Here is a 57671-nt window from a genome sequence, read left to right as displayed (position 1 = left end):
CAAGTCTTCCTCGCTGATCATCTCCGCAATCACCCGCAGGCGCTCCACCACCCGCGCATTCACCGAGCCTTCGGGGAATTGCCCTTCAGCATCCGGCTCACCGGCCGGCTCGCCCACCAACAGGCTCAAGGCCTCGTCCGCCTGGCGTACCGCATAGATATGGAACTGACCGGCGCGCACGGCCTGGAGCACCTTCTCATCCAGCATCAAGGTAGCGACGTTGGCCTGGGGAATGATCGCCCCCTGCTCACCGGTCAAACCACGGGCTTCGCAAAGACGGAAGAACCCTTCGATCTTCTCGTTGACCCCGCCCACCGCCTGTACTTCACCAAACTGGTTGATGGAGCCGGTGATGGCAAAACACTGCTTAAGCGGCGTCTTCGACAAGGCCGAGATCAGGGTGCACGCCTCGCCAAGAGACGCGCTGTCACCGTCCACGTAACCGTAGGACTGCTCCAGCGCGATACTCGCCGAGATCGCCAACGGGAATTCTTGGGCATAGCGGCTGCCCAGGTAACCGGTGAGGATCATCACGCCCTTGGAGTGGATCGGCTGGCCGAGGTTGACCTCACGCTCGATGTCGACGATGCCGCTGCCGCCGGGGTACACCGTGGCGGAAATCCGCGCCGGCACACCGAAAGCCGAGTCCCCGACTTCCAGCACCGTCAGCCCGTTGCACTTGCCCACGGCGGCTCCGGCGGTGTCGATCAGGATGACGCCAGCGAGCATGTCGTCCAGAATCCGCGCCGATACCCGCCCGGTACGCGTAGCCTTGGCCTTGAGCGCCCGTTCGATATGGCCAGCATCGGTCATCTCATCACCCGCCAGGTGGCGAATAAAGTCCGCCTCGCTGACCAGTTGGAACAGATCACCAATGCGCGCCGACAAACGGCCCTGATGCTCCGCCAACCGTGCGCTGTAGGTGGCCAACCGCGCCACCGCGTCCGAGGTCAGCGGTGCCATGCCTTCTTCCGAGGTGCGGGTTTTAAGCAACTGGGCGAACTGCTCCAGGCTTTCGTCCACCATCGGGATGTCTTCGTCGAAGTCCACCAGGACGCGGAACATCTCTTGGAAGTCCGGATCGGCGTCCTGCAACGCGTAATACAACTGGCGCGAACCAATGATGATCACCTTGACCTGCAACGGGATCATCTGCGGGTTGAGGGTCACGGTGGCCAGACGGCCCAGCTCGCCCAGGGGCGATTCCATCTTCAACTTGCGCGATTGCAGGGAGCGCTTGAGGGCGTCCCACACAAACGGCTCGCTGAGCATTTTCTCGGCTTCAAGGATCAGGAAGCCGCCATTGGCGCGGTGCAAAGCGCCCGGGCGCAATTGGCGATAAGTGGTGTACAGCGCGCCTTGGTCGGTGCTGTATTCAATACGGCCGAACAGGTTGTCGTAGGTTGGGTGCGGTTCAAACACCACCGGGGCGCCGCCGTTGACCGGATGGCCCACCACCAGGCTCGGGCAGTATTGCTCCTCCAGCAGCTTGCGGGCCTGGGCGTCGGTCTTGGCGTCGTCTACCAGTTGCTCGACCACGGTCTTGAGCAGGTACACCTGCATGGCCTGCAGGTAACCGCAGACGGCCGCGTTCTCCGCGTACTTTTCCGACAGCGGTGAGAGCAAAGGCTGCAGGGCCAGGGTGATGGTTTCTTCGTTGAACTGGCGCAGTTGGTTGTTCGACTCGCGCTTCCACTGAGGCAGGCTGGCCAGTTCTTCGTTGAGGCGTTCTTCCAGCTCGGAAATATCCGTGTGGAAGCGCTCGCGGTCGGCTTCCGGCAGCTGCGAAAACTCGGCTTCGTCCAGTGCCTTGCCGTCGAGCATCGGCGTGAAGGCAATGTTGGTGCTGTCACGGTACAGCGCCACGTCCTTTTCCAGGGCCAGGCGTTCGATCACGTCCAGGGCCTTGTCGTAACGCTGGTTGAAGGCGCGATCAATGGCACTTTTACGCTGTTGATAAGTGGGGTGTTCGAAGACCGCCGGGAAGGTGGCCACCAGGTTGTCGATCAACCCGTTGATGTCGCTGATAAACGCCGCCGCGCCGCCCGCCGGCAACTCCAGTGCACGGGGCTCGCGGGGTTCATCAAAATTATTCACATAGACCCAGTCCGCCGGGGTCCGCAGGCGCTTGCCTTCGGCCTTCAGGTAGCGCTTTACGAACGAAAAGCGGCCAGTACCGGGCTCGCCCATGACAAACACGTTGTAACCGGGGCGTGGCATGGCCACACCGAACTGCAAGGCTTCAACCGCACGTTCCTGGCCAAGCACACCGCGAAAAGGCTCCAAATCATTGGTGGTCGAGAAGCTGAACTGTTCAGCGGAAAAAGGACGAGTCAGCGCTTCGGGCGCTAGACGCAAGCTGGCAGCAACAGGATCAGGCATCGGGCTTCCTTACATCAGGCGGGGCAGATGACGGCATTCTGGCTCTCGCTTGCGCGCTCTGGCAAGGCGCGTCGGTGGGAAAGCGTGGGCACGGAACACGTCCTACAAAAAAAACGCGATAACTCTGATTGTTTTATAAAAAATCACGGAACCCCTGGAACGTGCCTAAACTCCAAACTGCGCGGGTTGGACTAATAACCGATCCCTCAGGGCGCTGCGATGCGCCTGAACCCTTGTCCATTGGTTTGCACACAAAGAGAACAAAGCTATGAAACGGATCCTTCTCGGTACTCTCTTCACCGTCGTCTCCCTCAATGCAATGGCAGAATCACCAGGTGGCCCGAACTGCGGTTGGGGCAACATGCTGTTCGAAGGCCAGCGCGGTACTCCGGCTCACTTCCTGGCTTCCACCACCAACGGCACATCGGGTAACGCCACCTTCGGCATGACCTCGGGCACCAACGGTTGCAGCACCAACAGTGCCCTGACCTACGGCGGCAAGTCCTGGATTGCCATGAATGGCATGATGAACGAGCTGTCCGAAGACATGGCCAAGGGCAATGGCGAAGCGCTGACCACCTATGCCGTGGTCCTGGGTGTGGCTCCGGAAGATCGCGAACACTTCGCGGCCGTGACCCACGAACACTTCCAGCAAATCTTCAGCAAGGCTGACGTGACCGCTGATGACGTGCACAACAACACCATTGCTGTACTGAAAAGCGATGCCCGCTTGGCGAAGTACGCAACCCAAGCTTAAGCTCGACCTGCCCGCGCCCTTCGAGGCGCGGGCTTTATTTTTGGACCCGCCTCCCCTTTGGGTCTCTTTTTATCCGACTTAAGTTGCCCCTATGCTCAAACGCTTTGCCTGGATGGCACTCTTCGCCTGCGCCCCGCTGTATGCGGCCCCGCACCTTGATGATCAACGTTTGCAGCAACTGGCCAACGACCCGTTCTGGTTGTCTTTGGGCCACTACGAAGCCGGCAAAATCAGTGGCTGGCGCAGTTACGTCAGCGACAAAAAATTCTTCCTCGCAGCCGATGGTGCCCACCACCCGGACGCTGAACTCAAGGCCACCGTTGAAGCGCTTTATGCGCCGGCGAGCCTGGGCCAGAAACACGCCCAATGCGTCTACCCCGCACGTACGCGCTGGCTCAAGGATCAGTTGCACCTGACCGACCTGCCCGCCGTGGACTGCACCGAATTCAAGCAATGGTTCAAGGACGTCGCCCCCCACAGCGCGGTGATGATCTTCCCGGCGGCCTACCTCAACAGTCCGTCGTCGATGTTTGGCCACACCCTGCTGCGTATCGACCAGGCCGACGTGCAGAGCAACAACACCGCCCTGCTCAGCTACGCGATCAACTTCGGCGCCTACATTGAAGGCTCCGACAACAGCATCCTGTATGCCTGGAAAGGCCTGATGGGCGGCTACCCCGGCCTGTTCGCCCTGGTGCCGTATCAAGAGAAGCTCTCCGAATACCGTAGCCTGGAGAACCGCGACCTGTGGGAATACCGCCTCAATCTCACCCAGGTCGAGACCGAGCGCATGGTCGAGCATGTGTGGGAACTCAAGCAGATCCAGTTCGACTACTTCTTCTTCGACGAAAACTGCTCGTACCGGCTGCTGGAGTTGCTGCAAGTGGCACGCCCCGGCTTGCGCCTAACCGAGCAGTTTCCACTGACAGCCATTCCCACCGATACGGTCAAGGCAGTGAAAGACGCGGGGTTGGTTGAAAAAATCGACTACCGCCCTTCCCGCGAGCGCGAATTACTAGAACGCGCCAAACCACTGGACGGCGACGAGCAGCGGTGGGTGCTCAAAGTCAGCGACGACCAAAAGCAATTGCAGGAGCCCGCATTCAAAGCCCTGCCCCGTGAACGTCAAGCCTTGATCATCGACGCCGCCTATCGCCTGGGCCGTTACCGCGCCAATGGCCTGGAGCGCGACCCCGCCCGCTCCCAACGCAGTTTCGAACTGTTGCGCGCCATCAACCAGAACCCGGCGCCCAACTTGAAGATCGAGCCACCAGGCCTGCCAGAAAACGGCCACGAGTCGCGCACCTGGCAAGCCGGCATCGGCACACGAGGCGACAAGGCCTACGGCGAATACGGCCTGCGCATGGCCTACCACGACCTCAACGACAACGCCGAAGGCTTCCCCCTCGGCGCGCAGATCGAAATTTTGCAAATGAAACTGCGCCAGTACGAGGGGAACCACTGGCAACTGCAACAACTGGACCTGGCCACCATCCGCTCCTTGACCCCACGCAACGCCCTGCTGCAACCCTGGTCATGGCAAGTCACCGGCGGCCTTGAGCGCGTCCCCGGCAAGCACGACGACGAAACCCTGGTGGCCCACGTCAACGGTGGCGCCGGCGGCACCTGGCAACTGCGCGACGACATGCTCGGCTTTGCCCTCGGCACCGTGCGGGTGGAACACAACAACGACTTCAGCGAAGCCATCTCACCCGCTGCGGGCTTTAACACCGGCGTGCTGTGGAAAAACCCGCTGGGCAATCTGAGCCTGGAAGCCAAGGGCGACTTCTTCACCAACGGTGAAGTGCGGCGTAGCCTGAGCCTGAACCAGCAGTGGGAATTGTCGCGTAACCTCGGCCTGCGCCTGAGCGCCCAACGTGAATACAGCCACCTGTCCACGCCGGTGAATGAAGTGATGCTTGAAGTGAAGTGGTATCACTACTAAGGCTCAACGCCCATTCAACTGCTGATGCGGGCTTATGTGGGAGCGGGCTTGCTCGCGAATGCGGTGGTTCAGTCACTTGATGTATTGGCTGACACGCCGCATTCGCGAGCAAGCCCGCTCCCACATTAGGTCCGCGTCTATTCAGATCCATCTCAAGGAGCTCCAACAACATGGCCGTTACCTGCACCACCCTCGAACAAGTGCGCAGCAACATCGACCGCCTCGACCAACAAATCGTCACCCTGCTGGCCGAGCGCGGCCAACTTGTATCCCAGGCCGCCCGCTTCAAAAAAGACACCGACAGCGTCAAGGCGCCCCAGCGAGTCGAGCAGGTGATCACCAAAGTGCGGGACTTGTCCCAATCGGTAGGCGCCAACCCAGATGTCACCGAGCAGGTGTACCGCGCAATGATTGCGGCGTTTATCCAGCAGGAATTGGCTGAGCACGCCGCACTAACGACATAACCCCTGTGGCGAGGGAGCTTGCTCCCGCTGGACTGCGTAGCAGTCCCGAGCCTTTTGGGGCCGCTTCGCGCACCAGCGAGAGCAAGCTCCCTCGCCACAGTGTCCAGTCAAACACCTTTCTCACCTCCCTTTCACACCTCCCCGACAAATCCCCTTCTAAACTCTCCCTATCAGCCGTGAAACGGCCAGGGAGTACGCCATGTGGCGGTATGTGCTAATGCTATGTGCGGTGGTATGGCTGGCGGGTTGCCAGTCAACCCATCAGGATTTATTGGCCAAGGGTTATCCCCCGGCCTTTGCCGATGGTTTCGATGACGGTTGCAGCAGCGGCCGACAGGCTGCCGGGGTGATCAGTGGGGAGTTTCGCAAGAACGTACCGCGCTATCTCAAAGACCGTGAGTACGCCGAAGGCTGGGAAGACGGCTTTCGCCAGTGCAAGGCCATGCGCGAGAACGAAGAGCTGCGCGACTACAAGAACAACCACTGGGATGACCGCGAACGTGCCTGGCAGCAGGAGAAGGATCGCGACGCCGCCAGGGCCTATCGCTCGCAATAGGTCGCTTTCAGACATCCATCGAAACTAAAGCGCGGCGACCATGGCCCAAACTCCATTGAGGGAGATCGTCATGAGCCGAGCTTTTGTAAACGAGGACAACGCTGCCGCCCAAGCTGACCAGCCGGTGGAGCGCCACGTCAGTGAACAGCCCAACCGCGTTACCGCGCAAGGGTTGGCGCAGTTGCAGGCCAAGGTTGCGCAGTTGCAGCACGAATACAGCCTCGAATCCGCCAAAGACGATAAACAGCGTCGGGCGGACCTTGAGCGGGATTTGCGTTACTTCAACCAACGGGTGCAAAGCGCCCAGGTGGTGACGCCGGCCACATCTACCGACAAGGTGCAGATCGGCAGTTGGGTGACCTTCGCCAACGAGCAGGATGAACAGCAGCGTATCCAACTGGTGGGCGAAGATCAGGCCGACGCCACGGCAGGCCTGATCAACTGGGGTTCGCCCCTGGGCCGCGCCTTGCTGGGGGCCCAGGTGGGTGACGAGGTGCTGTGGCAGCGCCCCGTCGGCGATCAGGTGATCGAAGTGTTGCGCATCGAACCCGAGGCTTAGACGATGCCTTGGGCCAGCATCGCATCGGCGACTTTCACGAAGCCCGCGATGTTCGCGCCTTTCACATAGTTGATCCGGCCGTTTTCTTCGCCGTAGTGCACGCACGCGTGGTGGATCGACTGCATGATGTTGTGCAGCTTGCTGTCCACTTCGCCGGCGGTCCACAGCAGGCGCATGGCGTTCTGCGACATTTCCAGGCCACTCACGGCCACGCCACCGGCGTTGGAGGCTTTGCCCGGCGCGAACAGAATGCCCGCGTCGATAAAGATATCCACAGCCTCAAGGGTGGTCGGCATGTTGGCGCCTTCGGCCACGCAGATGCAGCCGTTGCGAAGCAGGGTGCGGGCGGCTTCGGCGTCGAGTTCGTTTTGGGTCGCACACGGCAGGGCGATGTCGCAGGCCAATTCCCATGGGGTTTTACCCTTGCGGAATTCCAGGCCAAAACGCTCGGCCAGTTCGCTGATGCGACCGCGCTGGACGTTTTTCAGCTCTAGCAGCGCCGACCATTGTTCTTCGGTCAAACCGCTTTCGGCGTACAGAGTGCCCTCGGAGTCGGACAGGGAGATCACTTTGCCACCCAGGTCCATGACCTTGCGCGCCGCGTACTGCGCCACGTTGCCGGAACCGGACACCGCCACGCGCTTGCCTTCAACTTTCTGGCTGTTGCGCTTGAGCATTTCCTCGGCGAAGTACACGCAGCCGAAACCGGTGGCTTCCGGGCGGATCAGGCTGCCGCCGTAGGTCATGCCCTTGCCGGTCAATACCGAGGTGAACTGGTTGCTCAGGCGTTTGTACTGGCCAAACATAAAGCCGATTTCACGGGCGCCCACGCCGATATCACCGGCCGGCACGTCCACGTCTGCGCCGATGTGGCGGTACAGCTCGCTCATGAAGGACTGGCAGAAACGCATTACCTCGGCGTCGCTCTTGCCCTTGGGGTCGAAGTCCGAGCCGCCTTTGCCGCCGCCCATGGGCAGCGAGGTCAGGGAGTTTTTGAAGGTCTGCTCGAAGGCGAGGAATTTCAGCACGCCCAGGTTCACCGACGGGTGGAAGCGCAAACCACCTTTGTACGGGCCGATGGCGCTGTTCATCTGGATACGGAAACCGCGATTGACCTGGACCTTACCGTGATCATCCACCCACGAAACCCGGAAGGTAATCGCACGCTCCGGCTCGCAGATGCGCTCCAGGATGCCCGAGGTCAGGTAGTGGGGGTTGGCTTCCAGAAACGGCCACAGGCTGCGTAGGACTTCTTCCACAGCCTGGTGGAATTCAGGCTGGTCAGGGTCGCGTTTCTTGAGGCGGGCAAAGAAGGATTCGACGGATTCGATCATAAAAAGTCTCGGCAGATTTTTAGTTTTTAACGGAGATTGAGCCGGACTTTATCAATTCATTTCGCACTGCGACAGGGCAAAATGTCGCCTTTGTGAATTTAAATGGTGCATTGGATATAAATAAACCCAGAAAACAGGGGTTTTGTGCACCTTAAAAGGGACCGCCAACTATAGATATGCACCACCAGATAAACCGTCATCGCAGGCAAGCCAGCTCCCACATTGACTGTGTTCACAAATCAAAAGTGGGAGCTGGCTTGCCTGCGATGAATCCAACTCGGTCCACCTGAAAAACACAAAAAAAAACGGAGCCCGAAGGCTCCGCTCTTTCAAACCACCAACCCAAATCAGGCCAGTTTTTTGTGCCGCACACGGTGCGGCTGGGCAGCAGCGTCGCCCAGGCGCTTTTTACGGTCCGCTTCGTACTCGGTGTAGTTGCCTTCGAAGAACACCGCTTGGGAGTCATCTTCGTACGCCAGGATGTGGGTCGCCACGCGGTCAAGGAACCACCGATCGTGAGAGATCACAATCGCGGCGCCCGGGAAGTCCAGCAGGGCTTCTTCCAGGGAACGCAGGGTTTCAACGTCGAGGTCGTTGGACGGTTCGTCGAGCAGCAACACGTTGCCGCCCTCTTTCAAGGTCAGGGCCAGGTGCAAGCGACCACGCTCACCACCGGACAGGTCCTTGACGAACTTTTGCTGGTCGCCGCCCTTGAAGTTGAAACGGCCCACATAGGTGCGCGACGGGATTTCATAGTTGCCGATGCGGATCTGGTCGGAACCGTCGGAAATCTGCTGGAACACGGTCTTGCTGCCGTCGAGGTCTTCGCGGCTCTGGTCCACGCAAGCCAGTTGCACGGTTTCGCCGATCTCGATGCTGCCGGAGTCTGGGGTTTCCTTGCCCATCAGCATGCGGAACAGCGTGGATTTACCCGCACCGTTACCACCGATAACGCCGACGATCGCGCCTTTTGGCATGGAGAACGACAGATTGTCGATCAGCACGCGGTCGCCATAGCCTTTGGAAACGTTCTTGAATTCGATGACCTTGTCACCCAGGCGCGGACCGGCCGGGATGTAGATCTCGTTGGTTTCCGAACGCTTCTGGAATTCTTGCGACTGCATTTCTTCAAAGCGTTGCAGACGAGCCTTGGATTTGGACTGGCGGGCCTTGGCGCCTTTGCGCACCCACTCCAGTTCTTCCTTCATGGCTTTTTCGTGAGCCGATTGCTGCTTGGATTCGGCGGCCAGACGGTCGGACTTGGCTTCCAGCCAACCGGAGTAGTTGCCCTCGTAAGGGATACCGGCGCCACGGTCGAGTTCGAGGATCCAACCGGCAACGTTGTCCAGGAAGTAGCGGTCGTGCGTGATCGCAACCACGGTGCCTGGGAAGTCGTGAAGGAAATGCTCCAGCCAGGCGACGGAATCGGCGTCCAAGTGGTTGGTCGGTTCGTCGAGCAGCAGCATGTCGGGGGCCGACAGCAGCAGGCGGCACAGGGCCACACGACGCTTCTCACCACCGGACAGGAATTCGACCTTGGCGTCCCACGCCGGCAGGCGCAACGCATCGGCCGCGACTTCCAGTTGGCGCTCAAGGTTGTGACCGTCGCCAGCTTGCAGGATGGCTTCGAGCTTGGCCTGTTCAGCGGCCAGTTTGTCGAAGTCGGCGTCTTCGTCAGCGTAAGCCGCGTAAACCTCATCCAGGCGCGCCTGGGCGTTCTTGATCACGGCGACGGCTTCTTCAACCACTTCGCGCACGGTCTTGGTCGGGTCCAGGATCGGCTCTTGCGGCAGGTAGCCGATGTTCAGCTCGGGCATCGGGCGGGCTTCGCCTTCGAACTCGGTGTCGACACCGGCCATGATTTTCAGCAGCGTGGACTTACCCGAACCGTTGAGGCCAAGTACGCCGATCTTGGCGCCTGGGAAGAAGGACAGCGAAATGTTTTTCAGGATTTCCCGCTTCGGTGGAACAACTTTTCCCAGCCGATGCATGGTGAAGACGTATTGAGCCATGGTAAACCTAGCGTCAGTGACTGATGAATTAAGTGGGGCAAGCCCTTGCCAGGCCATGCGCCGCGCGGGCCGTTGACGATGATCAATGCCTGCGTGCGGAAAAAGCCTGAATGTCTGGGGCTGGAACGCCCTCGCGTAACCGGCAAAGCTACCTGAATGCGCTTGGTCAGTCCAGCCAAGCGGGGCTGGCACTTTGCCACAAGTCAAGGCATGCTAGCCGCCCTCCGGGCGCCCGGCTTATAGTGCACGTCGCGCGCCAGTCCAGCCAAACCGCAGGATCACAGCTTGTCCAAAGTCACGCCGCCAACGCCCCTGCGCGCCGCTCATATAGCGCCGGGAGCACCCCTGCACGGCACCCTTAAAGGCGCATTGGCGACGCTCGTCCTCATGTTGCTCGCCTTATTGTTCTGGCAACTGCTGGATCAGCTGCAACAAAACCAAAAAGACCAGCAGCAATACACCATCGACTACAGCGCCGACCTGGCTGAGCAGATCAGCCTGAACATGGCCCTCAGCGCAAAAATCGCCCTGAACCTGCTACCGATGGTCGAACCCCCGCGTGACAGCGAACAGCAACAAGCCTTGATGCACACCTTGCAACGCTCCTTGCCGGAATTGCGCAGCATCGCCCTGCTCGCACCCAGCGGCGCCATGATCAGCGACAGCGCCAGCGACAGTCAGGACAGTGCCTGGCTTGAAGATTTGGTGCAACGCAGCCACGCCCAGTCCTATTACCTGAGCAACAACAGCGACGGCACTCTTATCTATCTATTGCTGCACCAGCCCAGCGGCGGCTCCCGAGTGTATTGGGTGTTGCGCCTGGCGCCCAACTACCTGGTCAACCTCACCCGCCAGGACGGCCAGGGCCAGCGCCCGATGTGGGTGATTGAGAACCGCCTCAACCACCGCGTCATCAGCCGTGACAGCGGCATGCCAGCCCAGTGGGCCGGCGCCCTCACGCCGGATGAGCTGAATAAAAGCGTGCTGGTCACGCCCTTGAGCAAGAGCGACTGGCAATTGCGCGGGCTGTTCGACCGCAATGCGGTACTGGAGCAACTGCTGCCGGCGTTTATCGGCAAATGCTTGCTGGGCCTGGCCTTTTCGCTGATTCCGGTGATCGTGCTGCTCAACATGCGCCGCCGCCAGCGCCAGGTGCATGAGGGCCGTCGGCGCTACCAGGATATTTTCGAAGGCACCGGCGTGGCCCTGTGCGTACTGGACCTGTCGGGTCTTAACGCATTCTTCGCCAAAGCCCAACTGCAAACCCGGGCGCAACTGCACGCTTGGCTGCAGGACAACCCCATCGAACGCCAGCAGTTGCTCAAGGAACTGCGCATCACCGAGGTCAACCAGGTGGCGGTGCGCCTGTTGAACGTCGGTTCCTGCGAAGAGGCCTGGGAACGCCTGATCGACGATTGCCCGCGCAACGCCACGTCCATCGGCTACCAGATATTGGAAGCCGTTCTGACCCAGCAGAGCCAGCTTGAACTGGAGATCCAGCTCAAGGACGTGGCGGGTAACGATCAATACCTGTGGCTGGTGATGCGCCTGCCGGAGCAGCAGGACGACTTCAAGGCCGTGATCCTCAGCATCAGCGATATCACCAGCCGCAAGCTGATCGAGTTGTCGCTGGTGGAGCGCGAGAGCTTCTGGTCAGACGTAGTACGCACCGTGCCTGACCACCTGTATGTGCAGGACGTAATCAGCCAGCGCATGATTTTCAGCAACCACCACTTGGGCCACACCCTCGGCTATAACAAGGCCGAACTGCAGCAAATGGGTGAGTACTTCTGGGAAATCCTGCTGCACCCCGAAGACGCCGAGCATTACCACGACTTGCGCCAGCAACAACGCCAGGCGGGCTACGCCACCCAACTGCAATGCCAGCTGCGCTTCCGCCACCGTAACAACCAGTGGCGGCGCTTTGATATCCGCGAGCAAGCGCTGGCCCGGGACAAGACCGCGTTGGTCACCCGCATTATCGGCGTGGCCAAGGACATTACCGACCAAATCGAGGCCAGCGAGTCCCTGCGTGACAGCGAGCAGCGCTACCGCATGCTGGCCGAAAGTATCAGCGACGTGATCTGTTCCACCGACAGCCAATTGGCCCTCAACTACATCAGCCCGTCGGTCAGCGCCGTGCTGGGCTATGACGTGGACTGGGTATTCAAAAATGGCTGGCAGTCGATCATCGCCAACCCGCAGCAACTGAGCGGCATCTACAGTTTGGTGGAGCAGGTCAGCCGGGCTCTGGGCGACGTCGAGGCGCTGAATAAGCTGCGCGATGAAGTGCAAACCCAGTTGTTCCTGTTCGACTGTCTGCGCGCCGACGGTCGCAAAGTGCCCATCGAACTGCGCCTGGTGCTGGTGTGGGACGAACACGGCGCCTTCGAAGGCATCCTCGGCGTGGGCCGCGATATCAGCCAGCAACGCCGCGCCGAGAAAGACCTGCGCATGGCCGCCACCGTATTCGAACATTCCACCTCGGCGATCCTGATCACGGACCCTGCGGGCTATATCGTGCAGGCCAACGAAGCGTTCAGCCGCGTCAGCGGTTATGCCGTGAGCGACGTGTTGGACCAGTTGCCGAACATGCTCACCGTCGACGAACAACAGGAAGCCCACCTGCGTTACGTGCTCAAGCAGTTGCATCAGCACAGCACCTGGGAAGGCGAAGTGTGGCTCAAGCGCCGCAATGGCGAGCATTACCCGGCCTGGGTCGGCATTACCGCCGTGTTCGACGACGAAGGCGACTTGGCCAGCTACGTGTGCTTCTTCAGCGATATCAGCGAGCGCAAGGCCAGCGAACAGCGCATTCACCGACTGGCCTACTACGACGCCCTGACCCACTTGCCCAACCGCACGCTGTTCCAGGACCGCCTGCACACTGCGTTGCAGTCGGCCGAGCGGCAAAAGTCGTGGGTGGTACTGATGTTCCTCGACCTCGACCGTTTCAAGCCGATCAACGACTCCCTGGGCCACGCCGCCGGCGACCGTATGCTCAAAGAGATGGCCACCCGCCTGCTGGGCTGCGTGGCCGAAGACGACACCGTGGCGCGCATGGGGGGCGACGAGTTCACCTTGCTCCTGCAACCTCGGGTCAGCCGTGAAATGGCGCTGAACCGCGCGATTCACGTGGCCGAACAGATCCTGGCCAGCCTGGTGAAGCCGTTTGTCCTGGAGGGCCGCGAGTTTTTCGTGACCGCCAGCATCGGCATCGCCTTAAGTCCCCAGGACGGCAACGAGTTGAGCCAGTTGATGAAAAACGCCGACACGGCCATGTATCACGCCAAGGAACGCGGCAAGAACAACTTCCAGTTCTACCAGGCCGACATGAACGCCAGCGCCCTGGAACGCCTGGAGCTGGAAAGCGACTTGCGCCACGCCCTGGACCAGAACGAATTCGTGCTCTATTACCAACCGCAATTCAGCGGCGACGGCAAACGCCTGACCGGCGCCGAAGCCCTGCTGCGTTGGCGTCACCCGCGACGCGGGCTGGTGCCGCCGGGGGACTTTATCCCGGTGCTGGAAGAGTTGGGCCTGGTGGTGGATGTGGGCGACTGGGTCATCAGCGAGGCCTGCCGCCAACTCAAGACCTGGCACCAGAACAAAGTGCGCGTGCCGAAAGTCTCGGTGAACATCTCCGCGCGGCAGTTCTCCGACGGCCAACTGGGCACGCGCATCGCCACCATCCTCAAGGACACCGGCCTGCCGCCCGCGTGTCTGGAGCTGGAGCTGACCGAAAGTATCCTGATGCGCGAAGTCAACGAAGCCCTGCATATCCTCGACAGCCTGAAGAACCTGGGCCTGAGTATTGCCGTAGACGACTTCGGCACCGGGTATTCGTCGCTCAACTACCTCAAGCAATTCCCCATCGACGTATTGAAGATCGACCGCACCTTTGTGGATGGCCTGCCCTCCGGCGAGCAGGACGCACAGATCGCCCGCGCCATTATCGCCATGGCCCACAGCCTGAACCTGGCGGTGATCGCCGAGGGTGTGGAGACCCATGAGCAATTGGACTTCTTGCGTGAGCATGGTTGTGACGAAGTGCAAGGCTACCTGTTCGGGCGGCCGATGCCGGCGAGTCGGTTTGAGGTGCAGTTCAGCAATGACGCCCTCTTCATGTTCGACTGATCTTCTACTGGGCTGACTTCCCTGTGGCGAGGGAGCTCGCTCCCGCTGGGGCGCGAAGCGGCCCCGCTTTTTTGGGACTGCTGCGCAGTCCAGCGGGAGCAAGCTCCCTCGCCACAACAGTCACCACTTATCCCTAGATGAGCCCCACTTGTCCGCGACATGATGTCCTTTCATATGCCATCTAAAACCCATTGGGTTAGAATGCCCTCCTTTTCTGCCCCCGATCCTTGAGGACCGCCATGTTCAGCCGTGATTTGACTATTGCCAAGTACGACGCCGATCTCTTTGCCGCCATGGAGCAAGAAGCCGTGCGCCAGGAAGAGCACATTGAGCTGATCGCTTCGGAAAACTACACCAGCCCAGCGGTCATGGAGGCTCAGGGTTCGGTTCTGACCAACAAGTACGCCGAAGGCTACCCAGGCAAGCGCTACTACGGCGGTTGCGAATACGTCGACGTGGTTGAGCAGCTTGCTATCGACCGCGCCAAAGAACTGTTCGGCGCCGATTACGCCAACGTCCAGCCGCACGCCGGCTCCCAAGCCAACAGCGCCGTGTACCTGGCCCTGCTGCAAGGCGGCGACACCATCCTGGGCATGAGCCTGGCCCACGGCGGTCACCTGACCCACGGCGCCAGCGTTTCGTCCTCTGGCAAGCTGTACAACGCCGTTCAATACGGTATCGATGCCAACGGCCTGATCGACTACGACGAAGTCGAGCGCCTGGCGGTTGAGCACAAGCCAAAAATGATCGTGGCCGGTTTCTCTGCCTACTCGCAGATCCTGGACTTCCCACGCTTCCGCGCTATCGCCGACAAGGTTGGCGCCTACCTGTTCGTCGACATGGCCCACGTGGCCGGTCTGGTCGCCGCTGGCGTCTACCCGAACCCGGTGCCTTTCGCTGACGTCGTGACCACCACCACCCACAAGACCCTGCGCGGTCCTCGTGGTGGCCTGATCCTGGCTCGCGCCAACGCCGACATCGAGAAGAAGCTGAACTCCGCCGTATTCCCAGGCGCCCAAGGCGGCCCGCTGGAGCACGTGATCGCCGCTAAAGCGATCTGCTTCAAAGAAGCCCTGCAGCCTGAGTTCAAGACCTACCAGCAACAAGTGGTCAAGAACGCCCAGACCATGGCCAGCGTGTTCATCGAGCGCGGTTTTGACGTGGTGTCCGGCGGTACTGAAAACCACCTGTTCCTGCTGTCGCTGATCAAGCAGGACATTTCCGGTAAAGATGCAGACGCTGCTTTGGGCAAAGCCTTCATCACCGTGAACAAAAACTCCGTGCCGAACGACCCACGTTCGCCGTTCGTCACTTCGGGCCTGCGCTTCGGCACCCCGGCCGTGACCACGCGTGGCTTCAAGGAAGCAGAGTGCAAGGAACTGGCTGGCTGGATCTGCGACATCCTGGCAGACCTGAACAACGAAGCCGTGATTGACGCGGTACGTGAGAAGGTCAAGGCCATCTGCAAAAAACTGCCGGTATACGGCGCTTGAATGCAGTTGCTTGAATGAAAAGCCCGGCTCTTGAGCCGGGCTTTTTTGTGCCTGAAAACACTGCTTTCTCAAGCTGAAATGCAATCAAATGTGGGAGGGCATTTCAGGTCAGGATTGGTAGACGCGCTGGAAGCCTTCGCGGATTTTTTCTTCCGGCAACTCGTCAGCAATAAACACAATCACACTCTCCCGTGCCTCACCCTCCTCCCACTCCGTGTCCCAATCAAAGCCGTACAGCTTGAGCACGCCCTGAAACACCATGCGCCGGTCTTCCCCGGCAATGTTCAGCACGCCTTTGTAGCGCAGCAATTGCTTGCCGTGATCTTCCAACAGCTGGTTCATGAACTCGCTGAGACGATCAATATCCAGCGGCTGGTCGGTGCGCAGCACCAGGCTGGAGATGCGGTCGATAGACGGCGCCTTGCTGACCGGACGCAGGCTCATGCCCGCGTTGAGGTTGAAGCCACGCACATCCAGCAGTTCGGCCAGATCGATAGTGCCGTGATCGACTATGCGAATCGGCGCACGGCGATTGATACGGGTCAGGCGCTCGCTCAACGCGTCAAAGGCTGCGTCATCCACCAGGTCGCGTTTGCTCACCAGCAAGCGGTCGGCAAAGCCGATCTGCGCCTGGGCGATGGTCTGGGTCAGGTGATGTTCGGCGTGGGCCGCATCCACCAGCGTAATGATGCCGTCGAGGATGTAGCGCTCACGCAGTTCCTCGTCGATAAAAAAGGTCTGGGCCACGGGCGCTGGGTCGGCCAGCCCGGTGGTCTCGATCACCAGCCGGTCGAAGGCGATCTCGCCGCTGTCCAAGCGTTCGAGCAGCAGGTACAGGGCTTTGGTCAGGTCGGTGTGGATGGTGCAGCACACACAGCCGTTGGACAGGGTCATGACTTGCACCGGCTCATCGCCCAATAGCTGGGTGTCGATGCCGGCGTCACTGAATTCGTTTTCGATCACGGCGATTTTCAGGCCGTGTTCGGCCTTGAGCAGGTGGCGCAGCAAGGTGGTTTTGCCGGCGCCGAGGAAGCCGCTGAGGATGGTGACCGGAATGGGAGAGGACAAAAGAATTCTCCTGAAGGAATACAAAAAAAATGTGGGAGCGGGCTGGCTCGCGAAGGTGGTGTATCAGTCAGCACATGCATCAACTGACAGACCGCCTTCGCGAGCAAGCCCGCTCCCACAGGGGTATTGCGTTAATTCAACAACACTTAGGCCCACCCTTACCGCCGTAACGGGCTTCCTGACGCTCCCGGAAGAACGTCTTGTAGTCCATCATCGGCTTGTCCGGGTGCTTGGTTTGCATATGCTCGACGTACGTGTCGTAGTCGGGCATGCCGACCATCAGGCGCGCGGCCTGACCGAGGTATTTACCGAGGCGACTGATGTCATTGAACATGGCTGCAATCCTCTATCACGCGTCCGGCTGGGCCTGGAACGGGGCTTCTTTATCCGTACGCTCTTTGTTGCCCCAGGCGGCGACGCCGACCTTGAGCGCATAGAACAGGATGCTGAATACCACGAACAAGAACAGCGCCGTCAGCGTTGCGTTGGTATAGGCGTTCCAGATCACGTGCTGCATCTGGTCAATGCTCTTCGCCGGAGCGAGGATCTGGCCGTTTGCCAGTGCATCACTGTACTTCTTCGCGAGCGACAGGAAGCCGATCGCCGGGTTGGCGTCGAACAGCTTGATGAAGCCCGCGGTGGTGGTGCAGATCAGCAGCCAAACCGCTGGCAGCATGGTCACCCAGATGTAGCGTTGGCGTTTCATTTTGATCAGCACAACGGTGGCCAGCATCAGCGCGATACCTGCCAGCATCTGGTTGGAGATACCGAACAGCGGCCACAAGGTGTTGATACCACCCAGCGGGTCGATCACGCCTTGGTACAGCAGGTAACCCCACATGGCCACACAACCTGCGGTGGCGATCAGGTTGGCCGTCCACGATTCGGTGCGTTTGAGCGCCGGTACGAACGAGCCCAGCAGGTCTTGCAGCATGAAGCGACCGGCACGGGTGCCCGCATCAACAGCCGTGAGGATAAACAGCGCTTCGAACAAAATGGCGAAGTGGTACCAGAACGCCATGGTGTTTTCACCCGGCAGTACACTGTGCAGGATCTGCGCGATACCCACCGCCAAGGTCGGTGCACCGCCGGCACGGGCCAGGATGGTGGTTTCACCGATGTCGTGGGCCACGGCCGACAGCGCCTCTGGCGTAATCGCAAAGCCCCAGCTGCTAACCGTTTGCGCCACGCTCACCACATCAGAACCGACCACAGCGGCCGGGCTGTTCATGGCGAAGTACACGCCTGGCTCGATCACCGACGCGGCGACCATGGCCATGATGGCCACGAACGATTCCATCAACATGCCGCCGTAACCGATGTAGCGTGCGTGGCTTTCGTTGGCCAACAGCTTGGGCGTGGTGCCCGAGGAGATCAGCGCATGGAAACCCGACACCGCGCCACAGGCGATGGTGATGAACAGGAACGGGAACAGGCCGCCCTTCCACACCGGGCCGGTGCCATCGATGAACTGGGTCAACGCAGGCATTTTCAGGTCTGGCATGGTGACCAGGATGCCGATGGCCAGGGCGATGATGGTGCCGATTTTCAGGAACGTTGACAGGTAATCACGCGGCGCCAGGATCAGCCATACCGGCAGTACTGCCGCGACGAAACCGTAGCCAATCAGCATCCAGGTAATTTGAATGCCGGTGAAGGTAAACGCCTTGGCCCACACCGGGTCAGCGGCAATCTGCCCGCCCAGCCAGATCGAACCCAGCAGCAACAGCACGCCGATGATCGAGATTTCACCGATGCGGCCTGGGCGGATGTAGCGCATGTAGATGCCCATGAACATCGCGATCGGGATGGTCGCCATCACCGTGAAGATGCCCCACGGGCTCTCGGCCAGGGCCTTGACCACGATCAGCGCCAGCACCGCGAGGATGATGATCATGATCAGGAAGCAGCCGAACAGGGCGATGGTCCCCGGGATGCGGCCCATCTCTTCGCGAACCATGTCCCCCAGGGAACGGCCGTTGCGACGGGTGGACAGGAACAGCACCATGAAGTCCTGCACCGCACCGGCCAACACCACGCCGGCAATCAGCCAGAGCGTACCGGGCAGGTAGCCCATTTGCGCCGCCAGCACCGGGCCGACCAACGGGCCTGCACCGGCAATCGCCGCAAAGTGGTGACCAAAAAGGATGTGTTTGTTGGTCGGCACATAGTCCAGACCGTCGTTGTTGATCACTGCGGGGGTGGCCCGCCGTGGATCGAGTTGCATCACGTTATTGGCGATGAACAGGCTGTAGTAGCGGTATGCAACCAGATAGATGGCCACAGCGGCGACCACAATCCACAAGGCGTTGATCGCCTCGCCGCGGCGCAAGGCCACTACGCCCAGGGCGCACGCTCCTACGATTGCCAGCACCAGCCAGGGTAAGTGGCGTAGCAGGCTATTATTATTTTTCATTTTTATATTCCAGCCAGGGTGGACAGAAAGGACAGCCGTTCCGAGTTTAGCGCTGTTGGCCTTAAAGACCACCCCCCTACGTTGGTCTAGAGCCTTGTACGGGCAAAAAAAGCAGAAATAAACGCCCAGTAATGGCTCATAGCTACAATCCCTTTATCCACAGAGGGTTTCACCATGACCGAGCACGCGTCTGACCGCCGTCGTTTCCGCAGGATCGCCTTTGACGCCAAGACCGAACTTCGGCAAAACGGCCGGGAATGGCCAGTGCAATTAGTGGATTTGTCGCTAAAAGGCTTGCTGGTGCAACGGCCCGAAGAATGGAAAGGGAATAAGGCGTTGCCGTTCGACGTCGACATCCGCCTGGACCCCAAGACCCCTATCAAGATGCAGGTACGGCTGACCCATGAGGATCATGGACAGTTGGGGTTTGTGTGCCAGCACATTGATCTGGACTCGATCAGTCATCTGCGAAGGTTGATCGAGTTGAACCTGGGTGATGAGGAGGAACTGCACCGGGAGTTGGCGGCATTGCTGGAGATCTGACAAACAACTCAAATCAAAGCCCGCTCCCACATTGGTTTTGTGGTGTTGCTGATTACTCGAACAGGGCATCCAACGCCTGTTCCAAGCGCGTCACACCAATAATCTGAATCCCCGGCGGCGACTCCTTCGGCGCATTGCCTTTAGGCACGATGGCCCGCTTGAAGCCATGCTTGGCCGCTTCCTTCAAGCGCTCCTGCCCGCTTGGCACCGGTCGCACTTCACCCGACAGGCCCACCTCACCAAACACCAGCAAGTCATGGGGCAACGGCCGGTTGCGCAAACTCGACATCACCGCCGCCATCAACGCCAGGTCAGACGCGGTCTCCAGCACCTTGACCCCGCCCACCACGTTGAGGAACACGTCCTGGTCGTGGGTCGGAATACCGCCATGACGGTGCAATACCGCCAGCAGCATGGCCAGGCGGTTCTGGTCCAGGCCCAGGGTTACCCGACGTGGGTTGGCCAGGTGGCTGTCATCCACCAGCGCCTGCACTTCCACCAGCATCGGGCGGGTGCCTTCCCACGTTGCCATCACCACTGAGCCTGGGACTTCTTCCTGAGCACGGGTCAGAAAAATCGCCGAGGGGTTAGAGACTTCTTTCAACCCCCGGTCAGTCATGGCGAATACGCCCAGCTCGTTGACCGCGCCGAAACGGTTCTTCACCGCTCGCAGCAGGCGCAGGCGGCCATCGGACTCGCCCTCGAAATACAACACGGTGTCGACCATATGCTCCAACACCCGTGGCCCGGCCAGCGCGCCCTCTTTGGTCACGTGGCCCACCAGGAAGATCGCCGTGCCGCTCTGCTTGGCATAACGCACCAGCAGCGCCGCACTCTCTCGCACCTGGGACACGCCGCCCGGCGCCGATTGCAGTTGCTCGGTGAAAATCGTCTGGATCGAGTCGATCACCATCACCTTGGGTTTTTCGATGCGCGCCGTGGCGATGATGCTTTCGATGCAAGTTTCGGTCATCACCCGCAGTTGGTCCTGGGGCAACCCCAGGCGACGGGCGCGCATGGCCACTTGCTGCTGGGATTCTTCACCAGTCACGTACAACGCCGGCATGCGGCTGGCGATGCTGCACAGGGTTTGCAGCAGGATCGTGGATTTACCGATGCCCGGGTCACCGCCGATCAACACCACCGAACCGTCCACCAGGCCGCCGCCCAAAACCCGGTCCAGTTCGCCGGAGGCCGTGGAAAAACGCGGGATTTCTTCGACGCTGACTTCGGCCAGGGTCTTGATCTGCGCCTGCTGCCCGGTCCAGCCGGCACGGCCGGTGGGCGCTGCCGCACCGCCGCTTTCGATCATGGTTTCAGTCAGGGTGTTCCACGCGCCACACTCGGTGCATTGGCCGGCCCACTTGGGAAAGGTCGCGCCGCACTCCGTGCAGCCGTACATGCGCTTGGCCTTTGCCATTTGAGAACCTCCAACCGAAAAACCGCGATGATAGCTCAGCGCGGCGCCGGGGTCCGGATTTCACCGCTGACCAAGCGTGAAGCACTGTTACCGACGGGGTCTTCGGCGTTGAGATCGGCACCCTTGGCTTTCAGCTCATCCAGCAACTCAACACGCTTGAACAGCCCGGCATACATCGCGGCCGTCTGCCCCGCGCCGTTGCGTTGGTCGGGGTTGCAGTCGGTGGCCAGCAGGCGCTGGGCGATCTTCAGCTCGCCCTTGAAGATCGCGCCCATCAGCGCGGTGTTGCCGCGCTTGTCCTGCACGCAGGCGTCGGCCCCCGCATCAAGCAGACGCGCCACAAACGGCCCCTGGCCGTGGTAAGCGGCCAGGATCAACGCGGTATAACCCTTGTCGTCCTGGGTGTTGAGGCTGTAGCCGGAGTCGATAAAGGTGTTAAGCATATCGAGGTCGCCACGGCGGGCGGCGTCGAAGTAGTAGTCCTGCAGTTGTGTCTTGATAGCCGCAGGATCAATGGCAGGAGGCTTTTCAGCCGACGCATAGATCGACCAGCAAACCAGCAGCGATCCAATAAAAGTACGCATGATCCAGGTCCTCTCCATACCCCCTGTAGGAGCGAGCTTGCTCGCGAAGAACGCAATGGCGACGCGGGCTGACTGATAGCACTGCGTTAGCGTTGACGTTTTTCGCGAGCAAGCTCGCTCCTACAAGGGGGTGGCGGTTAGTCGATAAGTTTGGCGGCCAGCGCCTTCACCCGCGCCAGGTCGCCCTTGGCAACCTTGGCAACGCCAGTACCGTATTCAGGGTCGGCTTTGTAGAGGAACGACAGGATGATGTGCTTGCTCTCGTCATCGGTGGTAGCCAGGGAGCCGCCGAAGTTGTCGATCAAGTCCTGGCGCTCTTTCTTATTGAACGAACGGTACAGGTCTCCAGCCTGCTTGAAGTTTTGCTCACGCTGGATCTTCGCCTGCTGGGTGCTGCCCGCCAGTGCTGACTGGCTGTAGCGCGCGGCTTGCGGTTCTTCCCGTGGCTCAAGACGGCTTGGCTGGTAGTTCACGCCACTGCTGGTCTTGCCGAGGTTCATGGCACCGTCTTGGTTACCGTTGTTGACGCTCACCCGTGGTGCGTTGATCGGCAGTTGCAGGGCATTGGCGCCCAGGCGGTACATCTGGGTATCGGCGTAGGAAAACACCCGGCCTTGCAGCAGGCGATCTTCCGATGGTTCGATGCCCGGCACCAGGTTGGCCGGGGCCATGGCCACTTGTTCGGTCTCCTGGAAGACGTTGGCCGGGTTGCGGTTGAGCACCATCTGGCCGACTTTGCGCTCGGGCACATTCGGCCAGATCTTGGTGGCGTCCAGTGGGTCGAAGTCGAACTTGGCCAAGTCTTCAGGCTTGAGCACCTGCACATACAAGTCCCACTTGGGGAAGTCGCCCTTGTTGATGTGCGTAACCAGGTCGTTGGTCATGTGGCTGTAGTCGCGGCCCTGCACCTCGGTGACTTGCTTGGGGTCGAGGTTGTTGATGCCTTGCAGGCTCTTCCAGTGGAACTTGACGTAGTGCACCTCGCCCTTGGCGTTGATTAACTTGTAGGCGTGCACACCGTTGCCGTCCATTTCCCGGTAGCTGGCCGGGGTGCCGGAGTCGGAATACAGCTCGGTGAGCGTACGGGTGGCTTCGGGCACGTGGGAGAAGAAGTCGAAGCGACGGGAGTCATCATCCAGGTTGGTGCGCGGGTCTGGCTTGAAGGCGTGGACCATGTCCGGGAACTTGATGGCATCGCGGATAAAAAAGGTCGGGAAGTTGTTGCCCACCAGGTCCCAGTTGCCGTCGGCGGTGTAGAACTTGGTGGCGAAACCACGCGGGTCGCGCAGGGTTTCCGGGGAGTGGTTGCCATGGACCACGGCGGAGAAACGTACGAACACCGGCGTGGCTTCACCGGCGGCGAACACCTTGGCCTTGGTCAGGTCGCTGAGGTTATCGGTGACGGTAAAGGTGCCGTGGGCGCCGGTGCCACGGGCGTGCACAACGCGCTCAGGGATGCGTTCGCGGTCAAAGCGTTGCAATTTCTGGATCAGTTGCACGTCTTGCAGCAGCACCGGGCCGTTGGCGCCGGCGGTTTGCGAGTTCTGGTTGTCGCCCACGGCAGCGCCGTTATCACGGGTCAGGTTGGCGGCTTGTACAGACAGGGAAAGCAGGCTTGCTGTCACCAGTACCAAGGCGATTCGCGCGGGTACAGGCCTGCGGTTCATTGAACTGTTCATCGAGGTGTCCTCTGGTTTTTTTAGTGCACATTCAGTTGTGCTCCCCAGAGGCTAGTGACCTGGAACGTAGAAGATAAATAGAAAAACAATACCAACCCGATAAATAAAATAGTGTGGTAACCCACTGAAATCACGAGTATTTCGCGCGCGATTGATGGCACTTTGCAAACTATTTGCGATTTAATGTGTCGATAAAACCTAACAGTGTTAACAGTTGTGTCGCGCAAGCCCTCTACGACTGACTTACACTGAGTTCCACCCTTCTCATCTGTAACAAGGAATAACCTATGGGCGTGATCAGTGAGTTCAAGGCCTTCGCGGTCAAAGGTAATGTGGTCGACATGGCCGTCGGTATCATCATCGGCGCCGCCTTCGGCAAAATTGTTTCCTCGTTTGTAGGCGACGTGGTGATGCCACCGTTGGGTCTTCTGATCGGTGGCGTGGATTTTGGGGATTTGGCGGTGACGCTCAAGGCTGCCCAGGGCGATGTCCCGGCCGTAGTGCTGGCGTACGGCAAATTCATCCAGAGTGTGGTGGACTTCCTGATCGTCGCGTTTGCGATCTTCATGGGTGTGAAGGCGATCAACCGCCTCAAGCGCGAAGAGGCCGTGGCGCCAAGCTTGCCGCCGACGCCGACCAAGGAAGAAGTGTTGCTGGGCGAGATCCGTGATCTGCTCAAGGCACAGAATGACAAACCGCTTTAATCAAAGCCGGTTTGAAAAAGGCGCCTGCATCAGGCGCCTTTTTTATTACCAGTAGTTTTCCACCGCCACCTGGCCAGGTCGGCGGCTCAGGCTCAATTGCATATCGCGCTGCTTGAGCAGTTGGCGCGTGTCATCGACCATCTGCGGGTTGCCGCAAATCAGCACGCGGGAGTGTTCCGGGGTCAGCGCGACATCGGCCGCGCGTTCCAATTCGCCGTTTTCAATCAGCGTGGTGATGCGCCCATTCAGCGCTCCGGGGTGTTGTTCGCGGGTGACGATAGGCACGTAGGTGAACTTGTGCGCGTACTCGGCCAGGTATTCACGCTCGCCCAACTCATTGATCAGTGATTGGTAGGCAAGCTCTTTGGCTTCCCGGGCGCTGTACACCAGGATGATGCGTTCGAATTTTTCCCACACCTCAAAGTCCTGCAGGATCGACAGGAACGGCGCCACCCCGGTGCCCGTGCCCAGCATCCACAAGTCGCGGCCGTCGACGAAGCGGTTCAAGGTCAAAAAGCCCGTAGCCTGGCGTTCCACCATCAAGGTGTCACCCACCCGCAGGCGGCTCAGCTCGCTGGTAAATTCCCCGCCTGGCACCACGATGGAGAAAAAATCCAAGTGCTCATCAAACGGCGAGGACACCACCGAGTACGCGCGCCACACGGTGCTGCCGTCGGTCTTGGTCACGCCCAGGCGCACAAACTGGCCTGCGGTAAAACGAAAACCCGGGTCGCGGGTAGTGCGCAGGGTAAACAGGCTGGGGGTCAGCGATTGCACATCGAGCAAGGTCTGGCGGGTAAATTTCTCAGCACTGGCCGTCATGGGGGGCTCCGTTCTACAGGTGCCCTAGTGTCCCTCAAAGCGAGGCGCGGAAACACCGGTGGTTTGTAGTGGCATCGTCAATTCACTGCGCAAACATAAGCGATAGCGATTTAATTGCACCTTTGATCAATTCGCTATTAACCAAGTCTGCTTCGGCTTGAGATCGAAACCGACTGACTGTTAGTTAATCTTTACAAGCCTGATAACCCATTAAAAATTTTGAAAAAATAACCAGGTACTTACTAAGCCAACTAATAGATTTTTAAAAAACGGCTTAAAGCGCGTCGTACAAGAACAAAAATTTCCGTTGTTCGTGTAGCCGTTGTCCTACACTCAGATCCGTGTCGCGATGGGATGGAGGACGTACCCTCGGCACACCAATATTCATGGAGAGTTACCAATGGTCAACTGGCGCAACACAAGACTCCCCAAACTGGCCGGCGAAAACAAGATCACCACCGTTTATGAGATGGTCATCAATCAAACCTTTGAGCTCGGCTTTAAACACTGCTCCTTTACGATGAGTTCACAACAACCAACCAACCAAACGAAACCAATAAATCTTAATAACTACCCAAATGAATGGACCCATCTTTACAACCAAGCACACTACTTTGATGTAGATCCTGTGGTGAATCACTGTAAGAACAGTGTTTTGCCTATCGTATGGGATAAAAAAACCTTCAGCGCCACACCGCATTTATGGACGCTCGCCCAATCCCATGGTGTGCACTTGGGCTGGACCCAGGCGGTGCATGATTTCCAGGGCGTTTTCAGCATGCTGACCCTGAGTCGAAGTACCGGAACAGTCACCGCAGAGGAGCTGTACGAAAAAGCTGGCCTGGTGTTGTGGCTTTGCCACGCAATGCACGCCGTGGTGGTACAGGAGTTCGCCGGCAAGCAAAGCGCACGCCCCACCTGCAACTTGACCCCGCGAGAAACGGAGATTCTCAAATGGTCGGCCATGGGTAAAACCGCAGCCGACATCGCTGCGATCCTGTGCCTGGCGGAGCGTACGGTGGGGTTCCATTTGCAGAGCACCTTCAGAAAGCTGGGGGTCAATAACAAGATTGCCGCTGTACTCTGCGCGTCAAAAGCGGGGCTGTTTTAACCCGCGTGGAAACACCGCATGTAATACCACCGAAAAAAAAGTAACATTTACCGCCAATTCTGAGTGTTGATGCCGTGCCTTGAGGGCGCCGCCTCGCAGTTCACTCAGACGGTCCGGCCGGTTACCCCTCGCCGAACACCCATCGATGATCCAGAGCCTCCCCCGCCATGCCCCTGCTCGAAAGCCCCTTCGCCCAGCTCGATCTGATCCGCCAGCCAGAGCAACACAACGATCCGCTGCAAGCCTTCGACGCCGCCGACGAATACCTGCTCAGCCACCTGGCGCAACAACAGCCCAGCGCCACCACCCGCGTGCTGGTGCTCAATGACAGCTTCGGCGCCCTGGCAGCCAGCCTTGATGGCCAGGTGCAGGTGACCTCCAGCGGCGACTCGTTCCTGGCGGCCCAAGGCCTGGAGAAAAACCTGGTGCGCAACGGCAAGGCTTTTGACGCCGTGACATTCGTGCCTGCCAGCCAAGTGCCAACCGGGCCGTTCGATCGGGTACTGATCCGCGTACCCAAGACCCTGGCGCTGCTGGAAGAACAGTTGATCCGCCTACAAGGCCAACTGGCGCCGGGTGCCGAAGTGATTGCCGGGGCAATGATAAAGCATCTGCCACGGGCCGCCGGGGAGTTGCTGGAGCGTTATATCGGGCCGATGCACGCCTCACTGGCGGTAAAAAAAGCACGGCTGCTGATCGCCACCGTGGCGGATCGCCCCGTGGCAGTCTCGCCCTACCCGACCCGCTACACCCTCGACGCCCCCGCCATCGAACTGCTCAACCACGCCAACGTGTTCTGCCGCGAAGGCCTGGATATCGGCACCCGTGCATTCCTGCCGCACCTGCCGAAAAACCTGGGCAGCGCCCGCGTGGCGGACCTGGGCTGCGGCAACGGCGTCTTGGCGATTGCCAGCGCCCTGCAAAACCCCGAGGCGCAATACACCTTGGTGGACGAGTCCTACATGGCGGTGCAATCAGCGCAGGAAAATTGGCAAGCCGCCCTCGGTGATCGCAACGTCACCGTGCGTGCCGCCGATGGCCTGGCCGGCCAGGCCCCCGACTCGCTGGACGTGGTGCTGTGCAACCCACCGTTCCACCAACAGCAGGTAGTCGGTGACTTCCTCGCCTGGCGCATGTTCCAGCAGGCACGGGAAACCCTGGTGGTCGGTGGTGCCCTTTATATAGTCGGCAACCGCCACTTGGGTTATCACACCAAACTGGCACGCCTGTTTCGTGGCGTAGAGCAAGTCGCCACCACCCCGAAATTCGTCATCCTTAAAGCACGCAAATAAAAAAACCCTGCCGCTCTTGCGAGGGGCAGGGTTGAAAACCGGGCGGTCAAGCCCGGATCGGGATGTCAGTGAGTGGTCAGGCCAGCCGCATTCATAAACATACGCATCAGGCTGGCCACGACGAACAGGGCCAGCACGCTGCCAGTCCAGATCATCGCCAGCCACCCCAGGCGTCGCCACAGTGGCTGCTTCTCGGCCTGTTCAATCTCGTGCAACGTAGGTTTGCCGGACATGCAACGACCCTCCTAGTGGTAGCCGTCTTCGTGGGTGACCTTGCCGCGGAACACGTAGTAGCTCCAGAAGGTGTAGCCCAGGATGAACGGGATGATAAATAGCGTGCCCACCAGCATGAAGCCCTGGCTTTGCGGCGGCGCGGCAGCATCCCAGATCGACACGGACGGCGGGATGATGTTCGGCCACAGGCTGATGCCCAAGCCGCTGTAGCCGAGGAAGATCAGCACCAGCGTCAGCAGGAACGGTGTGTAGTGCGCGTTACGTGCCACGGCGCGGATCAGCCCGTACAGGGTCACCAGCACCAGGATCGGCACCGGCAGGAACCAGAACAGGTTTGGCAGAGTGAACCAACGCGAAGCGATTTCCGGGTGCGCCAACGGCGTCCAGATACTGACAATGCCAATCACTGCCAGCAGCGCGAAAGCCAGTGGCCGCCCCAGGTTGTGCATCTTCTCCTGCAATGAACCTTCGGTTTTCATGATCAGCCAGGTGCAACCCAGCAACGCGTAGGCCACGATCAGCGCGACGCCGCAGAACATCGTGAACGGCGTCAGCCAGTCCAGCGAACCGCCGGCGAACTGGCGGTCAACCACCGGGATACCATCGATAAACGCCCCCAGCGCCACGCCCTGGAAGAAGGTGGCGGCAATCGAGCCGCCAATAAACGCCTTGTCCCACAGGTGACGCTTGTGGTCCTTGGCCTTGAAGCGGAACTCGAAAGCCACACCACGGAAGATCAGCCCGATCAGCATCAGGATCAGCGGCAGGTACAGCGCCGACAACACCACCGAGTAAGCCAGCGGGAACGCGCCGAACAACGCCGCGCCGCCCAGGACCAGCCAGGTTTCATTGCCGTCCCATACCGGGGCGACGGTGTTCATCATCACGTCACGGTCGACTTTGCCGGGGATAAACGGAAAGAGGATGCCGATACCCAGGTCGAAACCGTCCATGACCACGTACATCATGATGCCGAAGATGATGATCACGGCCCAGATCAGCGGAAGATCAATACCCATCTCAATGCCCCTTGTGCTGGATGTGGGTGTGGTCGTCATCGCTGCCATCATCGGCAGCCGACAAAGGACGCGCCGGCGTACGTTTCTGGCCAGGGCCACCGTGGGTAGGCTCGCTGCCTTCGTGGGTCTGAGGCCCCTTGCGCACCAGGCGCATCATGTAGCCCAAACCGGCGCCGAACAGCGCGAAGTACACCACCACGAACAGCACCAGGGTGATGGTCATCTGCGCCACACTATGCCCGGATGAAGCATCCGCCGTGCGCATCAAGCCGTAGACCACCCACGGCTGGCGGCCGATCTCGGTGGTGAACCAACCCGCCAGAATCGCGATCAACCCGGACGGGCCCATCCACAACGCCAGGTACAGGAACGGCTTGGACGTGTACATCTTGTCGCCCCGGCGCAGCCAGAGGCTGAACAGACCGGTGAAGATCATCAGGAAGCCCAGGCCGACCATGACCCGGAACGACCAGAACACGATGGTCGAGTTGGGACGGTCCTCAGGCGGGAACTCCTTGAGCGCCGGCACCTGTTTGTCCAGGGAGTGGGTGAGGATCAGGCTGCCCAGGTAAGGGATTTCCACCGCGTATTTGGTTTTTTCGGCCTTCATGTCCGGCCAGCCGAACAGGATCAACGGGGTCGGCTCATTGCCGATATTTTCCCAGTGGCCCTCGATCGCGGCAATTTTCGCCGGTTGGTGCTTCAAGGTGTTGAGGCCATGGAAGTCCCCGATCACCGCCTGGATAGGCGCAACGATCAAGGCCATCCACATTGCCATCGAGAGCATCTTGCGGATCGCCGGGTTGTCCTTGCCGCGCAGCAAGTGCCAGGCCGCCGAGGAGCCGACAAAGAACGCAGTCGCCACGAACGCCGCCGTGGCCATGTGCGCCAGGCGGTAAGGGAAGGACGGGTTAAAGACCACCGCAAACCAGTCGGTGGGGATCACACGGCCGTCGATGATTTCAAAGCCCTGGGGCGTCTGCATCCAGCTGTTGGACGACAGGATCCAGAAGGTCGAGATCAACGTACCAACGGCCACCATTACGGTGGAAAAGAAGTGCAGGTTTCGCCCCACCTTGTTCCAACCGAACAGCATCACGCCGAGGAAACCGGCCTCGAGGAAGAAGGCCGTGAGCACTTCATAGGTAAGAAGTGGCCCGGTGACGGCGCCGGCGAAGTCCGAGAAGCGGCTCCAGTTGGTGCCGAATTGGTAGGCCATGACCAAGCCGGAGACCACACCCATGCCGAAGTTGACGGCAAAGATCTTCGACCAGAAATGGTAGAGGTCACGGTAGGTGTCGTTATGGGTCTTGAGCCACAAGCCTTCCAGTACCGCAAGGTAACTGGCCAGGCCGATGGTGATCGCCGGGAACAGGATGTGGAACGAGATGGTGAATGCAAATTGAATTCGGGCGAGATCTAGCGCCTCCAAACCGAACATAAGTCTTCCTCTGTCAGGTAATACCGGCTGCTGGCGGGAGCCTGCACCCACTGCCCCCACGGATATGGAGTCTGGCGAATTTCAATTCGTTTCTTTTTTTGACCAACCACATAGGGAATCTGGCCTTTCGACCGCCAGACCAATCCCCACGGAGGTTTTGATCTGGATCAAGCATGGGTGAAAGAGTAGTCCGGATTTCGCTGTAGGACGGCGTGGCCTTTTGCCGCGTGACAGACTGCCTCAGATCAGATCCTGCAACTATCTGTTACAACTTGGTGATAATCTCGGCGCTCCCTCTGGCCCTGACCTGAACTCCCGATGCCTAGTGAACCCGTGTTGCTGTTGCGTCACCACCGCCCTTTCATCGCCTTTTGGCTTGCACGTATCTTCACCGCCAGCGGCTTCCAGATGCTTACAGTGGCCATTGGCTGGAACCTCTACCAACTGACCGGCAACGTGCTGGACCTGGGCCTGGTGGGTTTGGTGGAATTCGTGCCGCGTGTGCTGTTCATGCTGCACACCGGGCATGTGGCCGACCGCTATGAGCGACGCAAGGTCGCGGCTATCTGCCAGACCGTGCAGGCGCTGATTGCCCTGAGCCTGGCCATCGGCGGCCTGACCGGCAACGTGACCCGCGAGATGATTTTTATCCTCGCCTTCCTGTTGGGTGCAGCGCGCTCCTTCGAAATGCCCACCACCCAGGCGCTGCTGCCGAGCATCGTGCCCAGCGCGTTGTTCCCGCGTGCGGTGGCGTCGTCGCAGTCGGCCCAGCAACTGGCCACCATCGTCGCCCCGGCCCTGGGCGGTTTGCTCTACGCCTTCGGCAGCGTGTGGGTCTATGGCCCCACCGTGGTGCTGTACATCATCGCCTGCGTGCTGACCCTCAACCTGCCCGCCCGCCAGACCCCGCTCAACAAGGGCAAGGCCACCCTGGATTCGCTGCTGGCCGGTATCCGCTTTATCCGCAGTCGCCCGGACATCCTCGGCGCCATCTCCCTCGACCTGTTTGCCGTGCTGCTGGGCGGCGCCACTGCGTTGCTGCCGGTGTTCGCCAAGGACATCCTGCTGACCGGCGCCTGGGGCCTGGGCCTGCTGCGTTCGGCGCCAGCGGTGGGGGCGTTGTTGATGTCGTTGTGGCTGGCGCGCTTCTCGGTGGACCGCAAAGTCGGCCGCGTGATGTTTACCGCCGTAGGTGTATTCGGCGTGGCGACCATCGCCTTTGGCCTGTCCACATCGTTCTGGTTTTCGTTGGCGGTGCTGGTGGTGTTGGGCGCGGCGGACATGATCAGCATGGTGATCCGGGCGTCGTTCGTGCAGTTGGAAACCCCGGATGAAATGCGCGGGCGGGTCAGTGCGGTCAACGGGCTGTTTATCGGCGCATCGAATCAGCTGGGCGAGTTTGAATCCGGGATCACTGCTCACTGGTTCGGCACGGTGCCGGCGGTGGTCATGGGCGGAATCGGCACGCTGGTGGTGACCGGGATGTGGATAAAACTGTTCCCGACCCTGGCCAATCGGGATCGGATGCATGTGCCGGTGGAAGAACCGGCTCTCAAAACCACCGCCTAACTCAATGTGGCAATGAGGCCAATGTGGGAGGGGGCTTGCTCCCGATTACAGTGTGTCAGCTGGCATATGTGCTGACTGACACACTGCAATCGGGAGCAAGCCCCCTCCCACATTTAGATCTTCTTTGTATGGAAGACTGTGTCAGAGCACCTTGTCCAAGGTGATCGGAAAGTCCCTCACCCGCTTGCCCGTCGCGTGATACACCGCATTCGCCACCGCCGCCGCCACCCCGACAATGCCTATCTCACCCACCCCCTTGGAGCCCAGCGCGTTGACGATCTCGTCGTGTTCTTCGACAAAAACCACGTCAATGTCGCCGATATCGGCATTCACCGGGATGTGATACTCCGCCAGGCTATGGTTCATGATGCGTCCCAGCTGATGGTCGGTCTGGGTCTCTTCGTGCAACGCCATGCCAATGCCCCAGACCACGCCGCCCAGAATCTGGCTGCGGGCCATTTTCGGGTTGACCACGCGCCCGGCGGCGATAGCGCTGACCACCCGGCTGACCTTGATGGTGCCTAGATCTTCATCCACTCGCACTTCGACAAACACCGCCGAGTGGGTGGCCGTTGCGTAACCTTCGCGTTTCTTGTCGGGCTGGCTGTCGACCTGCACTTCCAACGCCTCTTCGCCGCCATCCTTGACCAGTTGCGCCAATGACACGCTGACATCGCCAGTATGCAATTGGCCGCCGCCAAAGCTCACGGCCTCGGCGGTTTTGAACACCGGGTAAGTCTGCCGGGCGATGTCCAGCAACTTGGCGTTAAGGGCTTCGCAGGCTTGTTGCACCGCCGTGCCGACCGAAGAAACGGTAAACGAACCGCCCTGTAGCGGTGCAGTCGGTAACGACGAGTCGCCGAGCAAGAAGCTCACATCGTCTATCGCAACGCCGCTGGCCTGGGCTGCAATCTGAGTCATCACGGTATACGTGCCGGTGCCGATATCGGTGGTGGCACTGCTGACCGTCAACTTGCCCTGGGCATCGATGCGCGCCTTGGCGCTGGCCTTCATCTGCATGGCCTCCCACACCCCGCCCGCCATGCCCCAGCCGATCAACTGGCGGCCATCGCGCATACTGCGCGGCTCCGGGTTGCGCTGCGACCAGCCGAAACGCTCGGCGCCTTCGCTATAACACTCGCGCAGCGCCTTGCTGGACCAGGGTTTGTCTTCGTTCTGGTTGCGTTCGGCGTAGTTGATCAGCCGCAATTGCACCGGGTCGATGCCCAGCGCGCAGGCCAATTCATCCATGGCGCATTCCAGGCCGATCACACCGAGGGCGGCGCCCGGTGCGCGCATGTCCAGCGGGGTGAAGACGTCCAGCGGCACAAGGTTGTAGGTCAGTCGCACGTTATCGCAGTGGTAGAGCATGCCGCTCCATTCCACTACGTGTTCACTGAAATCCTCGAAACGCGAGGTCTGGCCGATGGCCGTGTGTCCAAGCGCCAGTAACTTGCCATCAGCCGCGGCGCCCATCTGCAAACGCTGCAGGGTGCGCGGGCGGTAGCCGAAGGTGAACATCTGCTGGCGGGTCAGGGTCACGCGCACCGAGCGTTTCAGCGCCAGGGACGCCATCACCGCCAACGGCAACTGGTACTGCGGGCGCAGGCCAGAACCAAACGCGCCGCCGACGAACGCAGCAAAGATGCGCACCTGGCTTTTATCCAGGCCGAAGACTTTCTGCACATAGGCCTGGCAGTTCTGCGGGCCCTGGGTTTTGTCATGGATATGCAGGGTGCCGTCCGCCTGGTACAGCACGGTGCTGGCGTGGGGTTCCATGGGGTTGTGGTGTTCGATGGGGGTGCTGTAGTGGGCGTCAAGGCTGACGGCGGCGGCCTCCCACTGGGCCTGGAAGTTGCCGCGCGGCTTGGGCGGTGTTTGGGGTGATGGGTGCGCATGGGGTTGCTGGGCAACCAAGTCGGTGTCGAACGCCTCGCTGGCGTATTCGATGTGCACCAGGGAACCAGCGTGTCGCGCCAGCTCCAGGTTGTCGGCGATCACCAAGGCCAAGGGCTGGCCGCTGTAGAGCACGCGGTCGTTGTACAACGGGCGAAACGGCGAGCCATCGGCGGCGTCGGCATCCTCGAAGGCCTCGTCGTAACTGGCGATGGTGGGTCGGTTCAGGTGATCGAGCACCCTCACCACCCCCGGCAGCGCCAGGGCTCTGGAGGCGTCGATGCGCAGCACGCGGCCTTTGGCGATGCTGCTGGACACCACGCTGCCATGCAGCAGGCCCTGCTCGGGAAACTCCCCGGCGTAGCGGGCCTGGCCGGTGACTTTAAGCAGACCGTCGACACGGTCCAAGGGTTTTCCGATAGCGGTCATGGCCGTTCTCCTGCGACAGCAGCGTCACTTAACGCACGGATGATTGCGCGGCGCGCCAGCTTGATCTTGAAGCCGTTGTGTTCCAAGGGCTCTGCGTCTTGCAACAGGGCATCGGCGGCATTGCTGAAGGTTTCGCGGCTGACCGCCTGGCCAATCAGGGCGGCTTCTACCGCGCGGTCACGCCAGGGTTTATGGGCCACGCCGCCGAGAGCCAAGCGTGCGTCGATGATCTGATCGCCGTCCAACTCAAGGGCGGCGGCGACGGAGACCAAGGCAAAGGCGTAGGAAGCGCGGTCGCGAATTTTCAGGTAGTGGCTGTGGCGCGCCAGGTTGTCAGCAGGCAATTCAATGGCCGTGATCAGCTCATCATCGGCCAGTTGGTTGTCGCGCTGTGGGGCGTCGCCGGGCAGACGATGGAAATCAGCAAACTCAATAACCCGCGCCCCACCGCGCCCTTGCACGTGCACCCGTGCCTGCAGTGCAGCGAGGGCCACGCACATATCCGAGGGATGAGTGGCCACGCACTGGTCACTGGCGCCGAGAATCGCGTGAATACGGTTCAAGCCCGTGCGCGCCGGGCAGCCGCTGCCAGGCTCGCGCTTGTTGCACGGCACGGCGGCGTCATAGAAGTAATAGCAACGGGTGCGTTGCAACAGGTTGCCGCCGGTACTGGCCATATTGCGCAGTTGCGGGGAGGCGCCGGCAAGAATCGCCTGGGACAACAATGGGTAGCGCGCCTCGATCAGTGGGTGCCAGGCCAGGTCGGCATTGCTCACCAGCGCGCCGATGCGTACGCCGCCTTCGGCGGTAGGCTCAACGTCATGCAAGGGCAGGCCAGTGATATCGATGAGGTGTTCGGGGCGGCTGATGTTTTCTTTCATCAGGTCCAGCAGGTTGGTGCCGCCGGCAATAAAGCGCGACGCCGCGCTGCTCAGGTGCACGGCTTCGTGCACATCCGCCGGTTTGCTGTAGTGGAAGGGGTTCATTGCTCACCTCCCAACACCACATCTTCAATGGCATCACGGATATTGCTGTAGGCGCCACAGCGGCACAGGTTGCCGCTCATCAGTTCCTGGATTTGGGCAGCGTCGTGGGCGCGGCCTTCGTTCACCAGGCCCACGGCGGAACAGATCTGACCGGGGGTGCAGTACCCACACTGGAAGGCATCACGCTTGATAAAGGCTTGCTGCATCGGATGCAGCACGTCGCCGCTGGCCAAGCCTTCGATGGTGGTCAATTCGGCGCCATCGCACATCACCGCCAAGGTCAGGCAGGCGTTGACACGTTTGCCATCGCGTAACACGGTGCACGCGCCGCATTGGCCGTGATCACAGCCCTTTTTGCTGCCGGTCAGGTCGAGTTGTTCGCGCAACAGGTCCAGCAATGTGGTCCAGGGCAACACGTCCAGTTGGCGATCCTGGCCGTTGAGGCGCAGGCGAATCGAGTGGCTGACGAACGGTTGGGCCGTCGCGCCATTGGGGGTTGCGCTCATAAACACCTCACGGGTTGGTGTACATCCGCGGCGTTCAGGAAAGTCGCCGTCTTAAGCGGTACGACTACCCGGGGTTATGAGCGTTCAAGGGGATTGATCAGCGGATATTGAGCAGGGCCTTGAGGGTGTTCTGCGGGCCATTGATCGATGAGTTGGTGTATTCGAACCAGCCCTGGGCTTGGACATCCAGGTCAAACACATAGATGTAGCCCATCACCGTGCCCGCGCCATTACACACCTGGCTGACATTACCGACCTGGCATATCGGCGTGCGCTGGCCATTGAGTTCGGCGCCGTTGAAGCGGCCCATGGGGTTGTTGCCCAGGCCAACTTCCATCACCGACACCTGGGTAGGCCCGCGATGGGTGCACATTTGTGTGCCTTGGGCGCGCTCCGGGATGGTTTCGGTGCAACCCGCCGATTGAACCTTGAACACCCGCACTTCGCTCAAGGCCGGTGCAGTCGCGCCCCACGCCGGTGCTACCGCAAGCCACAGGCCAATCCAGGGGATCAGAGCTAGACTCCACGCGGTGGCTTTTTTCATGCTGTCGATGACCCCTGTCTGAACGTCGGCGCAGTATGCCTCAAGGCCATGCGCCACACAGCCTCGGCTGCTGGTATGATGCGCCGCTTTTTCCGATCCTCTCTGAAACCAAAGGCGCTTGGCGCAGTTTGTGCTTTGACTTAGAGGTCAACAAATCACGACGCAACATAGCGTCACAGGGAGCCGGCATGCTGGAAAAGCTGTTTCAACTCAAAGCCCACAACACCAATGTGCGCACCGAGATTCTCGCGGGTATCACCACATTCCTGGCCATGGCCTACATCCTGTTCGTGAACCCGAGCATTTTGGGCGAGACCGGCATGGACAAGGGCGCAGTCTTTGTCGCCACTTGCCTGGCGGCCGCCATCGGTTCGACCGTAATGGGCCTGATCGCCAACTACCCGATTGCGCTGGCACCGGGCATGGGCCTCAACGCCTTCTTTACCTACACCGTGGTCCTGCACATGGGCCATACCTGGCAGGTGGCGCTGGGTGCGGTGTTTATTTCGGCGGTGCTGTTCTTCCTGCTGTCGATCTTTCGTATCCGTGAGTGGATCATCAACGCCATCCCCTTGCCCCTGCGCTCGGCGATTGCTGCCGGTATCGGCCTGTTCCTGGCGCTGATCGCCCTGCACAACGCGCAGATCGTCGTGAGCAACCCGGCCACCATGGTTGGTCTCGGTGACCTGACCAAAGCAGCCCCCATCCTTGCCACCCTCGGTTTCGTGCTGATCGTCGCGCTGGAAGCCTTGGCCGTACGCGGCGCGGTGTTGATCGGCATCCTGGCGGTGACCATTGCGTCCATCGCCTTGAACGTGACCCCGTTCAACGGCGTGGTGTCGATGCCGCCATCCCTGGCCCCGACCTTCCTGCAACTGGACATCAAAGGCGCGCTGGACATCGGCCTGGTCAGCGTGATCTTCGCCTTCTTGTTCGTTGATCTGTTCGACAACTCCGGCACCCTGATCGGCGTGGCCAAGCGCGCAGGTCTGATGGGCAAAGACGGCCACATGCCGAAAATGGGCCGCGCACTGATCGCCGACAGCACCGCCGCCATGGCCGGCTCCCTGCTGGGTACTTCGACCACCACCAGCTACATCGAATCCGCTGCGGGCGTCAGCGCCGGTGGCCGTACCGGCTTGACCGCCATCGTGGTGGCGATCCTGTTCCTGCTGGCCTTGTTCTTCGCCCCATTGGCCGGCAGCGTTCCCGCCTTCGCCACCGCTCCCGCCCTGCTGTTCGTAGCGGTCCTGATGACCCAGGGCCTGGCCGAAATCGACTGGGACGACATTACCGTTGCAGCGCCGGTGGTGGTCACCGCCCTGGCGATGCCTTTCACTTACTCCATCGCCAACGGCATTGCCTTCGGTTTCATCGCCTGGACCGCCATCAAGCTGCTTTCGGGCCGCTACCGTGAGCTGAACCCGGCACTGGTGATTCTGTCGATTCTGTTTGTGATCAAGCTGGGCTGGTTCAACGCATGACTTTTGACGCCGCAAGCTACACCGTTCAACTGCAAGATAAGGTCACGCGCTTGCGTGACCTGCTGGCGCCGTTCGATGCGCCTGAACCACAGGTATTCGACTCGCCGCTGCAGAACTTTCGCCTGCGGGCGGAGTTCCGCTTGTGGCGCGAAGGGGGTGATCGCCACTACGCGATGTTCGCCCAGGATGACAAACGCACGCCGATCCTGATCGAAGCGTTCCCCATCGCGAGCCTGCGCATCAACCAGTTGATGCCGCAACTCAAGGCTGCCTGGCAAGCCAGCGCCGCCCTGAGCCACAAGCTGTTCCAGGTGGAGTTCCTCACCACCCTGGCCGGCGATGCGATGATCACCCTGTGTTATCACCGCCCGCTGGACGAGCACTGGCACGCCGCCGCGAACCAGCTGGCTGCGGACTTGAACGTGAGCATCATCGGCCGCTCCAAGGGCAAGCGTGATGTGATCGGTCACGACTATGTAGTGGAAAAACTCGACGTGGGCGGCCGCACCTTCAGCTATCGCCAACCCGAAGGCGCCTTCACCCAGCCCAACGGCACGGTGAATCAGAAGATGCTCAACTGGGCGTACGAAGCCTTGGGTGATCGCCCGGACGATTTACTGGAACTGTACTGCGGCAACGGCAACTTCACCCTGCCACTCGCGACCCGCGTGCGCAAAGTGTTGGCCACCGAGATCAGCAAGACCTCGGTCAACGCAGCGCTCAGTAACCTCGATGAAAACGCGGTGGATAACGTCACCCTGGTGCGCCTCTCCGCCGAAGAACTCACCCAAGCGCTGAACGAAGTGCGTCCGTTCCGTCGCCTGCACGGCATCGACCTGAAAAGCTACGAATTCGGTAGCGTCTTCGTCGACCCGCCCCGCGCCGGCATGGACCCGGACACCTGCGAACTGACCCGGCGCTTTGACAATATCCTGTACATCTCCTGCAACCCGGAAACGTTGGCGGCAAATATTGCGCAGTTGCATGACACCCACCGGATTACCCAGTGCGCGATGTTTGATCAGTTTCCGTGGACGCATCATATGGAGTCTGGGGTGTTGCTGACCCGGCGCTAAGTCCTCAGGACACATTAGGCCTTCATGCATCCTTTGGATCGGTGTTTTCTGGAACATCCTTGCGCGGCCGCCCGCCCTTTTTGCCATTGGCACGTGCGGCGGCGGCCTTGGCGGCGCTGCTCTTGCGACCGTTGCGCGAGGCCACCAAGCTGGTGGCCAGGTCCATCATGGGTTTGCTGGTGGCGATCAGGCCTGTAATCGAAACATCCAGGTCTTGGGCCTCACAGCACAGTGCCTTGCCGCCAAAGCCAACCTCCAACTGCTGGAAGTCCTCCAAGGAAAACCCTTCGAACTCCGGCAGACCCGCTATCGGTAACACGACGCGACTGCCGTCGCTGAAGCCGATGGAGATGCAGTTGTCCTCATAGCGTACAGAACTGGCTCGGGCATAGAGGTGCCGGGTCTTGCGCCCTCGGGCGATTGCCTTGTCGATATCCGCTTCAGTGAGCGGTTTATAAGGCACAACTTTGGCTTTTACGATTTTCATAAATTAATCCCCACGCAGTCTGGTCCCCTGACCAAATTCAAAATTGTCCGTTGCTCTACAACATCGTGCCGGGCGCTTGCGATGACATAGACGCCAGGTCGAATGACCAACCCTGGAACCAATTCACCTGCCTCCCAATCCCAGGAATGATTCTCCAGGCAGACCGTTTGCAGGTATTCCCACCAAATTCGACGCGCACGGGCCAGGTAGTGACGCTGCATGATCGCCCCGCGTATTTCTTTCAACACCGATGCGGATGGTTGCCTCCGCTCAGGCTCCACGTCCCACAACTCCACATCTCCATCCAGAAAACTGAAACGAAAGCGCGCATCCCACGCCTTCCCCCTCACATGCACATGGGGCGGGCAATGCTCATCCCTGATAAATACCGAAATCACATATCCTTTGTAAGCGCCTACTCGCATCGTAACCCATCCGTTAGGTTATTTTTGGCCAGGTAACAATTTCCCTCTGCCACCCGACAACCGGCTCCATTTTCCCGAAGCTGTTTCACAGACTAGTAAGTACAAAAAACCCGGCGAATGCCGGGTTGTAACCACTCATGCCGAAGGCTGGAAATACCCCGCCAAGGCTCTTAAATCCTGCTCACTCAGCAACCCCGCGTAATACTTCAACTGAATCCTCGCCAGCAAATACGCATGCCGCGCGTTGGCCAGGTCGCGGCGGGCGGTGAACAGTTGTTGCTCGGCGTCAAGTACGTCGAGGTTGACCCGCTCGCCGCCGCTGACACTCTTCTTGGTCGCTGCGACCAGCGCCGTGGCCGAGCTCACGGCCATCTCGTAGGCGCGTACTTTGGCTGCGCCACTGGTGTTGAGGTTGAACTGCTTGCGCAACTCCACCAGCGTGGCCGAGGTGTGCGCGTCCAACTCGTATTGGGCCTGGGACAACTGGTTCGCCGCCTGGCGTGTGGATGCCGACACTGAGCCACCGGCAAACAACGGCAGGCTGACCTGGATGCCGACGCTGTTGGTGTCGTACTTCTGGTTGTAGCTGCTTTCCGAATCGGAACTGGTCTGGCGACTGGTGGCGTACAGGCTGACCTTGGGCAGGTGGCCGGCGCGTTTGCGTTCTACTTCATAGGAGGCCACGTCCAGGGCATGGTGCTGGGATTTGAGTTCCGGGTTGTTGGCCATGGCCAATTCGCGCCAGGTTTCAAAGCGGCTGGGTTCAAGAGGCGGGATCTCAAACTGCCGGGTCAGGGGGGCCAGCGCTTCGATCTGCAAGGGCTGGCCGACGATGGCTTCCAGTTCACGCAAAGCGCTGTCCTGGGCATCCAGTGATTCGATTTCTTCGGCCTGGGCCAGGCTCAAGCGCGCCTGGGTTTCCAGCACATCGGTGCGCGTGCCTTCGCCGCCTTTAAGCAATCGGTCATTGAGTTGCAGGCGCTCGGCAAACGCGCGTTTTTGCGCACGGCTCAGCTCGATACGCTCCTGGGCCAGCAACGCCTGGCTGTAGGCATTGAGCACGCGCACCGCCAGTTCCTGGCTCTTGCCGCGAAAGCGCTCATCGGCCATCAGTGCCTGGGCGGTGCCCTGGCGAAAACGTGCGTAGGCTTCGTAATCCAACAACGGTTGCTGCAAGGTCAGGGTCGAGGCATAGCTGCGGTAATCGCGGTCGCTGGTGACATCACCCGCCGTCACTTCGGACTCGTTGCGCGAATTGTTGTAGCTCCAGGACAGGTTCGGCAGCAACGCCGAGCGGCCAATCACGCGGTTCTCTTCGCCCGCCTCGCGCTCCTGGATCGCCGCCTGAAAGGTCGGATCATTGCGTAGGGCCAAGTCGTAGGCATCCAGCAAACCCAAGGCGTGCGCCGCCGAAGTACAACTTAAACACAGGGTAAACAGCAGCGCCTTCATTCTTCCACCAGGGCCATGTGAGTGCGATCCAGCAGGGGTTTGAACAGGTAGTTGAGCATTGAGCGCTCGCCGGTTTTGACGAAGGTTTCCACCGGCATGCCCGGGCGGATCTGCACGCCATCCAGTTGCTGCATACCGGCCGCACTGACCTGGGCGCGCAGGGTGTAATACGGCTCGTCGGTGCGTTCATCCACCTGGCGGTCGGCAGACACCAATGTCACCTCGCCAGCCACCCGTGGCGTGGTGGCCTGGTTGAACGCCGGGAACATCAGTTCCACCGGCAAGCCTGGGTGTACCTTGTCGACCATCTGCACCGGCACCCGCGCTTCCACCAGCAGCGGTTCGCCCTGGGGCACGATGTCCATCAGCGCCTGGCCGGGCTTGATCACGCCGCCTTCGGTGTACACCTCCAACCCCACCACCACGCCGGAGGCCGGTGCGCGCACCAGGCTGTTGGCCAGCTCGAATTCGGCCGAGGCCAGGCGATTGCGCAGGTCATCGCTGCGGGTACGGGTGTCGGCCAATTGGCCGCGCAGGTCTTTCTGGAAGTCTTCGCCGAGCTGGCGAATGCGCAGGCGCAGCTCCATGACTTGGCGTTGCAACTGGCCGATGCGGCCGTAGTCCTCGGCGATGGCACCGTCAACCTGTGAATACAGGCGCTCGCTGTCGAGCAGGCGATTGCGTGGGATGTAACCGTCCCGCGCCAACTCCCGCAGGCCTTGCAGTTGTTCATTCAACGCCGCCCGTTGCTGCACCTTGCTGGCCTGGGAATCCCGCGTGCCGCGCAATTGCGCCTCGGCGCCGGCGATGTTTTCGCGCAAGCCTTGTTGCTCGGTGGCCAGGGCCTGGGCGCGGCTGCTGAACAGCTGTCGTTGCAGGTTCAAGGTGCCAGCCGCCTCAGGGTCGTTGAGCAGCTCAGGGCCAAAGGTGATCGCCGACAACCCATCGCTTTCCGCGCTCAGGCGCGCTTCGCTGGCCAGGGACGCCAGGTACTGGCTGCGCAGGGACTGCATCTGCCCGCGCAACGGGGTTTCTTTCAAACGCAGCAGCACTTGGCCGGCGTTGACTACATCACCGTCACGTACCTCGATACGCTCGACGATACCCCCGCTGGGATGCTGCACTGTCTTGCGATGCCCCGAGACCATGACCTTGCCCGACACCGCTACGCCCTTGTCCAACGGCGCCAACGCAGCCCAGCCGATAAACCCGGCAAAACCACCCAGTACCAGCCACCAACCCAGTCGCGAGTATTTTTTGTCGTCCAGCGCCAGCACGTTGTTTGGCTGGTCGCTGACCAGCACGGGTTTACTCACACTCATGCCTGTTTTCCTTCACCGAGGCGGTAACTCATGCTCATGGTCGACACCGGCTTGGCCGCAGGTTTCTGCCGTGCTTCCAACACGCGTGCCGTTGGGCCGAAGGCCTGCAACTGGCCATCCTTGAGGATCAGCAGTTGGTCGGTCAGGCTCAGCACATTGGGTTTGTGGGTGATCAGGATCACGGAACGACGCTGTTGTTTGAGCTGGGCGATGGCTTGCAGCAGCGCTTGCTCGCCCACTTCATCGAGGTTGGCGTTGGGCTCGTCCAGCACGATCAACGCGGGCAGGCCATACAGTGCGCGGGCCAGGGCCACGCGTTGCTTCTGGCCTCCGGACAGGCCGGCACCGCCCTCCCCCAGCAAGGTGTCGTAGCCCTGGGGCAGTTGCAGGATCAGTTCATGTACGCCGGCCATGAGTGCAGCAGCCAGGATTTTTTCGGCATCGGCCTCGGCAAACCGCGCGATGTTGTCGGCGATGCTACCGGCGAACAGTTGGATGTCTTGAGGCAAGTAGCCGATGTGCGGGCCGAGTTGCTGCTTGTCCCACTGGGCCAGGTCGGCACCGTCCAGCCGTACCTTGCCGGACAGCGGCGGCCAGGCACCCACCACGATGCGGGCCAGGGTGGATTTGCCACAGCCCGATGGCCCGATCACGCCCAAAACCTCACCCGCTGGCAGCGTAAAGCCCAGATTTGCCAACGCCGGACGACGGCTGCCCGGGGCGCAGGCACTGACTTGCTCTAAGGTGAGTTGCCCCTTGGGCACCGGCAGGCTCATGCGCACCGGTCGCGCCGGGTTGGCTTCCAGCAATTGGGACAAACGCTCATACGCCAGCCGCGCCGAACCCCATTGCTTCCACACGCCGATCAGTTGGTCGATGGGGGTCAACACCCGGCCCATCAGGATGGAACCGGCAATCATCATTCCTGGGGTGATATCCCCCTGCACCGCCAACAACGCCCCCAATCCCAACACCAGGGACTGCAACGCCAAACGCACGCCCTTGGACCAGGCGCTGACAGCCGCCGTTTTTTCGCTGCCCAGGTTCTGCTGGGCGAGGAACGCCTGGTGCTGCTCAAACCAACGGCCGCGCAAGGTGGCGAGCATGCCCATGGCTTCGATGGTGTCGGCATTGCGTAGATTGGTGGTGGCTTGCTGGCTGGCGCTGATAGCCAACTGGCTGGCCAAAGCCATGGGCGCCTGGCTCACGTGATGGTTGATCCAGGCCAGCGCGATCAGAATCACCGCGCCGCCCAGGGCCAACATGCCGAGCCAGGGGTGGAACAGGAAGATCACCAACAGGTACACCGGAAACCACGGCGCATCGAAAAACGCGAACAGCGCCTGGCCGGTGGCGAATTGGCGCAAGGTGGTCAGGTCATGCAGGGCCTGGCCCGCTGCCTGGGTGCCGCCTTTGAGTTGCGCTTCGAACGCGGCGTCATACACCCGCTGGTTCAAGCGCATATCCATTTGCGTGCCGAGGCGGATCACCACTTGGCTGCGCACCCACTCCAACGCGCCCATCAGGCCGAACAGGCCGAGGATCATCAGCGTCAGCATCAACAGGGTCATCTGATTGCCCGAGGCCAGCACCCGGTCGTACACCTGCAACATGTACAGCGCCGGGGCCAGCATCAGCAGGTTGATCACCGCCGAGAACAGGCCGATGTTGAAGAAGCCACTTTTATAGGCCGTGAGGGCGGCCAGGGTTTCGTTGCCGGCGTGGCGCATCTGGGGATTCTCAAAGGTTGAGCGGGCAGCGTCGCCGCGTTGACAGGCGATACGGCGCTGCGCAGAATTTGGCACCGCCGTCGCAGAAGAATTAGAAGGCTTGGGCGACGGCGGTGTGTCATGCGGCGAATGGGAGAGCGATCTTCCATTCGCTTTTTTCATGCAGCAGCGGATTTAGGCAGCGAGTGCCCAGTCCTGTGCCACGTCCTGCACGCCCACCAGAGCAACGTCGGTGGTGGCAGTGGACGCCGCGTGGGCCGCGAGGCCAGCGGAGATTTCGTCGAAGGTGTTGGCGGTCGACAGGCTTGGGTCGATGGCGCCCAGCAGTTCGTTGAGCACCGCTTCCAGGGCACTGGTGTTGCCTTGGATCAGGCCGTAGATCACGGCCTGCACGTCGTTGCCAACACGGCCTGCGCCTTCAGCGGCGGACAGGTCGAGGCCGTTGAAGGCCACTTTGTAGGCGCTCAGGTCGAAGTCGCTGCCGCTGCCGCCGGTCAGGCCGGTGCCCAGCTCGACGTTATCCAGCTCGCCCCACAGGTAGTGGTTCAGGTTGCTGCTGGCGGGTAGCGTCGGGTTGAACACGTAGTGCAGACCGTTGCTGGTGTCGCTGTCGGCGATGAAGGCGTAGTCGGAATTGTTGGCGCCATGGGACGCGTATTGGTCACCGGCGAAGGTGCCGTTACTGAAACCACCGTTGTTGCCGCCAGTGCCATGGCCTGCCGTGGCAAAACCAACAGCCCAGTCCGACAGGTAGTCCGACAGCGAAGTAGTGCCAAGGATCGACTCGTAGCTAACAGAAATTGTCATCACTAAACCTCGTAATTACAGCGCTATTGATCAGTGCGCAGAAGCGCACTTTTTGCCCAACCCTGGGCAAAACCGTGGGTGACCCGGTGCCTTGGCACCGGCATCAGAATTTGTATTCGAGCATCCCGCTCAACGTGCGGCCGCGCGCCAGGCTGAGGTTGTTGACATCGCCCATGGCGACGAAATACGCCTCATCCGTGGCGTTCTCCAACGCCAGTGCGATATTCAACTGGTCGGTCATCCAGTAACTGGCGTAGAGGTCGTACACCGTGTACTTGGGCCACATGGCCTGGTCGATCAGGCTGTATCCCTGGTTATCCAGGTTCTCCCCGTTGCCCGAGCTGTAGCGAACACGCATGCCGGTATCCAGGCGCTTGTCCAGGAAGCGCGCGCCAAGGGTCAGCGAGCCGCGATCGGCCGGGGTGTAAGTGGCGTTGCCCATGATCCGCCCGCAGCTTTCCTTGGCGTTGGCGGCGTCGTCATCCAACACTTCGTACTGGGTGACAGGGCGTATGCCGATGGTGCCGTTGGGCCGAGTGAACTGTTCGTAAACGGTGGTGGCATTGCCGGCCTTCTTGGCACCGCCCAGGTAGTAATTCTTCGAGCAGAACTCGTTGCTGCCGATCATGTGGGTGAAGCTCAAGTTGGTGTACACCCGCCCCATGTCGTAGTTGAACTGGTACTCCAGGCCCCTGAACCGCGTGTCATTGGTGTTGTTGGTGTACGCCATGATCCCGTTGAAACCGCCGACGGAGGTCTCCGGCAAACTCACACTGGTATTGAGGAACGTGAAGTTCTGAATCTTGGTATCGAAGTACGCGACCTTGATGCCCAGGCGGTCGTCATTGAAGAACAACGACTCCTTGAACACGTTCAGCCCCACTTCCCAGTCGCGGGACTCCTCAGGCTTGAGGAAAGGGTTGGGAAACACGCGCTCATTTGAACCGCCACCATGGGGGCGCCCGCTCATGAAGGTTTCGGTGACCGCAGGTGGGCGCCAGCCCTTGCCCCAGCGGGTATAGAGTTGCAGCCAATCGACACCAGGCTTGATGCCGATACCAAAGGTCGGCGAAAACCGCCCCTCTTCCCGGTCGATATCGTAGATATCCTCGACGCGCTTGGCCCCCGTGGTGCTGGTGTAAAAGCGGTCGCGCTTCCACAGCGTCATGCCCGTCACCCCTTCCAGGCGGAAGCGGTCGTAGCGCAGGCCGGCGTCCACCGTTAGCCAGTCGTCATATTCGTATTGCAGGTTGTTGAACAGGCTGGCGATGGTGCGCTTGCCTTCCGGGTCGGCGCTGGCGGTGTAGGGCAATGAGCCGCTGGTGGTGGTGTTGGTCGATTCGATCTTGTTAGTGCTGGGCTTGAAGGTGTCCTGGTACAGCTCCAGGCCATAGTTCCAGCTCACATGGCCCACGCGGCCCAGGTCGAAGCGCGAGGTGTTTTCCCCTTGCAAGCCCCAAGTGTCGGTCTGGAAGTGGTCGGTGTAGGACGGTGTGTAGTTGCCGGAACTCAAGGACGCAATATTGGGTGCATTGTTGCGATCCAGCTGGGTGGTGACGTAATAAAGCTTGGCCTTCAAATCGATCAGTGCGTTGTCCGGGCTGTAGCTGTAGTCCAGCGCCACGTTTTTTGCGTTGAGGTTGTTCTTGCTGGTGCGTACGTAATAGGTGCTCTGAAGGTCATCGGTGATGTAGCCCCAGGCATCGTTACTGTCGGTGTCGCTTTCCAGGTAACTCAACTGCACGCGTTGATCGTTGGGCAGGTTCAGGCCGAACTTGATGATCTGCGAGCGGGTCACGCTGCCGGTGTCGCCGACTTCACTGTTCAACCAGTCATCAAAGGCTGCCGGGGCATACTTCCTGGCCCGGATGTTGGTGCCCAGGTTCTGGTCGTTATGGGAGCCGCCACGGTAGTTGCCGAAATGGCGCTCGCTCATGCCGAGCAACACATCACCACGCTCATCACCAAAGGCAAATACCGCGCTGCCGTTGAAATCGGTGCCGTTGCCCAGCTCACCAATACCGCTACCGGCACGCAGGCGTCCGCCGTATTCCTTGCCGTCCTTGAGAAACTCGCTGGCATCCAGGGTCTTGAACGACGCAATACCCCCCAACACCGCCGCACCGCCCTGCCCCGACTGGCTGCCCTTGTCGATCTGGATGCTGGAGATGAACTCCGGGTCGATCAACATGGTGCCGTTGCGTTGCTGGTGGCCGTTGACGTTGAAGTTCTGGCGCATGCCGTCGATGTTCATGTTCACGCGGCCGTAGTCCTGCACCCCGCGAATGTTTACCGACAAGCCGGGGTCGCGCTGATCGACGGCGGTGTACACACCGGCGGTTTCTTCGAGCATATCGGCGGCGTGACGGGGCGGGCGTTTATCGATCATGTCACGGCTGATCACGGCCACGGACTTTGGGCTCTGGTACACCCAGTCGCTGGCCTGGCCGTTGGTGTTACCGGTGATAGTGGTGGTGCCCACGGTCATGGCGCCGCTGTGATCGTCGCTGACGCGGTTGAGGGTGACCTGGCGATCACTGGTAAAGCGGTATTCCACCGGTGCCGCGCCGAGCAAACGGCCCAGGCCTTCCTGCACGCTGAAACTGCCTTTGAGCGCGGTGCTGCTCAAGCCTTGCAGGCGCTGGCTGTCGAACAGCACTTGCAGACCGGCCTGGTCGGCGAACGCCAGCACGGCACTGCCCAGGGATTGCGCGGGGATATCAAACGTCAGCACAGCAGGTTGGGTGGCACCCGCCTGCGGCTGCGCGGCATACACCGGAGCCACAGCGGCGAACAATGCCAAGTGGATGGCCAAGGCTAACCGGCTACCGGTGATACGCCCCTTGTTGAGTGCTGACATTTCTTGTTTCCCTGCGCTAAGCGTTTTTTGTTTATGCGAATGCTTCTCACCTAGCAAGACGTGCGACGCGCAGGAAGTCAGTAAGGTTTTTTTGAAAGTTTTTTGCGAAGGGGGTTTTGAGCGGGTGGGAGAAGGCCTCCCACCGGGGTTTTCAATAGATCAGGCTAAGGCCGGCCAGGTCCAAGCGTTGCACTTGAAGTTCCTGGGTCAGGGTGCCGAGGGCGGTGTCGAGCATATCTAGGCGGAACACGCCGCTGACTTCGCGCTCACCCAGGTCCGAATGGGCCAGCACGATGCGCCCTGGACGGTAGTGGTTGAGCTGTTCGATCACCTTGGCCAGCGGTTGCCGATCAAAGATCAAAACCCCGCGCCGCCAACTGGTGGCGCGCTCCACGTCGAATTGATCCATCCGCACGATGCCCTCCTGGGGGCTGTAGCGCGCAGCCTGGCCCTCCTTGAGCACACGCTCGGCCGCGCCTTTTTTCGGGTGGGTTAGCAGCGAAATTTCGACACTGTGCTCCAGCATGCCAACCCAGGCCTGGCGGTCATCTTCACGCGTCACCACAAACCGGGTGCCCAGCGCCCGGGCCTGTCCACCGGCGCTCTGCACCACAAACGGCCGGGTTTCCTGGCCCACCATAGGCGCCACGTCGAAAATCGCCGAACCCTGGATCAGGCTGACGCGCCGCTGCACACCGTCGTAATCCAGGCGAATGGCGCTGTCTGAATCCAGCTCCACCTTGCTGCCATCGGCCAACTGCACCGTGCGCACTTCGCCCTTCTGGGTCACGTAGTCGGCCTGCATATGCAACCAGGCATCCGGCCCACGCACCCAGCCAACGCCGGCGAGCACCACGACCATCGCCACGGCCGCCGCCCGTTGCCACGGCCTTCGCCGCTTGGACCGGCGTACAGGCATCGCCGCCGCCGCCGGGCGCTGGCGATGCACCGGCTCATCTTTGTACACATCGCCCAACGCCGCCCAGGTCTGCTCGGCAAAGCGCAATGCCGCTTCATGGCGGCTGTCGCAAGCGATCCAATGCCGCAGCTCGGCCTGCTCCTGTTCGGTCAGGGCAGCGGCGTGCAGGCGCACCGCCCACTCGGCGGCCGCCTCGGTAATGCTGTGCTGTTGCGGACCCTGGCTATTCACGTGTGAATCTCGAATTTTTCGTTATATAACGCTGTGACGTCTGACCTGGCGAGTTTCGGTAATTCATTCGTCGGATGGTGCCACCTCGCCGTCCTGCAGGCGCTGCATCACGTAGGCCAACGCCTTGGCCAGATGCTTTTGCACGGAGCTGTCAGAGATGTCCAAGTGCCGGGCGACTTGGGCGTGGGTCATGCCTTCGATGCGGTTCAGGCGGAAAATCTGCTGGGTACGTTCCGGCAACTCCGCCAGTGCCTGCTTCAATGCCTGTCGCTGTTGCTGCGCCATTGCCTGAGCCTCCAACCCGGCCACTTCATCTTCAATCTCGGCCAGCGCCTCGTGGGGCACGGAGTCTGTCTTGCGCCGTGCTTCCTGGCGAATATGGTCGATCAGCAGATTGCTCGCCGTTCTATAGAGATAGCCCTGGGAGTTGTCGATGCGCTCGCCAGCCGGTTTTTCTGCCAGGCGCAGGAAACTCTCCTGGACCAGGTCTGCGGCCAACTGCGGGTCCCGCACCTTGCGTGCCAGATACCCGCGCAGGGTATCGGCATGCTTGAGAAACAGGCCTTTGAGATCCACGTCCGACAAACCGACTCCCTGGAATGTAAAGGAAACAGGCGGGCATCTTAAGCGTTGTCGAGAATGATTTTCAATTGATATCTAATCTGATCCGCCCTCGTGAGAAGGGTTCGATAATCGAACAAATCTTCCCGCATCAATTGACCAAATTAACCATTCAGTACATTTTATCCCCACAACAAACAAGAACAGTGGAGATCCCCCTTATGCCGCCTATCGTGCTGGTGCTCAACGGTCCCAACCTCAACCTGCTCGGCACCCGCGAGCCCGCCACCTACGGCCATGAAACCCTGGCCGACGTCGCTGCCCTGTGTGGCCGCAGCGCTGAAAAACTCGGGCTTAAAATCGAATTTCGCCAGACCAACCACGAAGGCGAATTGCTGGACTGGATCCACGGCGCCCGCGCCCGCTGCGCCGGTATCGTGATCAACCCGGCCGCCTGGACCCACACCTCGGTCGCCATTCGCGACGCACTGGTGGCCAGTGAAGTCCCGGTGATCGAAGTGCATTTATCCAACGTGCATGCCCGTGAAGCGTTCCGGCATCACTCGTTTGTGTCGCCCATCGCCAAGGCCGTCCTCGCGGGCTTCGGCAGCCACGGCTATCACCTTGCCCTGGAGCATTTCAGCCAGGTGTTAAAGGGATGAAGCCACGCATTCTCGCGGGTCTGATCGGTTCCGGCATTCAGGCATCCCGCACTCCAGCCTTGCATGAACAGGAAGGTGACGCCCAAGGCCTGCGCTACCTGTATCGCCTGATCGATCTTGAGCCCCTGCACCTAGACATCAACGCCCTGCCCGACCTGCTGGACGCCGCCGAGTTGATGCGCTTCACCGGCTTGAACATTACCTACCCGTGCAAGCAAGCGGTCCTACCGCTGTTGGATGACCTGTCCGACGAAGCCCGGGGCATTGGCGCGGTCAACACCGTGGTATTCAAGGACGGCAAACGAATCGGCCACAACACCGACTGCCTGGGTTTTGCCGAAGGCTTTCGGCGCAACTTGAATGATGTGGCGCGCCGCCGCGTGGTGCAGATGGGCGCAGGCGGTGCAGGCGCCGCCGTGGCCCATGCGCTGTTGGCTGAAGGCGTGGAGCACTTGAGTATTTTCGACGTCGATCCCGCTCGCGCCCACGACTTGGTGGAAAACCTTGCCCAGCTTTTCGGAAATGGTCGCGCCCAAGTCGGCAAGCAGTTGGAAAATGCCATGGCCGAGGCGGATGGCCTGGTGAACACCACGCCGATGGGCATGGCCAAATTGCCGGGCACACCTGTGCCTGCAGCCTTGTTGCGAACCGAATTGTGGGTGGCGGAAATTGTGTATTTCCCGTTGGAAACCCAACTGCTGCGCGACGCCCGAGCCTTGGGTTGCCGTACGCTGGATGGCGGCAATATGGCGGTGTTCCAGGCGGTGAAGGCGTTTGAGTTGTTCAGTGGCGAAGCGCCGGATGCGCAGCGGATGCTGGCGCACTTTCAGAGCATGAATACTTAACTGGCGAACTGAAGATCCAAATGTGGGAGGGGGCTTGCTCGCTCCCACATTGATGGCATTTCAGCTTGAGGATTGTGTGTGTTCAGGCCTTGAGGTAACGCATCACCGACTCACAAATCATCTCCCGATGCCGCGCCTTGATCGCCTCATCCGACAGTTCAATCTGAAAAATCTCACTGAACGTATGCCGGTTGGACACCCGGTAAAAGCTGAACGAGTTGATCAGCAGGTGCACATCCAGCGGCTCCAGCCCTTCCCGGAACAAGCCCAGCTCGGCACCACGGCGCAGCGTTTCCCCTAGTCCTTCAAGGATCTTGCTGTTCATCGCCTTAATCGTATCGGTGCGCTTCACATACTCGGCATTGTGAATATTTTCGATGCTGACAATGCGCACAAAATCCACGTTCTGGTCGTGGTGATCAAAGGTGAATTCCACCAGGCGCCGGATCGCTTCGCGCGGTTCCAGGGCGGTGAGGTTCATGCGGGTTTCGGTGTTGCGGATGTCGCCGTAGAGCTTCTCCAGCACCTCGACATACAACTGCTCCTTGCTGCCGAAGTAGTAATAAATCATGCGCTTGGAGGTGTGAATGCGCTCGGCGATGGCGTCCACGCGAGCGCCGGAGAGGCCCTGCTGGACAAACTCGACGATGGCTTCTTGGAGTATGTTTTCGCGAGTCTTTTCTGGATTGTTCTTACGACTCTTGCGGGGTGCCTCGGCAGTCATGGTGGGCTCACAGCCAGTGTTATGCAGGCGCTGATTATGGGCCGCGATGCTCCCCGAAGGAAGCACCCGGCCTGCCCTTATAACCGGGCCTGGCGCGCCGCGCCGCTGCGCGATTTGGCCATCGCCGCCAGGCGCACTGCCACATTGGCCGCGCCGTAGCCGGCGTAGCCGTTCTTGCGCTGGATGATCTCGAAGAAAAACCGCCCTTCGAACGGCTCGGTGTACACGTGAAACAACTCACCGCCTTGAGGGTCACGGTCGTAGAGCACGTTGTAGTACGCCAACTCACTGAGAAACTCGTCGTCGAAATCGAAGCGCGCCGCAAGGTCGTCATAGTAGTTGAGCGGGATATCCAGCAGCGGTACGCCCGCCTCTTTGGCCCGGCGCACCTCAGCGAAAATATCCGCACAGTCGAAGGCAATGTGGTGCACGCCCGAGCCACGATAGCTCGACAGTGCGTGGGAAATCGCCGTGTTGCGGTTCTCGGAAATATTCAGCGGCAAACGGATCGAGCTGCAACGGCTGCGCAGGGCGCGGCTTTTCACCAGGCCATACGGGTCGGGCAGTACCACTTCGTCATCGGCCTCGAAATCCAGCAGGCTCTTGTAGAACAGCACCCAGCTGTCGAGGCTGTCGGCCGGCAGGGCCATGGCCATATGGTCGATGCGCAGCAGGCCGCCGCTGGACGCCGAAGCGGTTTGCAGGTTGAAGTCAGTGTCGTAAATCCCGCCTTCGTTCTGGTCCACCAGGTAGATCAGGCTGCCATCTGGGGCACGCACGGCCGCCAACTCCAACTCGTTCGGGCCGACCAGGCCACGATACGGCTGGCCCTTGTAGGCCACCGCCCGTTCCAGCGCTTTGGCGCTGTCCTTGACCCGCACCGCCGTGGCACACAACGACGGCCCGTGGGCTTCAAAAAAGTTGTGGGCGAAGGAATAGGGCTCACAGTTGAGGATCAGGTTGATATCGCCCTGACGCAGCAGGCTCACGCTCTTGGAGCGGTGTTGCCCGGCCTTGACGAAGCCCAGGCGTTCCAGCCAATGGGTCAATTTGGCGCCCAGGCTTTCATCCACGGCAAATTCGAGGAACTCGATGCCGTCGTATTCGCTGGCGGCTGGGGTATCAAACAAGATCTCGACAGGCTGCGCGGGCGCCTCCTGCTTCAAGCGCTCACGGGTTTTCTCTTCCAGGTACAGCAGGGAGCGCAGACCATCCGCGGCGTTGGCACGGGTGGGCGCGGCGCGGAAACCATCGTTGAAAATTTCCAGGGACAAAGGCCCGGTGTAGCCGCTCTTGATGATCGGCGCCAGGAACCCCGCCAGGTCGAACTCGCCTTGGCCGGGGAAGCAACGGAAATGCCGACTCCACTCCAGCACATCCATGGCCAGGATCGGCGCATCGGCCATTTGCACGAAGAAGATCTTGTCGCCAGGGATCTGGGCGATCCCGCTCGGGTCGCCCTTGATCGAGAGGGTGTGGAAGCTGTCTAGCAGCACGCCCAAAGCGGGATGATCGACCTGGCGCACCAGGTTCCACACCTGCTGCCAGGTGTTCACATGCTTGCCCCAGGCCAGCGCTTCATAGCCGATGCGCAAGCCACGGCGGCCGGCGTGTTCGGCCAGCAGGCTCAAGTCATCGAGTAGAATGCGCTCGTCGCCAACACTGTCGGCCGACGCGTTGCTGCACACCAACACCAGGTCGGTGCCCAGTTCCTGCATCAAGTCAAACTTGCGCTCGGCACGCTCCAGGTTGCGCGCCAGGCGGTCACGGCGGCAGCCTTCAAAGTCGCGGAATGGTTGAAATAGGGTGATGGCAATGCCCAGGTCGGCGCACATTTGCCTAACTTCACGGGGGCTGCCGTCGTAATACAACAAGTCGTTTTCAAAGATCTCGACCCCATCGAACCCGGCGGCAGCAATGGCTTCGAGCTTTTCCGGCAGGGTCCCGCTCAAGGAAACAGTGGCAATGGAACGTTGCATGGACGCCTCCCGGCAATTGTTGTTTGTGGCAAATTATTCGCCCCCAGCTTGGCGGCAGCAATTAAAATGTACGAACCGGTTAGTTTTTGGTGCGATTATCGAACACTATGCCCCTTTGGCGAATTGACGATTTTTTAACCACTGCGCACCATCCATCCCGCAACCAGCGTTAAAACAAGACCCAGAACACACCATAAAAATTTCAAAAAAACGGGTACGACCTCATGCCTTCGCAAAATTCCGCCCTGGCCGCGCGCCCGGGCACCCCGCACGCCGGCATCGGCGACAAGATCCGCGGCGCCCTGGCCGTGGGTAAAACCCGCTGGGGCATGTTGGCCCTGGTGTTTTTCGCCACCACCCTGAACTACATCGACCGCGCCGCCCTGGGCGTGATGCAACCGATCCTGGCCAAGGAAATGAGCTGGACGGCGATGGACTACGCCAACATCAACTTCTGGTTCCAGGTCGGCTACGCCATCGGCTTTGTGCTGCAAGGCCGCCTGATCGACCGGGTGGGCGTCAAACGCGTGTTCTTCTTTGCCGTATTGCTGTGGAGCCTGGCCACCGGTGCCCACGGCCTGGCCACCTCGGCGGTGGGTTTTATGGTCTGCCGCTTTATCCTCGGGCTGACGGAAGCCGCCAACTACCCGGCGTGCGTGAAGACCACGCGGTTGTGGTTCCCCGCCGGTGAACGTGCGGTGGCCACCGGTATCTTCAACGCCGGTACCAACGTCGGCGCGATGATGACGCCGATGCTGCTGCCGCTGATCCTCCACGTATGGGGCTGGCAGGCGGCGTTCCTGTGCATGTCGGCGCTGGGCGGGATCTGGCTGGTGTTCTGGGGCTTGAAGTACTTCAACCCGGAAGATCACCCAACGGTTAAACAGTCCGAATTGGACTACGTGCAACAGGAAGTCGAACCCGAACAACCTCGCGTGCCGTTCAGCCGCATCCTACGTATGCGCGGCACCTGGGCCTTCGCCCTCGCCTACTCGATGACCGCACCGGTGTTCTGGTTCTATCTGTACTGGCTGCCACCGTTCCTCAACCAGCAATACAACCTGGGCATCAACGTGACCCAGATGGGTATTCCGCTGATCATCATCTACCTGACCGCCGACTTCGGCAGTGTGGGTGGGGGCATTCTGTCGTCGTTCCTGATCGGCCGTGGCATGAACTCGATCAAAGCGCGCTTGCTGTCGATGCTGCTGTTTGCCTGCTGCATCGTGGGTGTGATCATGGCGGCCGGTTCCAGCCAGTTGTGGGTCGCAGTGTTCGCCATCTCCCTGGCGATTGGCGCGCACCAGGCCTGGACCGCCAACATCTGGAGCCTGGTGATGGACTACACGCCCAAGCACATGATGAGCACGGTGTTCGGTTTTGGCGGTATGTGCGCGGCCATTGGCGGCATGTTCATGACCCAGATCGTCGGCCACATCCTCACCGTCACCAACAACAACTACACCGTGTTGTTCACCCTGATTCCGGCGATGTACTTCATTGCGCTGACCTGGATGTACTTCATGGCCCCGCGCAAGATTCCTACTGTAGACGTCTGATCTACCATCACAGCTACCTACGCCGCTGCTGCCAGGCAGCGGCCAACCCGCTCATGCAGATCACCCCGATGCCGACCACTGTGGTCGCGTCGGGGGTATGGCTGAACACCAGCCAGCCCAACAACCCCGCAAACACGATCTGGCAATAGCCGAACGGCGCCAGCAAGGCCGGCGCCGCGAAGCGGAACGCCTGGGTCAACATCAAGTGTGCAGTCATCCCACAGGTGCCCAGCGCCAGCATCAACACGCCATGCCACAGCGTGGGGATCTGCCAGAAGAACGGCACCATCGCACTCATCACCAAGGTATTGCACAGCCCGGCAAAGAAGTTGCTGGTGGTGGGGGTGTCGTATTGGCTGAGGATGCGCGTGAGCAACTGGTAAAAGCAGAAGAACAACGCTGAACACAGCGGCAGCAATACCGCCGGGGTAAACAGTTCGCCACCGGGGTGGATGATGATCAACACGCCAACAAAGCCGCAGATCACTGCCAGCCATTGGCCACGCGTGACGTGCTCGCCCAGCAACGGCACCGACAGCGCGGTTACCAGGATCGGCGCCAGGAAGTTCACTGCCGTGGCTTCTGCCAGGGGGATGTAATGCAGCGCCGCCGTAAAGAACAGGCTGGTGCCCAACAGGCACAACGCCCGCACCACCTGCATCCCCGGCCGTTTGCTGCGCAGCACCCGCAGGCCCGATTGCGGCAGGAAGATCCCCGCCATCAACAAGGTATGCACCAGATAGCGCGCCCACACCACCATCACGATCGGGTAGAACCCGGCCAGGTATTTGGACAAGGCGTCGTGACTGGAGAACAGGAAAGTCGCCATCACAATCAGCAAAATGCCTTTGAAGGGATGGTTGACGCCGGAAAGGGGGGTACTGACAGTCATCGAATTCTCTTGCGTGGCGCACGGTGGGACTCAACCCGGTAATCTAGCAGCCGGGCGTGGGTCTGCCCCAAGAGCATAACCAAACACCGTGCGAACAGCGCACTAAATCACTGGGTTCGAGTCCAACGCTGCACGTTGATCGTCGTATTGAACACTTTTTAACCAAGGCCGTGCCGCTATGAAAAAAATCCTTTTTGCTTTGTCTGCCCTTGCCCTACTCAGCGCCTGCGATAAAAAAGCCAGTGAGGCGCCTAAACCCGCGCCCGCGTCGGTGCAGGCGACCCTGGTGCCGGAGACCCCGCCCACCGACCAATGGGTCGGCAAGTGGATCGGCGTCGAAGGCCTCAACCTGACCATCGCCAAGGACGACAGCATTGGCCGTGGTCATTACATCCTCACCATGCAATATGGTCTCGACGCCGACGACTCGGGCACCTTCAAAGGCGAAGCGGCCGAAGACGGCATCGCCTTCACCCGCCCGGATGGCCCGCAATTGCTGCGCGCTGGCGACGGTGCCGACACCGGCCTGAAATGGCTGGCCGATAAAAAGGACTGCCTGATCGTGGTGAGCGGCGAAGGCTACTGCCGCTAATAGCGTCCATACTCAACCATTACATTGCGTAACAAGTGTGCTGTTGTGGCGAGGGAGCTTGCTCCCGCTGGGGGCGAAGCGCCCCTTAAGGCTTGCGACTGCTGCGCAGTCGAACGGGAGCAAGCTCCCTCGCCACAGTGAGCTCACTTTTACAGACAGCACATCAAGAGGACCGCCCCCATGCTATGGAAAAAAGGCCGACGCAGCGACAACGTGGTGGATGCCCGCGATGACAGCGGGGGCGGCGGCATGCGCTTTGGTGGCGGCAAGGGCTTGAGCCTGGGGGCGATCTTGCTGATCGTCGGCATTGGCTGGATCACCGGCCAAGACCCGCTGCAGATCCTCGGCCAGCTCACCGGCCAGATGGAGCAGGCACCGTCCGTCAGCACCCAGACCCGCCAGGCACCGCCGGCCAATGACGAGCAGGCCGACTTTGTTCGCGCCGTGCTGGGCGACACCGAAGACACCTGGGCCCAGGTGTTCCAGGAAAACGGCCTGGCCTACAAGAACCCGAAACTGATCCTGTTCCGTGGCCGCGTAAATTCGGCCTGCGGCGGTGCCACTTCGGCCAGCGGCCCGTTTTATTGCCCGGCGGACCAACAGGTGTACCTGGACCTGGATTTCTTCCGGGAAATGTCCCAACGCTTCCAGGCCGCTGGCGACTTCGCCCAAGCCTATGTGATCGCCCATGAAGTCGGGCACCACGTGCAGACGCTGCTCGGCATCTCCTCGAAAATCCAGGCGGCACGCCAACAAGGTCGGCAGATGCAGGGCGACGGCGGCCTACTGGTACGCCAGGAACTGCAAGCCGACTGCTTCGCCGGCGTATGGGCCAACCGTGCGCAAAAACGCCTGAACTGGCTGGAGCCTGGTGACATTGAAGAAGCCTTGAATGCCGCCAACGCCATCGGCGATGACCGCTTACAGCAACAGGGTCAGGGCCGCGTGGTGCCAGACTCGTTTACCCACGGCACCTCGGCGCAGCGCGTGCGCTGGTTCAAGACCGGCTTTGCCCAGGGCCAGATCACTCAATGCGACACCTTTTCCGCCAAGAGTCTCTAAATGAATAAACGATTGGGATTGCTGCTGGGCCTGTTAGTCAGTTGTTCAACCTGGGCTGCCGGACACGGCGCAAAGGAAGCCGGTCTCGATCGATTCCCCC

Annotated in this window: 49 protein-coding genes (2 of these 49 only partly in view); 20 read left to right on the top strand and 29 right to left on the bottom strand. The window is 60.4% G+C overall.

From position 1 onward, the window contains the following. Window positions 1-2382 carry the 5' portion of a Lon protease family protein gene (locus tag ACLD1Y_RS10830; RefSeq protein ID WP_429477955.1) on the bottom strand. 57 nt of this gene lie to the left of the window's left edge, so the window shows 2382 of its 2439 coding nt (coding positions 1-2382); the start codon lies at window positions 2380-2382; its stop codon lies off the left edge, out of view. Between the two features lie 268 nt (window positions 2383-2650). Here ACLD1Y_RS10830 and ACLD1Y_RS10825 point away from each other — a divergent pair, with 268 nt between their 5' ends. From ACLD1Y_RS10825 to ACLD1Y_RS10805, 5 genes are all read left to right on the top strand, one after another. Further along, the gene (locus ACLD1Y_RS10825; RefSeq protein ID WP_124388269.1) at window positions 2651-3139 is read left to right on the top strand and encodes a DUF3015 domain-containing protein; all 489 of its coding nucleotides are present in this window, start codon (window positions 2651-2653) and stop codon (window positions 3137-3139) included. Between the two features lie 91 nt (window positions 3140-3230). Next, window positions 3231-5084, top strand: coding sequence for a DUF4105 domain-containing protein (locus ACLD1Y_RS10820; RefSeq protein ID WP_429477952.1), 1854 nt, complete (start codon window positions 3231-3233; stop codon window positions 5082-5084). A 170-nt stretch (window positions 5085-5254) separates the two neighbouring features. Next, the gene (locus ACLD1Y_RS10815) at window positions 5255-5548 is read left to right on the top strand and encodes a chorismate mutase (RefSeq protein ID WP_429477951.1); all 294 of its coding nucleotides are present in this window, start codon (window positions 5255-5257) and stop codon (window positions 5546-5548) included. A 199-nt stretch (window positions 5549-5747) separates the two neighbouring features. Then, window positions 5748-6104 (top strand): hypothetical protein, encoded by a 357-nt coding sequence (locus ACLD1Y_RS10810; protein WP_429477949.1) that lies wholly within the window; start codon window positions 5748-5750, stop codon window positions 6102-6104. 70 nt (window positions 6105-6174) lie between these two features. Next, window positions 6175-6663 carry a GreA/GreB family elongation factor gene (locus tag ACLD1Y_RS10805; protein ID WP_429477947.1) on the top strand — a complete coding sequence of 163 codons (489 nt, stop codon included), beginning with the start codon at window positions 6175-6177 and terminating at the stop codon, window positions 6661-6663. On the opposite strand, the gene gdhA is transcribed toward ACLD1Y_RS10805, so the two are convergent. Continuing rightward, window positions 6660-7997: an NADP-specific glutamate dehydrogenase gene (gdhA, locus tag ACLD1Y_RS10800; protein ID WP_429477945.1), complete on the bottom strand. Its 1338-nt coding sequence runs from the start codon at window positions 7995-7997 to the stop codon at window positions 6660-6662. The two genes, ACLD1Y_RS10805 and gdhA, sit on opposite strands and share 4 nt — an antisense overlap. A 347-nt stretch (window positions 7998-8344) precedes the next feature. Next, a complete protein-coding gene (ettA, locus tag ACLD1Y_RS10795; protein ID WP_017737425.1) occupies window positions 8345-10009 on the bottom strand; it encodes an energy-dependent translational throttle protein EttA in 1665 nt (554 codons plus the stop codon). 285 nt (window positions 10010-10294) lie between these two features. Between ettA and ACLD1Y_RS10790 the strand changes: the two genes are divergently transcribed. Together ACLD1Y_RS10790 and glyA are read left to right on the top strand one after the other, a co-directional pair. Then, window positions 10295-14146 (top strand): sensor domain-containing protein, encoded by a 3852-nt coding sequence (locus ACLD1Y_RS10790; RefSeq protein ID WP_429477942.1) that lies wholly within the window; start codon window positions 10295-10297, stop codon window positions 14144-14146. 239 nt (window positions 14147-14385) lie between these two features. Next, the gene (gene glyA, locus ACLD1Y_RS10785) at window positions 14386-15639 is read left to right on the top strand and encodes a serine hydroxymethyltransferase (protein WP_010206677.1); all 1254 of its coding nucleotides are present in this window, start codon (window positions 14386-14388) and stop codon (window positions 15637-15639) included. 108 nt (window positions 15640-15747) lie between these two features. Here glyA and yjiA read toward each other — a convergent pair whose 3' ends face one another. The 3 genes from yjiA to ACLD1Y_RS10770 all read right to left on the bottom strand — a co-directional run bounded on the left by yjiA (window position 15748) and on the right by ACLD1Y_RS10770 (window position 19123). Beyond that, window positions 15748-16707, bottom strand: a complete 960-nt coding sequence (gene yjiA / locus ACLD1Y_RS10780) for a GTPase (RefSeq protein ID WP_429477940.1) — start codon at window positions 16705-16707, stop codon at window positions 15748-15750. A gap of 136 nt (window positions 16708-16843) precedes the next feature. Continuing rightward, entirely contained in the window at window positions 16844-17041 is a 198-nt protein-coding gene (locus ACLD1Y_RS10775; RefSeq protein ID WP_017737420.1) for a YbdD/YjiX family protein, read from the bottom strand. 15 nt (window positions 17042-17056) lie between these two features. Further along, window positions 17057-19123 (bottom strand): carbon starvation CstA family protein, encoded by a 2067-nt coding sequence (locus ACLD1Y_RS10770; protein ID WP_429477938.1) that lies wholly within the window; start codon window positions 19121-19123, stop codon window positions 17057-17059. Window positions 19124-19297: 174 nt separating this feature from the next. Here ACLD1Y_RS10770 and ACLD1Y_RS10765 point away from each other — a divergent pair, with 174 nt between their 5' ends. Then, window positions 19298-19666, top strand: coding sequence for a PilZ domain-containing protein (locus ACLD1Y_RS10765; protein WP_429477936.1), 369 nt, complete (start codon window positions 19298-19300; stop codon window positions 19664-19666). 52 nt (window positions 19667-19718) lie between these two features. Here the strand turns inward: ACLD1Y_RS10765 and radA are convergent, their stop codons facing one another. From radA to katB, 3 genes are all read right to left on the bottom strand, one after another. Further along, complete coding sequence (radA, locus tag ACLD1Y_RS10760) at window positions 19719-21086, bottom strand: DNA repair protein RadA (protein WP_003235145.1); 1368 nt, start codon at window positions 21084-21086, stop codon at window positions 19719-19721. Between the two features lie 35 nt (window positions 21087-21121). Next, window positions 21122-21670: an ankyrin repeat domain-containing protein gene (locus ACLD1Y_RS10755; protein WP_429477933.1), complete on the bottom strand. Its 549-nt coding sequence runs from the start codon at window positions 21668-21670 to the stop codon at window positions 21122-21124. 137 nt (window positions 21671-21807) lie between these two features. Then, window positions 21808-23349 carry a catalase KatB gene (katB, locus tag ACLD1Y_RS10750; RefSeq protein WP_429477932.1) on the bottom strand — a complete coding sequence of 514 codons (1542 nt, stop codon included), beginning with the start codon at window positions 23347-23349 and terminating at the stop codon, window positions 21808-21810. A gap of 287 nt (window positions 23350-23636) precedes the next feature. On the opposite strand from katB, the gene mscL reads away from it, so the two are divergent. Beyond that, on the top strand, window positions 23637-24053 hold the full coding sequence (mscL, locus tag ACLD1Y_RS10745; RefSeq protein ID WP_429477930.1) for a large-conductance mechanosensitive channel protein MscL: 417 nt from the start codon (window positions 23637-23639) through the stop codon (window positions 24051-24053). A gap of 45 nt (window positions 24054-24098) precedes the next feature. On the opposite strand, the gene ACLD1Y_RS10740 is transcribed toward mscL, so the two are convergent. Further along, a complete protein-coding gene (locus ACLD1Y_RS10740; RefSeq protein ID WP_429477928.1) occupies window positions 24099-24875 on the bottom strand; it encodes a ferredoxin--NADP reductase in 777 nt (258 codons plus the stop codon). Between the two features lie 400 nt (window positions 24876-25275). On the opposite strand from ACLD1Y_RS10740, the gene ACLD1Y_RS10735 reads away from it, so the two are divergent. Both ACLD1Y_RS10735 and ACLD1Y_RS10730 read left to right on the top strand, forming a co-directional pair. Further along, the gene (locus ACLD1Y_RS10735; protein WP_429477926.1) at window positions 25276-25986 is read left to right on the top strand and encodes a helix-turn-helix transcriptional regulator; all 711 of its coding nucleotides are present in this window, start codon (window positions 25276-25278) and stop codon (window positions 25984-25986) included. 167 nt (window positions 25987-26153) lie between these two features. Continuing rightward, the gene (locus tag ACLD1Y_RS10730) at window positions 26154-27278 is read left to right on the top strand and encodes a methyltransferase (protein ID WP_429477924.1); all 1125 of its coding nucleotides are present in this window, start codon (window positions 26154-26156) and stop codon (window positions 27276-27278) included. Between the two features lie 65 nt (window positions 27279-27343). Here ACLD1Y_RS10730 and ACLD1Y_RS10725 read toward each other — a convergent pair whose 3' ends face one another. From ACLD1Y_RS10725 to ACLD1Y_RS10715, 3 genes are read right to left on the bottom strand one after another with little or no spacing between them, the layout of a single operon-like run. After that, window positions 27344-27511 (bottom strand): DUF2474 domain-containing protein, encoded by a 168-nt coding sequence (locus ACLD1Y_RS10725; RefSeq protein ID WP_010562540.1) that lies wholly within the window; start codon window positions 27509-27511, stop codon window positions 27344-27346. Window positions 27512-27523: 12 nt separating this feature from the next. Beyond that, on the bottom strand, window positions 27524-28531 hold the full coding sequence (cydB, locus tag ACLD1Y_RS10720; protein ID WP_429477921.1) for a cytochrome d ubiquinol oxidase subunit II: 1008 nt from the start codon (window positions 28529-28531) through the stop codon (window positions 27524-27526). Between the two features lies 1 nt (window position 28532). Further along, a complete protein-coding gene (locus tag ACLD1Y_RS10715; protein ID WP_429477919.1) occupies window positions 28533-29972 on the bottom strand; it encodes a cytochrome ubiquinol oxidase subunit I in 1440 nt (479 codons plus the stop codon). Window positions 29973-30290: 318 nt separating this feature from the next. Between ACLD1Y_RS10715 and ACLD1Y_RS10710 the strand changes: the two genes are divergently transcribed. Further along, complete coding sequence (locus ACLD1Y_RS10710; RefSeq protein ID WP_429477917.1) at window positions 30291-31541, top strand: MFS transporter; 1251 nt, start codon at window positions 30291-30293, stop codon at window positions 31539-31541. Between the two features lie 141 nt (window positions 31542-31682). Here ACLD1Y_RS10710 and ACLD1Y_RS10705 read toward each other — a convergent pair whose 3' ends face one another. The 4 genes from ACLD1Y_RS10705 to ACLD1Y_RS10690 form a co-directional block, all read right to left on the bottom strand. Beyond that, complete coding sequence (locus ACLD1Y_RS10705) at window positions 31683-33866, bottom strand: xanthine dehydrogenase family protein molybdopterin-binding subunit (protein WP_429477915.1); 2184 nt, start codon at window positions 33864-33866, stop codon at window positions 31683-31685. Continuing rightward, window positions 33863-34852: an FAD binding domain-containing protein gene (locus ACLD1Y_RS10700; RefSeq protein ID WP_429477913.1), complete on the bottom strand. Its 990-nt coding sequence runs from the start codon at window positions 34850-34852 to the stop codon at window positions 33863-33865. The genes ACLD1Y_RS10705 and ACLD1Y_RS10700 overlap by 4 nt, the downstream gene beginning before the upstream one ends. Beyond that, a complete protein-coding gene (locus ACLD1Y_RS10695) occupies window positions 34849-35358 on the bottom strand; it encodes a (2Fe-2S)-binding protein (RefSeq protein ID WP_429477911.1) in 510 nt (169 codons plus the stop codon). The genes ACLD1Y_RS10700 and ACLD1Y_RS10695 overlap by 4 nt, the downstream gene beginning before the upstream one ends. 97 nt (window positions 35359-35455) lie before the next feature. After that, window positions 35456-35902, bottom strand: a complete 447-nt coding sequence (locus ACLD1Y_RS10690; RefSeq protein WP_429477910.1) for a DUF4879 domain-containing protein — start codon at window positions 35900-35902, stop codon at window positions 35456-35458. A 188-nt stretch (window positions 35903-36090) separates the two neighbouring features. Between ACLD1Y_RS10690 and ACLD1Y_RS10685 the strand changes: the two genes are divergently transcribed. After that, window positions 36091-37386, top strand: a complete 1296-nt coding sequence (locus ACLD1Y_RS10685; RefSeq protein WP_429477908.1) for an NCS2 family permease — start codon at window positions 36091-36093, stop codon at window positions 37384-37386. After that, entirely contained in the window at window positions 37383-38462 is a 1080-nt protein-coding gene (gene trmA / locus ACLD1Y_RS10680; protein ID WP_429477906.1) for a tRNA (uridine(54)-C5)-methyltransferase TrmA, read from the top strand. The genes ACLD1Y_RS10685 and trmA overlap by 4 nt, the downstream gene beginning before the upstream one ends. 22 nt (window positions 38463-38484) lie before the next feature. On the opposite strand, the gene ACLD1Y_RS10675 is transcribed toward trmA, so the two are convergent. The 9 genes from ACLD1Y_RS10675 to ACLD1Y_RS10635 form a co-directional block, all read right to left on the bottom strand. After that, a complete protein-coding gene (locus ACLD1Y_RS10675; protein ID WP_429477904.1) occupies window positions 38485-38949 on the bottom strand; it encodes a DUF2442 domain-containing protein in 465 nt (154 codons plus the stop codon). Continuing rightward, a complete protein-coding gene (locus ACLD1Y_RS10670) occupies window positions 38946-39374 on the bottom strand; it encodes a DUF4160 domain-containing protein (protein WP_429477902.1) in 429 nt (142 codons plus the stop codon). Before ACLD1Y_RS10670 ends, ACLD1Y_RS10675 begins: the two co-directional genes overlap by 4 nt. Before the next feature lie 135 nt (window positions 39375-39509). Next, a complete protein-coding gene (locus tag ACLD1Y_RS10665; RefSeq protein ID WP_429477900.1) occupies window positions 39510-40826 on the bottom strand; it encodes a TolC family outer membrane protein in 1317 nt (438 codons plus the stop codon). After that, complete coding sequence (locus tag ACLD1Y_RS10660; RefSeq protein WP_429477898.1) at window positions 40823-42148, bottom strand: HlyD family type I secretion periplasmic adaptor subunit; 1326 nt, start codon at window positions 42146-42148, stop codon at window positions 40823-40825. Before ACLD1Y_RS10660 ends, ACLD1Y_RS10665 begins: the two co-directional genes overlap by 4 nt. Then, window positions 42145-43878: a type I secretion system permease/ATPase gene (locus ACLD1Y_RS10655; protein ID WP_429477896.1), complete on the bottom strand. Its 1734-nt coding sequence runs from the start codon at window positions 43876-43878 to the stop codon at window positions 42145-42147. Before ACLD1Y_RS10655 ends, ACLD1Y_RS10660 begins: the two co-directional genes overlap by 4 nt. 174 nt (window positions 43879-44052) lie before the next feature. Next, complete coding sequence (locus ACLD1Y_RS10650) at window positions 44053-44685, bottom strand: heme acquisition protein HasA (RefSeq protein WP_429477894.1); 633 nt, start codon at window positions 44683-44685, stop codon at window positions 44053-44055. 103 nt (window positions 44686-44788) lie between these two features. Further along, the gene (locus ACLD1Y_RS10645; protein WP_429477892.1) at window positions 44789-47545 is read right to left on the bottom strand and encodes a TonB-dependent hemoglobin/transferrin/lactoferrin family receptor; all 2757 of its coding nucleotides are present in this window, start codon (window positions 47543-47545) and stop codon (window positions 44789-44791) included. Window positions 47546-47696: 151 nt separating this feature from the next. Then, window positions 47697-48695 (bottom strand): FecR family protein, encoded by a 999-nt coding sequence (locus ACLD1Y_RS10640; protein ID WP_429477890.1) that lies wholly within the window; start codon window positions 48693-48695, stop codon window positions 47697-47699. Window positions 48696-48758: 63 nt separating this feature from the next. Continuing rightward, a complete protein-coding gene (locus ACLD1Y_RS10635) occupies window positions 48759-49280 on the bottom strand; it encodes an RNA polymerase sigma factor (RefSeq protein WP_028618031.1) in 522 nt (173 codons plus the stop codon). Between the two features lie 197 nt (window positions 49281-49477). On the opposite strand from ACLD1Y_RS10635, the gene aroQ reads away from it, so the two are divergent. Together aroQ and ACLD1Y_RS10625 are read left to right on the top strand one after the other, a co-directional pair. Then, window positions 49478-49918, top strand: coding sequence for a type II 3-dehydroquinate dehydratase (aroQ, locus tag ACLD1Y_RS10630; protein WP_429477888.1), 441 nt, complete (start codon window positions 49478-49480; stop codon window positions 49916-49918). After that, on the top strand, window positions 49915-50763 hold the full coding sequence (locus ACLD1Y_RS10625; RefSeq protein ID WP_429477886.1) for a shikimate dehydrogenase: 849 nt from the start codon (window positions 49915-49917) through the stop codon (window positions 50761-50763). The genes aroQ and ACLD1Y_RS10625 overlap by 4 nt, the downstream gene beginning before the upstream one ends. A gap of 82 nt (window positions 50764-50845) precedes the next feature. Here the strand turns inward: ACLD1Y_RS10625 and ACLD1Y_RS10620 are convergent, their stop codons facing one another. Both ACLD1Y_RS10620 and quiC read right to left on the bottom strand, forming a co-directional pair. Next, complete coding sequence (locus tag ACLD1Y_RS10620; protein WP_429477884.1) at window positions 50846-51487, bottom strand: TetR/AcrR family transcriptional regulator; 642 nt, start codon at window positions 51485-51487, stop codon at window positions 50846-50848. A 77-nt stretch (window positions 51488-51564) separates the two neighbouring features. Beyond that, the gene (gene quiC, locus ACLD1Y_RS10615) at window positions 51565-53466 is read right to left on the bottom strand and encodes a 3-dehydroshikimate dehydratase QuiC (protein WP_429477882.1); all 1902 of its coding nucleotides are present in this window, start codon (window positions 53464-53466) and stop codon (window positions 51565-51567) included. Between the two features lie 224 nt (window positions 53467-53690). Between quiC and ACLD1Y_RS10610 the strand changes: the two genes are divergently transcribed. Then, window positions 53691-55025 (top strand): MFS transporter, encoded by a 1335-nt coding sequence (locus tag ACLD1Y_RS10610; protein ID WP_429477880.1) that lies wholly within the window; start codon window positions 53691-53693, stop codon window positions 55023-55025. A gap of 13 nt (window positions 55026-55038) precedes the next feature. Here ACLD1Y_RS10610 and ACLD1Y_RS10605 read toward each other — a convergent pair whose 3' ends face one another. Beyond that, window positions 55039-55917: a DMT family transporter gene (locus tag ACLD1Y_RS10605; protein ID WP_429477875.1), complete on the bottom strand. Its 879-nt coding sequence runs from the start codon at window positions 55915-55917 to the stop codon at window positions 55039-55041. A gap of 178 nt (window positions 55918-56095) precedes the next feature. Here ACLD1Y_RS10605 and ACLD1Y_RS10600 point away from each other — a divergent pair, with 178 nt between their 5' ends. The 3 genes from ACLD1Y_RS10600 to ACLD1Y_RS10590 form a co-directional block, all read left to right on the top strand. Then, window positions 56096-56509: a lipoprotein gene (locus ACLD1Y_RS10600; RefSeq protein WP_429477873.1), complete on the top strand. Its 414-nt coding sequence runs from the start codon at window positions 56096-56098 to the stop codon at window positions 56507-56509. 180 nt (window positions 56510-56689) lie between these two features. Beyond that, window positions 56690-57571, top strand: a complete 882-nt coding sequence (gene ypfJ / locus ACLD1Y_RS10595) for a KPN_02809 family neutral zinc metallopeptidase (protein ID WP_429477871.1) — start codon at window positions 56690-56692, stop codon at window positions 57569-57571. Beyond that, window positions 57572-57671, top strand: partial view of an alpha/beta hydrolase gene (locus ACLD1Y_RS10590; RefSeq protein ID WP_429477869.1) — the start only. 875 nt of this gene lie beyond the right edge of the window; 100 of the gene's 975 nt are visible here — the first part of the coding sequence; the start codon lies at window positions 57572-57574; its stop codon lies off the right edge, out of view. It begins immediately after the preceding gene.

Origin of the sequence: Pseudomonas sp. 18175 (assembly GCF_050432925.1) — a bacterium.
GTDB lineage: Bacteria > Pseudomonadota > Gammaproteobacteria > Pseudomonadales > Pseudomonadaceae > Aquipseudomonas.
The sequence above is the reverse complement of the archived record's forward strand: the minus strand, read 5'-3'. Positions and strand labels throughout refer to the sequence as shown.

Bases quoted from the DNA above. Each gene is read 5' to 3' on its own strand.
- ACLD1Y_RS10825 (WP_124388269.1), top strand. From the start codon at position 2,651: ATGAAACGGATCCTTCTCGGTACTCTCTTCACCGTCGTCTCCCTCAAT.
- ACLD1Y_RS10820 (WP_429477952.1), top strand. From the start codon at position 3,231: ATGCTCAAACGCTTTGCCTGGATGGCACTCTTCGCCTGCGCCCCGCTG.
- ACLD1Y_RS10815 (WP_429477951.1), top strand. From the start codon at position 5,255: ATGGCCGTTACCTGCACCACCCTCGAACAAGTGCGCAGCAACATCGAC.
- ACLD1Y_RS10810 (WP_429477949.1), top strand. From the start codon at position 5,748: ATGTGGCGGTATGTGCTAATGCTATGTGCGGTGGTATGGCTGGCGGGT.
- ACLD1Y_RS10805 (WP_429477947.1), top strand. From the start codon at position 6,175: ATGAGCCGAGCTTTTGTAAACGAGGACAACGCTGCCGCCCAAGCTGAC.
- gdhA (WP_429477945.1), bottom strand. From the start codon at position 7,997: ATGATCGAATCCGTCGAATCCTTCTTTGCCCGCCTCAAGAAACGCGAC.
- ettA (WP_017737425.1), bottom strand. From the start codon at position 10,009: ATGGCTCAATACGTCTTCACCATGCATCGGCTGGGAAAAGTTGTTCCA.
- glyA (WP_010206677.1), top strand. From the start codon at position 14,386: ATGTTCAGCCGTGATTTGACTATTGCCAAGTACGACGCCGATCTCTTT.
- ACLD1Y_RS10775 (WP_017737420.1), bottom strand. From the start codon at position 17,041: ATGTTCAATGACATCAGTCGCCTCGGTAAATACCTCGGTCAGGCCGCG.
- ACLD1Y_RS10770 (WP_429477938.1), bottom strand. From the start codon at position 19,123: ATGAAAAATAATAATAGCCTGCTACGCCACTTACCCTGGCTGGTGCTG.
- ACLD1Y_RS10765 (WP_429477936.1), top strand. From the start codon at position 19,298: ATGACCGAGCACGCGTCTGACCGCCGTCGTTTCCGCAGGATCGCCTTT.
- radA (WP_003235145.1), bottom strand. From the start codon at position 21,086: ATGGCAAAGGCCAAGCGCATGTACGGCTGCACGGAGTGCGGCGCGACC.
- ACLD1Y_RS10755 (WP_429477933.1), bottom strand. From the start codon at position 21,670: ATGCGTACTTTTATTGGATCGCTGCTGGTTTGCTGGTCGATCTATGCG.
- katB (WP_429477932.1), bottom strand. From the start codon at position 23,349: ATGAACAGTTCAATGAACCGCAGGCCTGTACCCGCGCGAATCGCCTTG.
- mscL (WP_429477930.1), top strand. From the start codon at position 23,637: ATGGGCGTGATCAGTGAGTTCAAGGCCTTCGCGGTCAAAGGTAATGTG.
- ACLD1Y_RS10740 (WP_429477928.1), bottom strand. From the start codon at position 24,875: ATGACGGCCAGTGCTGAGAAATTTACCCGCCAGACCTTGCTCGATGTG.
- ACLD1Y_RS10735 (WP_429477926.1), top strand. From the start codon at position 25,276: ATGGTCAACTGGCGCAACACAAGACTCCCCAAACTGGCCGGCGAAAAC.
- ACLD1Y_RS10730 (WP_429477924.1), top strand. From the start codon at position 26,154: ATGCCCCTGCTCGAAAGCCCCTTCGCCCAGCTCGATCTGATCCGCCAG.
- ACLD1Y_RS10725 (WP_010562540.1), bottom strand. From the start codon at position 27,511: ATGTCCGGCAAACCTACGTTGCACGAGATTGAACAGGCCGAGAAGCAG.
- cydB (WP_429477921.1), bottom strand. From the start codon at position 28,531: ATGGGTATTGATCTTCCGCTGATCTGGGCCGTGATCATCATCTTCGGC.
- ACLD1Y_RS10715 (WP_429477919.1), bottom strand. From the start codon at position 29,972: ATGTTCGGTTTGGAGGCGCTAGATCTCGCCCGAATTCAATTTGCATTC.
- ACLD1Y_RS10710 (WP_429477917.1), top strand. From the start codon at position 30,291: ATGCCTAGTGAACCCGTGTTGCTGTTGCGTCACCACCGCCCTTTCATC.
- ACLD1Y_RS10705 (WP_429477915.1), bottom strand. From the start codon at position 33,866: ATGACCGCTATCGGAAAACCCTTGGACCGTGTCGACGGTCTGCTTAAA.
- ACLD1Y_RS10700 (WP_429477913.1), bottom strand. From the start codon at position 34,852: ATGAACCCCTTCCACTACAGCAAACCGGCGGATGTGCACGAAGCCGTG.
- ACLD1Y_RS10695 (WP_429477911.1), bottom strand. From the start codon at position 35,358: ATGAGCGCAACCCCCAATGGCGCGACGGCCCAACCGTTCGTCAGCCAC.
- ACLD1Y_RS10690 (WP_429477910.1), bottom strand. From the start codon at position 35,902: ATGAAAAAAGCCACCGCGTGGAGTCTAGCTCTGATCCCCTGGATTGGC.
- ACLD1Y_RS10685 (WP_429477908.1), top strand. From the start codon at position 36,091: ATGCTGGAAAAGCTGTTTCAACTCAAAGCCCACAACACCAATGTGCGC.
- trmA (WP_429477906.1), top strand. From the start codon at position 37,383: ATGACTTTTGACGCCGCAAGCTACACCGTTCAACTGCAAGATAAGGTC.
- ACLD1Y_RS10675 (WP_429477904.1), bottom strand. From the start codon at position 38,949: ATGAAAATCGTAAAAGCCAAAGTTGTGCCTTATAAACCGCTCACTGAA.
- ACLD1Y_RS10670 (WP_429477902.1), bottom strand. From the start codon at position 39,374: ATGCGAGTAGGCGCTTACAAAGGATATGTGATTTCGGTATTTATCAGG.
- ACLD1Y_RS10665 (WP_429477900.1), bottom strand. From the start codon at position 40,826: ATGAAGGCGCTGCTGTTTACCCTGTGTTTAAGTTGTACTTCGGCGGCG.
- ACLD1Y_RS10660 (WP_429477898.1), bottom strand. From the start codon at position 42,148: ATGAGTGTGAGTAAACCCGTGCTGGTCAGCGACCAGCCAAACAACGTG.
- ACLD1Y_RS10655 (WP_429477896.1), bottom strand. From the start codon at position 43,878: ATGCGCCACGCCGGCAACGAAACCCTGGCCGCCCTCACGGCCTATAAA.
- ACLD1Y_RS10650 (WP_429477894.1), bottom strand. From the start codon at position 44,685: ATGACAATTTCTGTTAGCTACGAGTCGATCCTTGGCACTACTTCGCTG.
- ACLD1Y_RS10645 (WP_429477892.1), bottom strand. From the start codon at position 47,545: ATGTCAGCACTCAACAAGGGGCGTATCACCGGTAGCCGGTTAGCCTTG.
- aroQ (WP_429477888.1), top strand. From the start codon at position 49,478: ATGCCGCCTATCGTGCTGGTGCTCAACGGTCCCAACCTCAACCTGCTC.
- ACLD1Y_RS10625 (WP_429477886.1), top strand. From the start codon at position 49,915: ATGAAGCCACGCATTCTCGCGGGTCTGATCGGTTCCGGCATTCAGGCA.
- ACLD1Y_RS10620 (WP_429477884.1), bottom strand. From the start codon at position 51,487: ATGACTGCCGAGGCACCCCGCAAGAGTCGTAAGAACAATCCAGAAAAG.
- quiC (WP_429477882.1), bottom strand. From the start codon at position 53,466: ATGCAACGTTCCATTGCCACTGTTTCCTTGAGCGGGACCCTGCCGGAA.
- ACLD1Y_RS10610 (WP_429477880.1), top strand. From the start codon at position 53,691: ATGCCTTCGCAAAATTCCGCCCTGGCCGCGCGCCCGGGCACCCCGCAC.
- ACLD1Y_RS10605 (WP_429477875.1), bottom strand. From the start codon at position 55,917: ATGACTGTCAGTACCCCCCTTTCCGGCGTCAACCATCCCTTCAAAGGC.
- ACLD1Y_RS10600 (WP_429477873.1), top strand. From the start codon at position 56,096: ATGAAAAAAATCCTTTTTGCTTTGTCTGCCCTTGCCCTACTCAGCGCC.
- ypfJ (WP_429477871.1), top strand. From the start codon at position 56,690: ATGCTATGGAAAAAAGGCCGACGCAGCGACAACGTGGTGGATGCCCGC.